Origin of the sequence: Amycolatopsis silviterrae (assembly GCF_042684085.1) — a bacterium.
Classification (GTDB): Bacteria; Actinomycetota; Actinomycetes; order Mycobacteriales; family Pseudonocardiaceae; genus Amycolatopsis; species Amycolatopsis silviterrae.
Genome location: NZ_JBHUKS010000028.1, coordinates 1 through 55072, shown reverse-complemented (window position 1 = coordinate 55072; position 55072 = coordinate 1). Strand labels below are relative to the sequence as shown.

Here is a 55072-nt window from a genome sequence, read left to right as displayed (position 1 = left end):
CCGGGCGCTGCTCGCGCTGGGGCTGCGGCAGGGGGACCGGGTCGCGGTGCTGATGGCCAACTCCCCGGAGCTGGTCGATGTGTGGTTCGGGCTGGCCTGGGCCGGGCTCGCGGTCGTGCCGCTCGACCCGGTCGGCGGCCCGCCGGACCACGCCTTCCGGATCCGGGATTCCGGTGCCCGCGCGGTCGTGCACGATCCGGTCCACGCCGATGCCGTGACCGCCGAGCACACCCTCGACACCGAACGGCTGTCGCGGCTGGCCGCCGCGCAACCGGACGGCCCCGGGATGCCCGCCGTCGCCAGCACTGACCTGTTCGGCATCTACTACACCGGCGACGAGACCGGCCGCCCTGTCGGCGCGATGCACACGCACGGCACTTACCTCGCCGCGCTGCTGGGGCATCTGGCCGACGGCGGGCTCGGCGAACGCGACCGGTTCGCCCACGTCGCCCCGATCACCCACGCCAGCGGGATGTTCGTCCTCCCGACCTGGCTGCGCGGCGGCACGAACGTGCTGCTCGACCGGTTCGATCTGGACCTCTTCGCCCGGACCGCCGAACCGATCACCGCGACGATGCTGGTGCCGACCACGCTGCACCGGCTGGTGGAGCACGGACGGCCGGCCGCGCTGTCCACAGTGGTCTGCGGGGTGGCGCCGGCGCGGTGTGCGCTGCTGCTGGCCGCGCGCGAGTTGTTCGGGCCGGTCGTCACGTGCCTCTACGGTCTCGCCGAAGCGCCGAACCAGATCGCGATGCTGGGGAAAACGGACCGGGCGTCGGCTTCGCTCGGCCGTCCGGTCACGATCGCCGAGACCCGGCTGGCCGAGGACGGCGAACTCCTGGTCCGCGGGCCGCACGTCTCGCCGGGGTACTGGCGGCGCCCCGACCTCGATTCCGGCGGCTGGCTGCACACCGGCGACCTGGTCGAGGAGGACGACCAGGGGTTCCTGCACCCGGTCGGCCGGAAGAAGGACCTGATCGTCTCCGGCGGCTATCCGGTGTTCGCGGCACCGGTGGAGGAGGCGCTGGCCGCGCATCCGGCCGTCCGGCAGGCGGCGGTGATCGGGATTCCGGACGACCTCTGGGGCGAACGGGTCGCCGCGGTCGTCGTGGCCGATCCCGGGAGCGGGGTGAGCGGCGCGGACCTGACCGCGTGGACGGCGGAACGGCTGGGCCGGGTGCGGGCGCCCAAAACGGTCGAGTTCGTCGCGTCGATTCCCCGGCTCGCCTCGGGACAGCCGGACAAGGCCGCGCTGCGGGGGAACGCCCGATGCGGGAGCTGACGATCAGCAGTCAGCTGGCCCGGCACGCCCGGATGCACGGTGAGCGGATCGCGCTCGTGCAAGGCGAGCGGCGGCTGACTTATGGCGAGCTGGACGAACGGGTCGGCAGGCTGGCCGCGACGCTGCGCGCACGCGGGGTCCGGCACGGGAGCCGGGTGGCGGTGCTGAGCCCGAATCTGCCGGAAGTCCTCGAAGCGTACCTGGCCGTCGCGCGGCTCGGTGCGCTTTCGGTGCCGCTCAATTTCCGGCTGACCACTGCGGAACTCGGCTTTCTTCTCGCGGACAGCGGGGCGGAAGTCGTGCTGGTGCACGAGTCTCTTGAGTCTAAAGTGGAGGGTTTCGAGCGGCTGGTGTTCGGCGCGGACTGCTACGCACCCGTGTGCGCTGCCGCCGCCGAAGTGTCCGATGTGGACGCTGCGTTCCTGATGTATACCTCCGGAACCACCGGACGGCCGAAGGGCGCGGTGCTGACCCACCGCAACCTGCTGGCCAACACGCTCGCCTACCGGTGCGAGCTGGGCGGCGGCCCGGAGGACGACGCGGTGTGGCTGGCGGCGACCCCGCTGTTCCACATCGCCGCACTGGCCGGACTGCTGCCGACGTTCCTCCGCGGCGGCCGGATTGTGCTTGCCCCGCCGGGAAAGTTCGACGCCGCCGCGGTGGTCGAGCTGATGGCTCGCGAACGGGTCACGGCCTGTTTCCTGGTTCCGACGCAGTGGCAGGAGATCTGCGCGCTGCCGGACCTGAGCCTGCCCGCACTGCGCCGCGTCGTCTGGGGTGCCGCGGCCGCGCCGGACAGCCTGGTCCGGACGCTCGCCGAGACGTTCCCGCGGGCGGAGCTGACGACCGGCTTGGCGCAGACCGAATGCGGCCCGATCACCACGGTGGCGCGCGGACCCGCGCTGCTGCGCAAGATCGGGTCGGTGGGGTGGCCGATGTTCGCCGTCGAAGCCCGGGTGGTGGACCGCGAGATGCGCGACGTGCCGCCCGGCACGGTCGGCGAGATCGTCTACCGCGGCCCGTCGGTGATGCGGGAGTACTGGAACCGGCCGGAGGAAACCGCGGAAGCGTTCCGCGGCGGCTGGTTCCATTCTGGGGACCTCGTGCGCATGGACGACGACGGCTGCTGCTGGCTGGTCGACCGGATGGCCGGCCTGATCGTGTCCGGCGGGGAGAACGTCTACAGCGCCGAGGTGGAGAACGCGCTCGCCGAGCATCCGGGGATCGGCGAGGTCGCGGTGATCGGGATTCCCGATCCGCACTGGGGAGAGGTGCCGCTGGCGGTGATCACCGCGTCCGCCAGGCAGCCGGTGCCGACGTTGGAGGAAATCCGCGCGTGGTGTGCGCCGCGGATCGCCGGGTACAAGCATCCGCGCCGCGTCGAGGTCGCGCCGGAGCTGCCGAGGAACGCGACCGGGAAGGTCGCGAAGGCGCTGCTGCGCGCCGAATACGCCTGAGTCTGAAGGAGAATCATGCCTGAATGTTCGTTCGACCCCTACGCCGAGACCTTGACCGAACCGGAGGTGTGGTCGGTCTACGCGGACCTCCGCGCCCGCTGCCCGGTCGCGCATTCGCCGGAACGCGGCGGATTCTGGATGGTGAGCCGGTTCGACGACGTGCGTGCCGCGCTGAAGGACCCGGAGACGTTCTCTTCGGCGTGGGGCCACCGGGTGCCGACCACGGTCGAGCACGGGTCGATCCCGATCAACTTCGACCCGCCGCTGCACACGCAGTACCGGAAGCTGATGACGCCGTTCTTCACGCCCAGCCGGGTCCGCGAGCTGCGGCCGCGGCTGGCGGAGGTGATGGCCGGGATGATCGGCCAGTTCCGGCGGGACGGCGGCGGCGACTTCGTCAGCGCGGTGGCGCTGCCGTTCCCGTTGCAGGTCCTCGTGGAACTGCTGGGCTTCTCCGAGGAGACCGTCTCCGGGCTGCGGGAGCTGACCGAAGGGCTGTGGGCGAAGGTCGCCGATTTCGACTACGCCGACGCGATGCAGGACATCTTCGCCCTGATGCGCAAGGAACTGGCCGAGCACCGGACGAGCCGCCGCGACGATTTCGTGACGTCCTTACTCGACGCTACGGTCGACGGCCGCTCGCTCACCGAGGACGAGCAGTGCCGGATGCTGTCCGCGCTGGCCGTCGCCGGACACGAGACGACGATGAACTCGATGAGCACGCTCGTGTTCCTCCTCGTGTCCGATCCCGAGCTGCAGCAAGGGATGCGCGCCCGGCCCGAACTCGCTCCGCACTACGTCGACGAAATGCTGCGCCTGCGAACCCCGGCGCAGAACTTCGCCCGGCGGACCACGCGCGAGGTCGAGATCGGCGGCGTCACGATCCCGAAGGGCGACGCGGTGCTGCTCTCGTACGCGGCGGCGAACCGGGACGCGGCGAAATTCCCGGACCCGGACCGGTTCGACCCGGACCGCGACACCCGCGGCCACCTCGGGTTCGGCTGGGGGATCCACCAGTGCCTCGGATCCGTGCTGGCCAGGGCCGAGCTGACCGTGCTGCTGGAAACGCTCGCCGGGCAGCCGCCGATCCAGGCGGCCGGGGAGGCGGAGTGGAGCCCGCTGCACGGCGGGCACCACCTCGGTCCGGTAGTGCTGCCGGTCCGGTTTGAATCGCAAGAAAGCGGGGCGGCCTGATGCGCTACGCCGTCGACATCGACCGCGAGATCTGCAACGGATACGGGAACTGCGTCCTGGCCGCGCCGGACGTGTTCGACCTCGACGACGAGGACTACGCCGTCGTCCGCCCGGGAAGACCGACTCCCGACGACGTGACCGCGGTGGCGGAAGCGGTCGACGACTGCCCGATGCGCGCGATCCGCCTCCGCCGCGACCCCGGGGAACCGCGATGACCGCCCCGGCGCGCTACGGCACGATCGGCCTGCTGTTCCTGACGCTGATCTTCGACGGATTCGACGCCGTCGCGATGAGCATCGTGGTGCCCACCCTCAGCCGGGAGTGGCACCTCCCGCCGTCGGCGTTCACCGCGCCGCTGGTGGCGACCAACGTCGGTGTCGTCATCGGCCTGCTGGCGGCGAACCGGTTGTGCCGCTTGCTGAACCGGCGCACGGTGATCTGCCTGGCGACCCTCGTGTTCACCCTCGGCGCGTTCGCCACCGCGCTGGCCGGGAACGTCGCGCTGCTGACCGTGATCCGGGGCCTGACCGGCCTCGGCTTCGGTGCGGTCCTGACCGCCGCCACCTCGCTGGCCGCCGACATCGTCCCGGACCGCTGGCGGGAAACGGCGAGCATCGTCGTGCCGCTCGGCCTGAGCTTCGGCGGCAGCGCGGCCGGCTTCGTCGGCAGCCAGGTGCTCGCGACGCTCGGCTGGACGTCGGTGTTCTGGCTGCCCGGGATCTTCGGGCTCGCGCTGGTCGCGGTCCTGTTCTGGCGGCTGCCCTCGGTCGAGTCGACCGCGGCGGTCTCGGACGGCTCGCGCGCGACGGTCCGCGACCTGTTCGCGCCCGGGCTGCGGTTCACCACGATCGCCATGTGGGGCTTGGCTTTCCTGGTGTTCGCGACGATGTACTCGCTGGACGCCTGGCTGCCGACCTTCGCGGTGGACTACGGGATGACGCCCGCGCAGGCGCCGGTGAGCAGCGCGGTGAAGGGCATCGGCGGACTGGCCGGGGGAGCGGTGCTCGTGTTCGGCACGATGGCCTTCGGTGCCCGCCGGATGATGCTCTTCTTCCTCGCGCTCGCGGCGGTGTGCCTCGGCGTCGCCGGCCTCGTGCCGATCGGGACCACCGCCCTGCTCGCCCTCGTCGGCGGCATGGGCGCCGGGCTGATCGGCGCGTGCGTCGGCCAGGTCGGCCTGGCCACCCGCATTTACGACGGCGACCGCCGCACCGCGGGCATCGGCTGGACGCTCGGCATCGGCCGCGTCGGGTCGATCGGCGGGCCCGCGCTGGCCGGTGCGCTGCTGGCCGGGGGAGGGAGCCCGCGGACGGCACTGCTGATCATGGGGGTGGTGATCGTGGCCGGGCTGGCGGTGACGGTGGCGCTGGGGCGGGGCGCGGTGGAGGCGGAGGAGGTGCGTGTCGTGAGTGGCAATCCCGGTTAGAACCGTGATTGCCACTCACGACCTCACCGGCTGGCGACCACCACCGGACGTTCGGTCGGCCCACTGTTGACATTGGTGCGCCGATGCCAGCGCAGCCCGCCGTCCGCGAACTCGACTGTGACGGTGTCGTGGAACGGCGACTCCACGAAGTACCACTCCAGCACCAGCTCGCCCGGCGAACGCCACTGCGCGGCAGCGAGGACACGCGTCGATTCGGACTGGTACGAATGGTGCAGCTGCCAGGTCGACACACCCGTTTCCGACTCGGCCCAAGTGGACAGTCCACAACGGACCAAATGTCGGCCGCGCGCATCCTCCAGCGTCACCACAAGGACGTCGCCCTCCACCGCGAACGAGATCTCCGTCAAAGAATCCTCATTGGACTCACACTGATACCGCTGACCATCCAGCTCAACCACAGTCGGCGAAAGCTCCGGAGCAACCTCAACCGGTGCCAGGTCCTCCGCCAGCGAAGCATCGGCCGCGGCGGACGGGGCGCCGTCGAACGCGGGCACCAGCAGGTCGTGCACCAGGCCGGACAGCAGCCGGTGCTTGCCGTGCGTGATGCTTCCGGTCGTGACGACCACCGCGTCGTGCTGGGGGAGCACGAAAACGTCCTGGCCGAACATCCCGGACGCCCGGTACCCGCCGTCGGCGTCGAGCCACAGCTGGTACCCGTAGCCCTCCGGCCGCTCGTCCGAGTCGGCGGCGGAGGCGGGCACGAACTCGGTTCCGTTCCAGCTTCCGGCGTCGGCGTTCTCGACGTGCCACGCGGTGGCCTCGCGCACCCAGCCCGCGGGCAGGATCCGTTCGCCCTGCCAGATTCCGTCGTGCAGGTGCAGCACGCCCCACTTCAGGAAGTCGATGCTGCGCAGGCTGAGCCCGTTCCCGCCGGAGCAGATGCCTTCCGGGTCGGTGTCCCAGCTGTGCCCGGCGAAGCCGAGCGGTTCGAACAGCCGTGGCTGAAGGTAGTCGAAAACCGACTGCCCGGAAGCGCGCTGCACGATGGCGGACAGCATGTGCGAGGTCGCGCTGGAGTAGGTGAATGCCTTGCCCGGCGGCAGATCCACGGCGGTGCGCAGGTACTCCCGGACCCAGCTGGTCTTTAGCAGCCGCCAGGTCTTCCCGGACAGGCCGACGCGGTGGCCGGTCCGCATGGTCAGCAGGTCTTCGACGGTGATCGCGCGCAGGTGTTCCGAGGCGTCGTCCGGCACGAGTTCCGGGAAGAACGACACCAGGCGGTCGTCCAATCGGAACAGTCCTTCGTCCAAGGCGAGCCCGATCGCGGTGCCCACAAAGGACTTCGTCGCCGAGTGTGTCGTGTGTGGACGGTCCGCGCGGTAGGGCCACCAGTACTGCTCGAAAGCCAGCTTGCCCGACCGGTAGACGAGCAGGCTGTCGAGCGAGATGCCGTCGGCGTCCAGGCGGCGCAGGAAACCGCGCACGCCGTCGGCGTCGAGGCCCGCTTCGGACGGGGCGGCAGAAGGAAAAGCAGAGGTCACGAAGTCTCCTGGACGAGTTTTTTCTTGCGGTTCGCGAGCCGTTCGGCGACGCGCGAGAGGAGGATGTTGACGATGATGTAGAGCAGCCCGGCCCCGACGTACGCCTGGATGAAGTCGCCGCTGAACTCGCCGAGCACCTTGCCGTTGTTCAGCAGTTCGGCGATGCCGACGACGTAGCCGAGGCTGGATTCCTTGATGACCCGCACGGTCTGGCTGATCAGCGCGGGCGCGAGCGCGCGGGCGGCCTGCGGGAGCACGACGAACGTCATGACCTCCCAATGCCGCAGCCCGATCGCGTGCCCGGCCTCGCTCTGCCCGCGCCCCACCGCGAGGATCCCGGCCCGCACGATCTCGGCGAAGATCGCGCCGGCGTGCGCGACGATCGCCAGCACCAGCTGCCAGAAGATCGGCACCCGGACGCCGAGGATCGGGAGTCCGAACATGAAGAAGAACAGGATCAGCAGCAGCGGCATCGCGCGGAAGAACTCGATCACGGTCGCGGACGGCCAGCTCAGCCACCGCTTCCGGCTCAGCCTGCCGAGCGCGAGCAGCACGCCGGCCGCGACCGACAGCACCGTGGAGACCACACCGACCAGCAGGGTCATCACCAAGCCCTGCAACAGGAACCGCAGCATCGCGCCGTCGACGAGGATCGCCCAGCGGGCCGGGTCGAGCTGGCCGGACGCACCGAGCCGGATCAGCACCAGGGTCAGCAGGCCGAGCAGCACGAGTCCGCAAAGGATCGACACGGTGCGCAGCCGGGCCTTGGCTTTCGGGCCGAGCGCGTCGAAGAGAATGTCGTCGTTCACCGGAGCACCCGGACCTTTCGCTCGATGAGCCGCACGACCCCGCTGACCGCGAGGTTGATCACCAGATACCCGCAGGCCGCGACGGCGAAGGCCAGGATCGGCTCGGCGGTCTCCAAGTTGAACGAGCGGGTCTCCAGCGTCAGCTCGTCCACGCCGACGGCCGCGCCGAGCGCCGACCCGAGCGCGACGTTGATCAGGATCGTGCCCAGCGGCTGCACCATCGCGCGGAACGCTTGCGGCAGCAGGACGTCCAGCACGACCCGGCGGAACGGCAGCCCGATCGCCCTGGCCGCCTCGACCTGCCCGCGATCCACCGCGCGGATGCCCGAGCGGACGGTTTCGCAGACGTACGCGCCGAAGTAGATGCCCAGCGCGAGCACCAGGCACCAGAACAACGGAATCAGCACGCCGGCGTCCGGCAGCCCGAAGATGAGCAGCACGGCGATCAGCAGCAGCGGCGAGTTGCGGACGAGGTCGACATACAGCCGCCCGGCGGCGCGCAGCGGCCGGACCGGGCTGATCCGGCAGATCGCGACGAGACAGCCGACGACGAGCGCGAGCGGAAAGGCGCACGCGGTGAGCAGCAACGTGGTGGTGAAGCCGCCGAGGATTTCCCCGGCGTGACCGGAAAGCACGGGCGATCTCCCTTCAGGAGCCGGGGACGGAGCCGGGCGCGGGCGGCTCGGGGGCGGGACCGGACACGAGCGGGCCGACGGTCTGCTCCCACAGCCGCCGCCAGCTCCCGTCGGCGGCGATGCGCCGCAGGAACCCGACGACGATCTGCTTGAACGCCGGGTCTTCTTTGGGGAGCCCGATGCCGAACGGGCTGCTGCCGTACGTCGCGGGCGTCATCCGCAGCCGCGCGTCGACCGCCGCCTTGCCGAGCAGGATCGCGGTGTTCGCCGACCACGCCTGGACCCGGCCCTGCCGGACCGCGGCGGCGCACTGGCTCGACTCCTCGAACACCACCGCCCGGGCCTGCGGGCACGCCTTCTGCAGCGCTTCCTGCGCCGCGCCTGGCTGTACGGCGACGTCTTTGCCCGTGAGGTCGCGCACCGCGGTGATCTGGGGACCGTCCGCCGCGGTGACGATGCCGGAACGCGCGACGTAGTACGGCCCGGCGAACGAAACGAGCCGCGCCCGGCTTTTGCTGATCGTGTAAGTACAGACGGCGACATCGACGGATTGGTTCTGCAGGATCGCTTCGCGCGTGTCGGCGCCGCCGGTGATGGTGTCCACCTCTGGCGTGCCGAGCAGGTATTTGGCCAGCAGCTGGGCGATCCCGATGTCGAAGCCGGTGATCTTGCCGGTCGCCGGGTTCATCATGCCGAACCCGGGCGTGGTCACCGAACCGGACTGCCGCAGGACGCCCTGCTCGCGGATCCGGCGCAGCGTCGGCGTGTCCGGCAGGTCGGCGCCGACCGGTCCGCGCGCGACGGCGTCGGCCTGGTCGAGCGTCGCGTAGGCGGGGTTGCCCGCGGTGCGAGTGGTGCCGCCGCTGCAGGACGCGAGCAGCGGGACCGCGCCGGCGGCGAGCAACGCGGTCCGGCGGGAGAGGAGAGCGGACATGGTGGCCTCCAGCCTCAGTGGCTGAGCACGCGGGCGAGGAAATCGCGGGCGCGCTCGGTCTGCGGGGAGCCGAAGAAGGCGTCGGGCGCGGCGGATTCGGCGATCCGGCCGTCGGCCATGAACACGACGCGGTCGGCGGCCTTGCGGGCGAAGCCCATCTCGTGGGTCACCACGATCATGGTCATGCCGTCGGCGGCGAGCGCGGTCATCACGTCGAGCACCTCGTGGATCATCTCCGGGTCGAGCGCGCTGGTCGGTTCGTCGAACAGCAGCACGCGCGGCTCCATCGCCAGCGCGCGGGCGATCGCGACCCGCTGCTGCTGACCGCCGGACAGCTGCGCCGGGTACTTGTCCCCGTGCGCACCGACGCCCACGCGTTCCAGCAGCTCGTCGGCTCGCTGGTGCGCCTCGGCGCGGCTGAGCCCGCGCACGCGGACCGGGCCGAGCATCACGTTCTCCCGCACGGTTTTGTGCGCGAAGAGATTGAAGGATTGGAACACCATGCCGACGTCGGCGCGCAGCCGGGCGAGGTCCGCGCCCTCGGCGGGCAGCGGGCGGCCTTCGATTTCGATGGTGCCCTCGTCCGCGGTCTCGAGCCGGTTGACGCAGCGGCACAGCGTCGACTTCCCGGACCCGGACGGGCCGATGACCACGACGACTTCGCCGCGCCGGACGTCGAGGTCGATTCCGGACAGCACCCGGGCCGATCCGAACGACTTGCCGACGCCGCGCAGCCGTACCAGGGGCTGATCTGTGCTCATGAGTGCTCCTCGTCGAGCCGGCGGGTAGGGTTCACTACACAACGGAGAACCCTCCGGCATCTTGTAGTAGCCACTACGTCTCGTCAAGGGTGTCATGTCCACTACTTATCTCGACGGCGATCACTTCGACGACCACGTCCGCGCCCGGCTCGACGATCTCAAGCCCGCGGAACGCCAGGTCGCCCGTTTCATGCTGGCCAACCCGAACGAGGTGCTGTTCTCCTCGGCGGGCGACCTCGGCGCGGCGGCCGGGACCAGCGACGCGACGGTAGTCCGCACCGCGAAAGCGCTCGGCTATTCGGGACTGCCGGAGCTGAAACGCCACCTCGGCCAGACGTTCACCGCGCGCACCGAGCCGACCGTCCGGCTGAGCGCGGCGATGGAGAACATCGGGTCCACCGGATCGCGCCAGATCGACCGCGTGATGGCCGACAGCGCGGAGCGGCTGCAGGAAATGCAGCGGCAGCTGGCGCCGGAAGCGGTCGAGGAGGCGGCGCAGCTGCTGATCGACGCCCGGATGGTGTTCACCTGGGGGCTCGGGCTGTCGTCGGTGTGCGCCGAGTACGCCGCGTTCCGGCTCGCTCGTCGCGGCCTGGTGACGCGGCACTGCGACGACACCGGCTTCCGGCTCGCGGACGCACTGCTGCCGCTGCGCCCCGACGACGCGGCGCTCGTGTACGTCCCGGCCCGGCAGAACCGCGACGTCGAGCTGATCCTGCGCTACGCGGAGGACGTCGGCGCGGCGGTAGTGCTCGTGACGAGCCAGCTGTCGGCGGACCTCTCGTCCCGGGTCCGGGTAGTGCTGCCGGCCCCGGATTCCCCGACGAAGTTCACCGGCGAAACGCTCACCGCGTCGATCGTGACGGACATCCTCGCGCACACCATCGCGAGCCGGGAACCGGACCGGGCGAAGTCGACGGCGGACCTCCTGACGCGGCTTCGGGCGGATCTGGGGGAGCGGAAGTAGCGCCTCTCGTGAGTGGTGATCACGGTTCTAACCGGGATCGCCACTCACGACCCCCGCCTAACCGCGGCGGCCGTGCGAGCTTCTCCCGCCTCCCCGCCACTGCGCCATGTCGCCCAGTGGTAGCGCGCTCTGCGCCGTGAGGCATGCGTCGGCGCGGGTCTCGTGAGCGGCGATGCCGGTTCTCACCGGCACAGCCACTCACGACCCCCTGAACAGCCAAAACGCACTACTCTATGGTGGTATACACGGCGCGTATACCTCTGCTGTATAGTGATCTTCACCCCCGGGATTCCGGGGTCAAGGGAGGAACAGGGGAATGTCGGTTTCACATACCTTGCTCGGGTTGCTCGAGTCGGGTCCGAGACACGGGTACGACCTGAAACGCGCGTACGACGAGCAGTTCGGGCAGGACCGCCCGCTCGCGTACGGCCAGGTCTACTCGACGCTGTCGCGCTTGCTGCGCAACGGCATGGTCGAGGTGGCTGGCGTCGAGAGCGGCGACGGGCCGGAGCGGAAGCGCTACACGATCACCGACGCCGGGATCACCGACGTCGAGACGTGGCTCGGCACTCCGGAAAGCCCGGAGCCGTATCTGCAGAACACGTTGTACACGAAGGTCGTCCTCGCGCTGCTGTCCGGGCGCGACGCCACCGACGTGCTCGACGTCCAGCGAAGCGAGCACCTCAAGGTGATGCGCTCGCTCACCAAGCGGAAATACGAGGGCGACCTCGCCGATCAGCTGATCTGCGACCACGCGCTCTTCCACCTCGAGGCGGATTTGCGGTGGCTCGAGCTCACCGCGGCCCGGCTCGGCGAACTCGAGAAGGCGGTGCGCTGATGACCAGGCCGGGAACTCCGTTGCTCGTAGGCAACGGGCTGCACAAGTCGTTCGGGCAGACGCGGGCGCTCGACGGGGCGGCGCTGGCCGTCTCGGCGGGGGAAGTGCTCGCGATCATGGGCTCGTCCGGTTCGGGCAAGTCGACGCTGCTGCACTGTCTCGCCGGGATCGTCCGGCCGGACTCGGGGATCATCCAGTACGGCGGCCATGACCTGGTCGCCATGGACGACAAGGGCCGGAGCGCGTTGCGGCGCACCGAATTCGGCTTCGTGTTCCAGTTCGGCCAGCTCGTGCCTGAGCTGACCTGCCTGGAGAACGTCGCGCTGCCGCTGCGGCTGACCGGGGCGAAGCGGGGGCCCGCCGAGGCCAAGGCGACCGAATGGCTCGCCCGGCTGGAGGTCGACAACCTGGCGAAGCGCCGCCCGGGCGACGTGTCCGGCGGGCAGGCCCAGCGGGTCGCGGTGGCGCGGGCGCTGGTCACCGGGCCGAAGGTGGTCTTCGCCGACGAGCCGACCGGCGCGCTGGACTCGCTCAACGGCGAGAAGGTCATGCAGATGCTCACCCAGGCGGCGCGGGAAACGCACGCCGCGGTGGTGCTGGTGACCCACGAACCGCGGGTCGCGGCGTACTCCGACCGCGAGATCGTGGTGCGGGACGGGCGCACGGTCGACCGGGAGCTGGTCGCATGATGCGGGATCTGCTGCTGGGACTCCGGCTGGCCGTCGGGGGCGGCCGGATGTCCGGTTCGGCGCTCCTGCGGCTCGCGATGACCGCGTTCGGGATCGCGCTCGCGGTCGCCGTGCTCCTGCCCGCCGCCTCGGTGAGCCACCTGGTGAACGCGCGGGCGGACCGCGCGGCGGCGATCACGCAGGACACCGCGCCGCGCGAGGGGATCGCGCCGCTGGCGACCTACCGCTGGTACCCGTCGGTCGGCGAGGACTACGTCAAGCTGACCGCGGTCGCGCCGACCGGGCCGAACTCGCCGGTGCCGCCGGGGCTCGACCGGCTGCCCGCGCCGGGCGAGCTGGTCGTGTCGCCCGCACTGGCCGAGAAGCTGGCCTCGAAAGAGGGCGAGTCGTTCAAGGCGCGGCTGCCCGGGCACGTGACCGGCCAGATCGCCGAGCCGGGGGTCAGCGACGCCGCGGACCTGACGGCGTACTTCGGGTCGACCGCTGAGGAGATCAAGGCCGAAGGGGAGAGCGCGAGCAGCGTTTACTCCTACGGCATGCCCGGCGACGGGTTCACCCTGCCTTTGGTGATGTGGATGGTCGTCGCGCCGATCGCCGCGGTGCTGCTGCTGCCGTTGCTGATCTTCGTGACCACTGCGTCGCGGATGGGCGCGGCGCAACGCGAACGGCGGCTCGCCGCGCTGCGGCTGATCGGGGTGGACGCCCGGCAGATCAAGCGCGTCGCGGCGGCGGAATCGCTGGTCGGCGCGGTGATCGGCCTGGTGGCGGGCGGTGCGCTGTTCTACGCGCTGCGGCCGTTCATCGGGGACTGGCTCCCGTTCGGCCTCCGCGTGTTCGCGGACGACTTCACGCCGTCGTGGATTTCGCTGCTGGTGATCGTGCTGCTGGTGCCGGGGCTCGCGGTCGGCTCGGCGCTGTTCGGCCTGCGCCGGACGATCGTCGAACCGCTCGGCGTGGTCCGGCAGGGCAAACCGGTGCGGCGGCGGATGTGGTGGCGCTGGACGATCACCGGGGTCGGCGCGGTGTTCCTGCTCGGCACGCTCGTCGTCTCGCCGGGGTCGGGGGACCAGGCCGCGGCGCTGGCGCTCGCGGTGGGCAGCGTGTTCCTGCTGATCGGCGTCGCGGCGCTGCTGCCGTGGCTGGTCGAGCGGATCGTGGAGCGGCTGCAGGGCGGCCCGCCGTCGTGGCAGCTCGCGGTGCGCAGGCTGCAGCTCGACAGCGGCACCGCCAGCCGGGTGGTGTCCGGTCTGGTCGTCGTGCTGGCAGGCACGATCCTGATCCAGGGCGTGCTCACGTCGATGAGCAACCGCAACAACACCCGGTCGTTCGAGGCGGCGGCCGGCGTCGCTGCCGCTCCGGTGCGGGTCCAGACGACGAGCCAGCACGAGGCCGAGGTCCGCCAGCGGCTGACCGGCGTGGCCGGGGTGACCGGCGTGCACAGCTCCAAGTCCTTGCAGCTCAGCGCCGGGGACCGGGAGGTCTACGGCACTGTCGGGGACTGCGTGGCGCTCAAGACGGAGGCCAACATCGGCGACTGCGCCGACGGCGACGTCTTCTACGTGGCGGGTTCGTCGTCCCAGGCCGTCCCGAAGGGCGACTACCACCTGACGGGCAACACCCGCAAGGGCAAGACGGTCGAGGGTCCGAAGTGGACAGTCCCGGGCAACGTCCGGGTAGTGCCCTCGGGCAACACCGCGAAGGCGTCGGCCAGCTACCTGCTGGTCACCCCCGCCGCGCTCGGCGACCTCAAGCCGCCGGGCGAGCACACGGTGATGTACGTGGAAGGCCCCGGCGGCGCGGACGCCCTGATCGACCGGGTCGCGCCCGCGGTGAGCCCGCTGGCGTGGAAGGCCGAAGTCAGCAAGACGGATTACATGTCCGACTACGCCGGCCGTGACGAGCGGATGGTCGAGAGCTTCCGCGCGGTGCTGCTGACCGCGTCGCTGTTCGTGCTGGCGGTCGCCGCGATGAGCCTGCTGATGCTGTCGATCGAGCAGATCAGCGAACGCCGCCGCCCGCTGGCCGCACTGTCCGCGTCCGGCGTGCCGATCGGCGTGCTGGCAAGAGGATCGCTGTGGCAGACCGCGGTCCCGGTGGTCGTCGGCGTAGTGCTGGCGGTCGGCGCCGGACTGGGGCTCACCGCCCCGATCCTGCGGCTGGCGAAAATGCCGATGATGGTGGACGGGGGAGTGCTGGCCGGACTGGCTGCCGCCGCGGTGGCCGCGGTGCTGCTGGTGACGGCGTTGACTTTGCCGCTGCTGCGTCAGGTCACCAGGCTGGACACGCTTCGTTCGGAGTAAGTGCAGTCTGTTCCGTGAAGGGCTCCTTGGGAGAATTCCCAAGGAGCCCTTCACGCGCGAGCCGCAACACCCTTCCCAGCCACCGCAGGGGGCGGTTCTAACCGGCAAAAACACTCACGACGCGACCCGCGCCCCCCTGAGATAAGCCGCCACCCGAATCCGCAACCCCCGCAAATCCCGCAACGCAAGCGGCAGGTGATACGCGGGCCGATACCCCACCACACCCCCGTCACCCCCACAGGGCCCGGCGAAGTAAACGAACCCGTCGTCCTGATCCCGGCGCGCAACCGCCCAAGGCTGCTCCTGCCAGCCCCGCCCCGCGGCATGACTGGCGATCCAGTAGCTGGGCGCCTTCATCACCTCAGCGATCGCCGCGCCGAATCCAGCGGCGTCCGCGTCACTGACGCCGAGACCGCGACCGGCCCACAGCCGCGGCAGTACGCGGTCGGCGGTGTGGTCTTCGAGCCAGGGCGCGCAGGCGAAGATCGCGCGGGAGCCGTCGACCGAGACCGACCAGCGCTGCATGGCCGCAGTGGGCGGGATTTCGTACATGGCGACCACCTGCCGACCGGTCGGGAAAAATGAACGTTCGGCGCAGCATAAATGAACACGACGGCGCGGTTCATCCCGGTGCGCCGAGTGCGGCGGAAATCCGGTCGGCGACGGTGCGGGTGAATCGGCCCGCGGCGGGCAGTCGTTCGCCGAGCCGCGATTTCGGCGCGGATACGTTGACCGCCGCGACGATGTCGCCGCGGAAGCCGTACACCGGGGCGGACACGCCGACGAGTCCTGGCTCGAACTCCTCGTCCACGGTCTCGTAGCCGCGTTTCCGGATCCGCGCGAGCTTTCCGGTCAGCTGCTCCAGGGTGAGCGGCGGAGGCTCCACTGTGGAACCCGGGAGGTCGGGGAGCGGGTGCGCGGCGGCGCCCGCGAAGGTCCGCCACCATTGTCCGACGGTTTCCTCGTCCCATTCGCTCAATAACACCCGTCCGGGTGAGGTCGTGAACGGATCGACGCCGACGCCTTCCCAGCCGAGGCCGCGAAAAGCGTGCGACGCGAGTTCGCTGCGGAGGGTGAACACCTGACCCGCGCGCAGGACGCACAAATGGGTCGTCTCGTTGAGTCTGGCCACGATCGTGCGCAGAAACGGCGCGGCGAGGTGCGCGAGATGCGTTTCGGTGGCGTGCGTGGCCAAGGCGAACAGCCGCCAGCCGGGCCGGTACGCGCGGGTGTGCTCGTCGCGCGACACCAGGCCGGCGTCGGCGAGCGTCGCGAGGGCGCGGGAGACCTGGGCCTTGTCCCGGCCGGACAGTTCGGCGACGCGGGACACGCCCAGGCCGTCCCGCGCCTCCGGCAGCGCGAGGACTTCGAGCAGGTCGACGTCGCGGACGAGGCCCGAACCGTAGGTGCGCTGGTTCGCCATGTTGAGGACTGTGCAACAACGATTGGGCGGCAGTCAATCCGCGGTTACCGTCCGGGGAGTGAAGATCGCCGACATCCAGCTGCTGCCCGGGACGCTGCCGCTCGATCCGCCGTTCGACGCCGCGTGGGACCCGGTGCCGCGCACGCGGTTCGACGCGACGGTGGTCAAGGTCGTGACCGACGAGGGCGTGGCCGGCTACGGCTCCGGCGACACGATGGCCGGGTTCGAGCCGTACGCGGAGCTGTTCCTCGGCCAGGACCCGATGGCGATCAGCAGGCACGTGCGGGCGCTGGAGACCATCGCGTTCCACGCCGGGCGGTACTGGCCGCTGGAGATCGCGCTGTGGGACGTCATCGGGAAGGTGCTCGGCGTCCCGGTCGCGACGCTGTTCGGCGGCGCGGCCAGCGAGATCCCGGCGTACGCGTCGACCGGCCGGATCCTGCCCGCCGCGCAGCGCGCGGAGGTGCTGGCCGAGATCCGCGACCGCGGGTTCCAAGCGGCAAAAATCCGGCTCGCCGCGGACGATTTCGCCGGGAGCATCGCCACGATGCGGGCGGTCCGGGAGGCGGTCGGCCCGGAGATGACGCTGATGGCCGACCTGAACCAGGCGTGGCGGATGCCCGGCGACGTGCGCCCCTCGCTCGACCCGGCGGAGGTCCGGCGGTTCGCGGCGGCGCTGCGCGAACTGGACGTGTTCTGGCTCGAAGAACCCCTGCCGCTGGACGACCGGCCCGGCCTGCGCGCGGTGCGGGCGGCCGGGGTCCGCGTCGCCGGGGGCGAAATGGTCCGGACCTTCAGCGAGCTGCTGGACCTGGTGGAGTCCGACGCCCTCGACGTGTACCAGCCGGACGTCGCGCTCGCCGCCGGGATGCTGCGCGCCCGCACCCTCGCCGAACTGGTGCTGGCGCGCAACCGGCTCTTCACCCCGCACACCTGGTCGAACGGCCTCGGCCTGCTCGCGAACCTGCACGTCACCGCGGGCGTCGGCGGGGGACCGTACCTCGAATTCCCTTACGACCCACCGGTGTGGACGCCCGCGCGCCGCGACTTCCTGCTCGCCGCCCCGCTGGACATCGACGCCGGCGGCCTGCTGCACGTGCCGTCCGCGCCGGGGCTGGGCGTGGCTGTCGACGAGGAACGGCTCGGGAGGAAACCATGACGGACAACCAGATCCCGGCCATGGAGATCGGCCCTTACCCAGCCGCCACGTTCGCAGCCGGTGCTATCGAACAGCTTCCGCGCCTGGTACAGACCATCGGCGCGCGAAAGGTCGTGCTGGTCAGCGACCGCGGCCTCGTCGCGACTCCGCTGCCGGAACAGGCGGCGCGGCTGGTGCGGCAAGAAGGCCTTGCGGTCGAGGTTTTTGCTGAGGTGCAGCCGAACCCGACCACCGATGACGTCGACGCCGGTGGTGCCTTCGTGCGCGAAATCGGTGCGCAGGCGGTGATTTCGCTCGGCGGCGGGTCTGCTTTGGACGCTGCGAAGGCGATCGCACTCGCCGCGGTCAACGACCGTCCGGCGGCCGAACTGAGCTGGAGCACTGAAGCATCCACGGAGCTGGTGCCCGCGTTGCCGATCGTCGCGATCCCGACCACGTCCGGCACCGGTTCGGAGTGCAACGACCTCGGCGTCATCACCGATCCGGCGCAGCAGCGCAAGTGCTACCTGGGCGGCCCGACTTGCCTTGCCCGGTACGCACTTCTCGACCCGGCCCTCACCCTGAGCCTGCCGCCGCGCGCGACCGCGGCCGCCGGAATCGACTGCCTGACCCATGCCGTGGAGTCGTTCCTGTCCGCGCGGCCGAATCCGTGGGCGGATGGTCTGGACCTGCAAGCGGTCCGGCTGGTCGCGGCGAACCTGCGCCGTGCCGTTTCCGACGGCGGGGATCTGGCGGCGCGGGCCGACCTGATGGTGGCCGCACACACGGCGGGCCTGGCGATGCGGACTACCGGACTCGGTGTGGTGCACGGGATCGGGCATTCGCTCGGCGGCCGGTTCGACCTTCCGCACGGCCAGGCGCTGGCCCTGGTGCTCGGCGAATGCCTGCGGTTCAACCGCGCGGTGCGGGAGGAACGGCTGGCCCGGCTGGCCGAACCGCTGGGCGTCGCCGATGCCCGGAAATCGGCCGCGCACAACGCCGACGCGGCGATCGCGGCGGTCGAACGCCTGGTCGCGGAGGTGGAACTGGCCGGCCGGTTAAGGGAATTCGGGATCGGCGAAGGGGATCTGCCGGATCTGGCGGCGGACACGCTCGCCGATGGCGTGCTGGCGAACACGCCCCGGGAGGTCTCGGCGGCGGACGTGACCGGGATTCTCCACGCGTCCTGGTAACCGGCACACGAAACCGGCGATTCCGGACATACCTCGCGAATACCGTTGTGCGGCAACGGTGATCCGAGCAGGATCGCGCCCCGGCACGGAATGGTGCACGAGGTAACAATCTTATGTCCGCTTGTTTTGCGCGCGCCGCCGGGCGAGGACAGTGGGAGCGGACCGCCGACCGGCAGGAGGCCGCCGCATGAGCAGAGCCGGAACGACCGAACACCCCTCGTCGGCGGTGGTCGCGGGCGACGACAAGCGGCTCAAGCGGCACTTCGGCCCGATCGGGCTGCTGTTCACCGCGGTCGGGTCGATCATCGGCTCCGGATGGCTCTTCGGCGCGCTCAACGCGGCGCAGCTGGCCGGTCCCGCGGCGATCGTGTCGTGGGGGATCGGCGCGGTCATGTTCGTGCTGATCGGGATGACGTACGCCGAACTGGGCACCATGTTCCCGCATTCGGGCGGCGTCGCGCGGTATCCGCACTATTCGTTCGGGTCGTTCGCGAGCTTCTCGATGGGCTGGGTCACCTGGATCGCGGCGGCCGCGGTGTCGCCGATCGAGGTGCTCGCGGTCGTCCAGTACTCCACGAACTACCTGCCCTGGCTGGAAACGCTCGACGCGGACCGCAACGCCGTGCTCACCCCGGCGGGCACCGGCGTCTCGATCGCGCTGCTGGCGTTGTTCGTGCTGGTCAACTTCTTCGGCGTGCGCTGGTTCGCCCGGATCAACAACGTCCTCGTGTGGTGGAAGCTCGCCGTCATCGTGCTGGTGATCGTCGTCTTCCTGGTGACCGCGTTCCATCCCGGCCATTTCACCGACTACGGCGGGTTCGCGCCGTACGGGACGCACGGGATCTTCTCCGCGGTCGCGAGCGCGGGGATCGCGTTCTCCTTCTTCGGGTTCCGGCAAGGCGTCGAGCTGGCGGGGGAGACCGACAACCCGAAGCGCAACGTGCCGCTCACGCTCATCGGTTCGGTCGTGCTCACCGGAATCCTGTACGTGCTGCTGCAGATCGCCTTCATCGGCGCGGTCCCGTCGGACGCGATCGCCAAACAGGGCTGGGAGCACGTCGGCGCGAACTTCACCGCGGGCGGCGACGTGCTGGCCACGTTCGGCCCGCTCGCCGCGATCGCCACCGTGCTCGGCATCGCCTGGCTCGCCGCGCTGCTGTACGCCGACGCGATCGTCTCGCCCGGCGACACCGGCCTGATCTACACCGGCGTCACCGCGCGCATCTCGTATGCCATGGGGCGCAACGGGAACGCGCCGTCCGGGCTGGCGAAGGTCAATCCCGCCGGGGTGCCGTGGGTGAGCCTGATCCTCGCGTTCGTCGTGGGCTGCTTCTTCTTCCTGCCGTTCCCCGGATGGAGCCAGCTGGTTTCGTTCGTCACCAACAGCACCGTGCTGTCGTTCGGGTCCGGGCCGCTGGTGCTGCTGGCGATGCGCAAGCAGCTGCCGGGACAGCACCGCCCGTTCCGGCTCGGCCGCGGTTTTACGTCCGTGGTCGCGTTCCTGGCGCTGTTCTCCACCAACCTGATCATCTACTGGACCGGCTGGGACACGAACTGGAAGCTGTTCGTGGTGATCGTCTTCGGCTACCTCCTGCTCGCGGCGCACCAGACGTTCGCGAAACGCCCGCCGCGGATGGATTTCCGGCACGGCTGGTGGGTGCTGGTGTGGTTCGCCGGGCTGGCGGTCGTCAGCTACCTCGGCACCTATCCGGAGCAGTCCAAGCACGCCGGGAACCTCGGTGTCCTGGACTTTTCGCTGGGCGCGGTCGCGTCGCTGGTGCTGACCGCGATCGTGATGGCGCTGGCGCTCCGGAGCACGTTGCCCGCCGAGCGGGTCACCGAAATCCTCGCCCAGCGGCGGGAGGCTGACGAAGCCTCGGCGTGAGCGGGGATAATCGGGGGCGTGGCCACGCTTCGCTTCGAATTCCGTCCGCCCGGCGAACTCGGCGGTGTCGCCGGGGTGCCGGTCGTCGACGGCGTCGCGCTCACCGAGCTGATCGACCGGTTCGAACTCGCCGCGGGCATGTCCCCGGCCGGGGATGCCTACGGCGGCCTGAACCCGCGCGCTTTCGCGGGCACGCCGGCCGAGCACTTCCACGGCCTCGATCCGGCGGACGGCAAAACCCCGCTGCTCGGTTGCTCGTGCGGGGACTGGGGGTGCTGGCCACTGCTGGCGCGCGTCACGGTGACCGGCGACGAGGTCGTCTGGGACGCGTTCGAGCAGCCGCATCGCCCGGAGCGGGACTACCGCGGGTTCGGGCCGTTCCGGTTCGCCCGTGCCGGGTACGACGCCGCGGTGCGGTGGTGGGAATCCGCCTGACCGGAGCTGTCCTATGCTGGCCCCGGAGGTCGGGATCATGGGCGCGAGCGTGGTTTTCGTCGTGTTCGACGGCGTGAAGATGCTCGACGTGACCGGGCCCGCGGAGGTGTTCGCCGAGGCGAATCTGTGCGGAGCGGGGTATGCGATCGGCTACCGGTCTCCGTCCGGGGCTCCGGTGGAGACGTCGGTGGGGATCCGGCTGCCGGTCGACGGGCCGGTCGCCGCAACGCCGGAACCGGACCTCGTCGTGGTGTGCGGCGGGGACGCGCTGGTGGAGCGCGGCGTGCCGGCCGAGCTGACCGGCGCGATCCGGGAGATCGCGCCGCGCGCCCGCCGGCTGGTGTCGATCTGCACCGGCTCGTTCGCGCTGGCGGCGGCGGGCGTGCTCTCCGGACGGCGGGCCACCACGCATTGGCGGCACGCGGCCCGGCTGGCCAGGGCGTACCCGGACGTCCAGGTGCTGCCCGACGCGCTTTTCGTGCGGGACGGCGAAATCTTCACCTCCGCCGGGGTGTCGGCGGGCATCGATCTGGCGCTCGCCCTGGTCGAAGACGACCACGGTCCCGATCTCGCGCGCACCGTCGCGCGCGGTCTCGTGATGTTCATGCAGCGCCCCGGCGGCCAGTCGCAGTTCTCCGCGCCGCTGCGGGTGCCGCGGCCGAGCACGCCCACGTTGCGGGAGGTGCTCGACCTGGTCTCGGCGCAGCCCGCGCTCGACCACAGCGCGAGCACGCTGGCGTCGCGGGCCGGGGTCAGCGCGCGGCATCTCGCGCGGATGTTCGCGAGCGAACTGGACACGACCCCGGCGAAGTATGTCGAGCAAGTGCGGCTGGACCACGCGAAAGCGCTTCTCGACGCGGGGCACGGCGTCGCGGAAACCGCGCGCAGAGCCGGATTCGGCAGCTCCGAGACGATGCGGCGCGTCTTCGTGGCGCGCCTCGGCGCCTCGCCGAGCCAGTACCGCGCCAGGTTCGGGAGCACGCGGACAGACGTGTCCTGATCTGTGGGTACCCGGTCGGTTTTCGCGGTGGGACCGGGAACCTCGCCGGGCGAGACTCGGGTCAGCCCATTTCGCGAGGAGGTTCGTGGTGTCCGAAGTCATCGCCGGGATCGAGATTCCCGGAACAGCGCTGGTGCGCGAGGCGACCGAGCTGGTGCGGAGCGCCGCCGGCGAAACGCTGTTCCACCATTCGCGGCGGGTGTTCCTGTGGGGCTCGCTGAAAGCCGCGGCGCGCGGGCTGCCGGTGGACCCGGAGCTGGCGTACGTCGGCGGGCTGTTCCACGACCTCGGGCTCACCAAGGCGTACGCGACCGCCGACCGCCGCTTCGAACTCGACGGCGCGGAGGCGGCCCGGACGTTCCTCCTCGACCACGGCCGTCCGGAGGAGGACGCCCGGAACGTCTGGCTGGCGATCGCCCTGCACACCACGCCGGAGATCCCGCTGCGGCTGGCCCCGGAGGTGGCGGTGGTGACCCTCGGCGTCGAGACCGACGTGCTCGGCCTCGACCTGGCGGAGATCACCGAGGCGCAGCGCGCGGAGGTCGTCGCGGCGCATCCGCGGCCGGACTTCAAGAACCGCATCCTCCGCGCGTTCCGCGACGGCATGGCCGACCGCCCGGACACGACGTTCGGCACCATGAACGACGACGTGCTCGCCTACTTCGATCCGGAGTTCGAGCGGAAGGACTTCGTGGAGATCATCAAGGGCAGCGCCTGGCCGGAGTGAGCGGCCCGGCCTGGTCGCAGGGCCCGGCTTCGGCGGCGGTTTTCAGGTCGCGGAGCCAGGTTTCGAGGCCCATGTCGGAGCCGGGGTCGGCTTGCGGGCCGGTGTGGCTTTCCTCGGTGCGGACGAGGACGCCGCCGGGGACCTCGCGGAAGGTCCAGACGTGGACGCCGTCGATGCGGAACCCGGGGCTTTCGGCGGGCCCGGTCCAGCGGAGGCACTTGCCGCGCTGGAGCTGCCGGACGGTGGAGGAGATGACCACTGTGCTGGGCGGTGCGGAGGGCACGTGGACGGTCGCCTGGAACCGCGAATGCTTGCGCAGCGGACCCGGGTCCAGCCGCCGCACGGTCATGGGGGCGGCGGGTTTCTGCCAGGACGTCCAGGCTTCCACGTCGGTCTGCAGGCGCCAGATTTCGCGCAGCGGGGCGTGGATGAGGATTTCGGCTCGGTGGCGGGCTTGGGCGGCCGGGTCGACGCCGTGGCCTTGGCAGGTCAGCGCGGCCGGGCTGGTGCCGGAGGTGGCGGCTTGAACGGGGGCGGCTCCGATCGTGCCGGCGATAGCCAGCGGGAGCGCGAGCAGGGCGGCTCGCGCGACGGTCCGGCGGCGAGGGGTTCGCGAGGCGGCCGTGTAGGTGCTTCGCATGGGTTTCTCCTGTTCACGGTGGTTAAGGCTATTAACTGCAGTGAAACCCTATTGCTTAACGCCCGTGAAGGTCAATAGCGAAAGTGAAGGGGCCTAACCTTCGTGAAGGGAGGCGGTGGCGCTGTCCGCGGGTGGCAGCATCCCGGATGGTGTGGGGCGTGGGAGCCGCAGCGAGGGGGTCCCGGAAGGAATCTGGTTCCGGGTCAGTGGCTTAAGCTGCATGGCCTCAGTCGCGCTGATCGTCCACAAGGGACGCCAATGCTGCCCATCTGACGGTGTGCCGGGTCCGTGAGGGGAACCCTGACGGACAGCGGATTCCCATGTCAGGGACTTAGACCGGGCGGCCCCGGCCTGCTGACCATCCACAAAGGACGCCCACGGCGGCGGAATGCCCGTTCTAACTCCGGAATGCCCGTTCTTCAAGTCTGTGAGGGCCTCCCTGAAGGAATCAGATTCCCTCAGGGAGGCCCTCACAGACGATCGCGCTCCGGTCGCCCGTGCTGGGACGGACGGAGCGGCGTCGCCTCCTCGGCCCGAGCGGGCGCACCTCGAACCGCCCTCATGGCACCGCCTTAGCCCCTGGCCCGGGCGATCAGAGTCCCCTCCCGGACTGCGGCGCAAGGCTCAGCGCGGAGAACTCTCCGGCGCGCGAAGGGTCCGCCGCACCGCGTCCCGCAGCCACCGATGCGCCCCGTCGGCGGATTGGCGCGGGTGCCAGGCCATGCCGATCGTCAAGGGCGGCAACGGAACCGGGATGTCGAGGAGCCGCAGGCCGAGTGCGGTCGCGTCGGCGGTGAGCGGCGACGGAGGCTCGCCGGGGAGTGCGGCGGGGACCAGGCAGACGACGTCGCTGCGGGCGGCGAGGGTCATCGCGGCCAGGTGGCTGGGGAGGACGATCGCGACGCGGCGGCGGAGGCCGTGTTCGGCCAGCGCCGTGTCGAGGGGGCCGGTGAACCGGCCGCGGCGGCTGACCGCGACGTGGTCGGCGGCGGCGAGCCGGGCCGGGGTCAGCGGTTCCCCGGCGAGCGGGTGCCCGGGCCGGACCGCCGCCGTCATCCGCAGGGTGCGCAGCTTTTCGACCTGCGTTTCGGGGTCGACGTGGTCGATCGAGCCGACTTCCAGGTCGAGCCGGCCGTCGCGCAGTGCTGAGCCGGCTTCCAGTTCCTCGGCCCGGACGCGCAGGGAGATGCCGGGAGCCTCGTCGCGGGTGAGCCGCAGCAGGCCGACGGCCAGGGCCGCGCCGACGAGATCGGCGGCTTGGATCGTGAAGGTGCTGCGCAGGGTCGCGGGGTCGACCACGGTGCCGGGGCTGAGCAGTGCTCCGAGGCTCTGCACCACCGCGGCGGCTTCTTCGCGCAGGGACTGGGCGCGCGGAGTCGGCACCATGGCCTGTCCCGCCCGGACCAGCAGCGGGTCCTGCAGGATGCGGCGCAACCGGGCGAGGGTGCGGCTCATCGCGGCCGGGGACGTGTGCAGGCGCGCGGCGGCGCGGGTGACGCTCTGCTCGGTCAGCAGGGCGTCGAGCGCGACCGCGAGATTGGCGTCGAGTGCCGGGTTCAGGCTGTTCACCAGGGTAATCCCAGTTCAGGCAATGATTGCGTGCTGAAGTTCCCATTGTGGCATTACCGGGACGCTCAGCAGGATCGAGGGCGTACCCAAATCGGTCCTATCCACGAGGTTTTCATGATCGTCATCACTGCCCCCACGGGGAACATCGGCCGCGGCCTGCTGGCGCGGCTGCTCGGCTCCGGCGAGGACCTGCGGGTGATCGTCCGCGACCCGGCGCGGCTGCCGGACGCGGCGCGCGAACGCGTCGAGGTCGTCGTCGGATCGCACGGCGACGCCGAGGTGGTCGACCGCGCCTTCGAGGGCGCGGACGCCGTTTTCTGGCTCGTCCCGCCGGATTCGGCGCGGACCCCGGCCGAGGGCTGGAGCGGCTTCACCGCCCCGGCCGCGAAAGCCCTTGCCGCGCACGGGGTCGGGCACGTCGTCGGCGTTTCCGCGCTCGGCCGGGGCACCGCCGTGGCCGAGCGCGCCGGGCTCGTCACCGCCTCCCTCGCGATGGACGAACTCATCGCGGAAACCGGTGTCGCCTACCGGGCGCTGGCCAACCCGTCCTTCTTCGAGAATCTGCTGGAGGAGGTCGACTCGATCCGGGAGAAGGGCGTCTACACCGACGTGCTGGACCCAGACCGCAAGGCCCCGCTCGTCGCCGTCGCGGACATCGTCGCGGTGGCCGCGCGCCTGCTGCTGGACCGGACCTGGACCGGCTTCGCCGACGTCCCGGTGCTCGGGCCGAAAGACCTGTCTCCCAACGACTTGGCCCGCATCATGACCGAGCAGCTGGGCCTCCCGGTCCGCTACGAACGCGAGTCGCTGGACGACCTGCGCTCCACGCTCATCGGCTACGGCCTCAACGAAGAGTTTGTCCACGGCATCGCCGATATGAAGCACGCCAAGGACAACGGCCTCGACGCGGGCGTCACGCGCACCGCGGACACGGCGTCGCCCACCACTTTCGAACAGTGGTGCGCCGAAATTCTCAAGCCTGCCTTCGAGTCCTGACCCGGGAGGATCCGCAATGCCTGCCGAGGAAACCGAAACGCCGGTGACCGCGTTCCTGCTCGTGAAGACCACGCCGGAATGGCTCGGCCTGACTCCCCGCGAGCGCGCGGACGCCTTCGCCACCCAGGTGGTCCCGGCGATCGAGGCGAAAACGACCGGCGTCCGGTCCCGGTTCTACGACACCGAGTTCTACACCGCGCGCGTCACCGACGTCTGGGTGTGGGAGGCCGACGACCATCGCGCCTACCAGCTGCTGATCGACGCGTTGCGGGAAACTCCGTTCTGGGACCGGTATTTCGAGGTCGTCGACCTGCTCGTCGGCGTCGAGAACGGGTACGCCCGCACGTATGGCCTTGACCCGCTGGCCACCATCGCCACCTGACGCCAGTGCCCGTTTCTTCAAGTCCGTGAGGGGCACCCTGAGGGAATCAGATTCCTTCAGGGAGTCCCTCACGGACGACAACGCTCAGCTCCCGCCGCTCGCGTCAGCCCCGACGCAAGCCAACGGTCCGCCAGTGGCTTCGGCCTGGGCGGACGCGCCTCAGCCGCACCCATGACGCCGCCTTGAGTCCCTGGCATCGCCACCTGACGCGCGAACGGGCCCCGTCTCCCGGAAACGGAAGACGGGGCCCGCTCAGGCCAGGATCAGTGCGCCGCGGCCAGTGCTGCCGTCTTCGGCTGCATCAGCTTCGGGTACACCTTCTGGAACTGCTCGATCATCTTCACGGTCGGGACGATCCGGTTCGGGTTGTTCTGGCTCACGGCCTGCTTCTCGCCCCACGCGCCGGCGGCCTTGCGCTGGTCGGGGGTGCCGTGGCTGTGCTGGCAGTCGCCGATGGAGGCGTCCAGGTAGGTGACTTCCTGCTGCGTGCGCGCGTTCCACGCCTCGCCCTTGGCGTGCGCCCCGAAGTAGCCGCCGTAGGCGTCCGGGCCCATTTCGCTGGACTCGTTCTCCGGGTAGTTGTTGTGCGCGAAGTCGACCTGGTGGCCGTATTCGTGGCCGACGACCGCTTCCACCGAGACGTCGTCGAAGCCGAGGTGGTTGACCACGTCGAGCAGGCCGTCGCCGAGCATGATGCGCTTGCCGCCGAGGCTTTCGGCCGGGGCGGAGAACGCGTTGAGGGTCAGCAGCGGGTGGCGGCCGCCCTGCAGGCCCGGGACCTCGTAGAGCACCTTGGTCGCGAGCGCGCCCGCCTCGGCCGCCCGCTTCGGGTCGAGGCCGAGCTTGAACGTCTGCGTCGTGCGCTCCTGGCTGCCGAGGTCGGTGCCCTTCCAGGCGACCAGCTGGACGTTCCAGCTCTCGATGTCCCAGAACCCGCGCAGCTTGTCGATGGTCGAGGTGGCGCGCGGCGTGTACTGGCCGTCGGTGCCGAAGACCTGCGGGGTCTTGTCGGAGGCGATGGCCTGCGTGTAGAGCTGGCCGATCGCGCTCAGCGCGCTGAGCGCCTTGCCCTCGGTCGGGGTCAGCTTCGCGGCGAGGCCGTTCGCGTAGGTCAGCAGCGCGCCCGGGGTACAGCCCGGGATCGGGCCCTGCGCGGCATTGGCCTGCTGGCCCGGCCGCTTCACCGGCGAGTCGAACAGCGGGTCGACGCCGCGCAGCGCGTTCGCGGGCAGCCCGTTGTAGAGGTCTTCGACGTCCTGGTACAGCTGCGCGATGTCCTGGTCGACCGAGGTCGGTTCGGCCGCGGTCGCGGGGACGGCCGTCGCGACCGTCAGCGCCGCGAGCGTGCCCGCCGCGGCGAGCGCTCTGCCGAGAATCCTGGTCCGTTTTCGCATGGGCCCCTCATTCCGGTTTCAAGATCACGAAGTACCGCAACCCTAAGAGGATCTTGGGGGCGGAAACCGGGACGGGAAAAAGTCCCCCGGAATGGCCCAGCACTTTCGACGGGTTTTCGCCCTGCGGACATCGGCCGAAAGTACTATCGGGCAATGCCGCGACGGGTCCGCGGAAATGAGCATTCGGGACAAAGCGCGCTAACTCCCGACCCGGAACCGCATCCGGCAGACGACCGCGTCCGTGCGGCGGCGCAGCGCTCTCGCCAGCACCGCGCCGCGGCGGTTCTGCAGGATCCGCTGCCAGAAGTGCTCCGGTTCGACCTCGGCGACCAGGACGAAGACGTGGCATCCGGCGTGCCGGCGGAGGTGTTCGACGATCGGCTCGCCGAGGCGGCGGTGCTCGTCGTGCAGTTGGACCAGCGTGACGTCCGGGTGCCACTGCTCCCACGCTTCGACGAACTCGCGCGCCGAGGCTTCTTCTTCGGGGTGTGTCACGTGGACGGCCTCGACGTGGTCGCCGAGGGACAGCGCGGCGGCGAGCGCGTCGCGGGTCAGCCGGGACACGGTGTGCACCGGGACGATGACCAGCGACCGGTTGGGCCGCGGCGGGGCCGGGATGCGGCCGAGTTCGAGGCGGTCGCCGATGCGGCGGTAATTGCGGTGGACCCATTCCATCAGCAGCACGAGCGCTGGCAGCGCGACGACGATCAGCCAGCCGCCTTCCCCGAATTTCGTCGCGGTGACCACGATCGCGGCGAGTCCGGTGAGCAGTGCGCCGAAACCGTTGAGGGCGGCTTTTCCCCGCCAGCCGCGCGGGCGGGCGGCGAACCAATGCCGCACCATTCCGATCTGCGACAGCGTGAAACCGACGAACACCCCGATCGCGAACAACGGCACCAGCGTGTTCATGTCGCCATTCGCGAGAATTAGCAGCAACGCCGAAGCGACGGCAAGGAAACCGACGCCGTAGCGGTACACCTGGCGTTCGGCGCGGAGCGCGAAAACGTGCGGGAGGTTGTTGTGCTTCGCGAGCAGTTGGGCCAGCACCGGAAGCCCGCCGAAGGACGTGTTGGCGGCCAGCGCCAGCAGAATCACGGTGGAGAATTGCACCAGGTAGTACCCGAAACCGTTCCCGAGCGACGCGGCAGTCACCTGCGACAGCACGGTCACGCCGTTGACCGGGTGGATCGAGAACTTGCCGATCAGCACGGCGATCCCGAGCAGCATCACCGCGAGCAGCCCGCCCAGCGCGACCTCCGCCCGCTGCGCCCGGCGCACGCGCGGCTTGCGGAACGACGGGACGGCGTTGGCGATCGCCTCGACGCCGGTCAGCGCCGCGCAGCCGTTCGCGAAAGCCTTGAGCAGCAACAGGATTCCGACCGTCTGGAGGTTCTCGACATGCCCGGCCGCGACCGTGGCGGCCGGAGCGCCGCGGAAGAGCCCGACCACGACGACGGTGAGGATCGACCCGACGAACACCGCGGTCGGCACGATGAATGCCCGCGCGCTCTCGGCGATGCCGCGCAGGTTGATGCCGGTGATCAGCGCGAGGACGCCGAGACAGAGCCACAGCCGGTACGGAAGGAGGGAAGGGAACGCCGAGGTCAGCGCGGCGACCCCAGCGGCGACCGACACCGCGACGTTCAGGACGTAATCGACGATCAGCGAGGCGGCCGCGACGAGTGAGGCACGCCGTCCGAGGTGGGTGCGGCTGACGCCGTAGGCCCCGCCACCGTCCGGGAACGCGGCGATGACCTGCCGGTACGACAGCGTCAGCACGGCGAGCAGGACGGCGATCGCGAGCGTGACGGGCAGCGTGAAGCCGAGCCCGGTCCCGCCGGCGACGGCCAGGACGAGCACGATCGCCTCGGGTCCGTAGGCGACCGACGCCATCGCGTCGAGGGAGAGGGCGGCGAGGCCGCCGACGACGGAAAGCCGGTGCCGGTCGGCGGTGCGCGGCGTTTCCGGGCGGGACAGAGTTGCGGTCACCCAGTCAGGTTGGGGCCGGGACTGCGGCTCGAGGGCGGGCGTTGACGGTTTCCTGACAGTGATCTAGCAGACGGTCTAGCGACTGCCGGTTTTCCAGTGCCGCACCGCGAAGGGCCCGCCGAGGAAGACCGCGAGCGTCACGACGCCCGCCACGAGCATGCCCGGGCGGGAGTCGAACATGCCGGTGGCCGCCAGCACCACGCCGGTGATCGTCGCCAGCACCTCGAAGGCGGACCGGCGCCGACGGCCGGATCCGCGGTCCAGCTTGGTGCTGAGCCGCGGATCCGTGGCGCACAACTCGCGTTCGATTTCGTTGAGCGCACGCTGTTCCCGGTCGGTCAGCATGCGCCGCCCTGCTTCCGGCGGCGAGCCAGGAGCCGGATGGCGAGCACCCCGCCCAGCACCGCCGCGAACAGCGGGAGCGGATTGTTCCGGACCGCCTCCGCGCCCGACCGGAACTTCTCCGCGGCCGGCGCCGAGACGGTCTTCTCCACCTGGCTGGTCGCTCGGTCGATCGTGTCGTCGACCTTGTCGGCGGCCCGGGTCCGGACGTCCAGCTTGTGTCCCAGCGCGTCCAGCGTTTCGGCCAGCTCCTCGCGGGTGACGTCCCGGTCGGCCTTGGCCTCTTCGACCTTGCGTTCGGTCATGACCGCACCTGCTTCATCGTCTCGACGTCCTCGCGCACTCGCTCCACGGACTCCTCCGGCACCGGCGGGGCCGCGCGGCTCGCTTCCTTGCCGCCGGCCAGCGCGGCCAGCCCCGCGACCAGCAGCAACGCGCCCCCGACGACCAGCGCGGCCAGCCAGCCGGGCAGCACCAGCGCGAGTCCGAGCACGGCCGCGGCGACCAGGGCGGCCCCGCCGAACAGCGCCAGCACGCCGGCGAATCCGACGAGCCCGGCACCGAACCCGAAGCGCTTCCCCTTCGTCTGGAGTTCGGCCATGGCCAGCCGGAACTCGTCTTGGAGCAGGCGTTTGACGGCGGCGGTCAGATCGGCCGCGAGGTCCGCGGTGGACTTCTCGCGCGCGGGCGTCCGGTTCATTTCCTCCAGCACGGTTTGCCTCCCTTCGTCTTCGAGGCTTACCCGGCATAGGGGTCGCGAAACTGGCCGGCGGAGTCCAGCGCGGCGAGCGCTTCGCGGAGTGCGTCGACGACCCGGCCGTGGCCGAGCGGCAGCGGGCTGGGGACCTGGTCGTCGGGGGCGTCGGAGCTGTGGGCGAGGACTTCGACTTCGACGTTGGAGTCGTGCAGAGCAGTGATCTCGGCGTCGTGCCGGGCTAGCCAGGCCTCGTCGGCCGCAGTGGCGTCGCCGGGGCTGGTCATGCCTTCGGCGGCCGGGTCGACGAGGAGGACGGAGCGCAGCGCGCCCGGATGCTCGGCGGCTAGCCGCAAGGCTTCGGCGGCGAGCGGTCCGCTCGTCACGAGGTCGCTTCGCTGTGGTGCGGCAAGGGTTTCGGCGGTTTCGCGCCACGCGCCCTCGACCGGGGCCCGGTGCCAGAGGATCTCGTGGTCCTCGGCGAGCGGACGCCAGGTGGCGGGCAGGCCTTCGTGTTTGGCCGCGCCTGCCGGGTCGAGCACGATCAGCCGGGGCGCACCGGACCGGCCCGCGGCGACGAGCGGCGGGCCTTCCGCGCGGACCGGGCCGGACGGGAACGGTTCTGGCATGTCGCCTCCTTCCACGAGCCCCCCGGATACCCGCGGCGCGGCAGGAGTAACGGGCCGGGACGCCGGGTAGCCGGGGAGCGAACGGAGGAAGGAGAGGTTCTCATGACCACAGCACGCGATTTGATGACGCCGAACGCCGTCTGCGTGCGCGCTTCGGACACCGTGAACGACGCCGCGCAGACGATGGCGCGCGAACAGCTGGGCGCGCTGCCGGTGTGCGGCGAGGACAACCGGCTCAAGGGAATGCTGACCGACCGGGACATCGTGGTGAAGGTGCTCGCCGAAGGCAAGGACCCGCGCGCGGTGCACGCCGGCGAACTGGCGCAGGGCGAAGCGGTGACGATCGGCGCGGACGACGACGTCGCCGAGATCCTGCGGACCATGTCGGAGCACCGGGTGCGCCGCCTGCCGGTGATCGACGGGCACGACCTGATCGGCGTCGTCGCACAGGCGGACGTCGCCCGCGCGATGCCCAATCCGGACACCGGGGTGCTGGTCGAGGCGCTGTCGCACGACTACTGATCCGCATCGGGGTTTGCTGATCGCGGACCCGGGTAACCGCTGAGCATTCCCGGTGCGGGGAGGGCCGCGCGACCGTCGCAGGGGGACGGTCGCGCGGCCGCACCAGACCTTCGGGGAGGACACGCATGACTGACCGGATCCGCCCGCCGCAGCAGCAGGAACCGCCGGGCTCGACCGAGGACATGGACCCGCGCCCGCGCGATTCGATGACCGGTTACGAGGGCCGCGGCCTGCTGGCCGGACAGCGGGCGCTGATCACCGGCGGCGACTCCGGGATCGGCCGCGCGGTCGCGATCGCCTTCGCGAAGGAAGGCGCGGACGTCGCGATCTCCTACCTCAAGGAGGACGAGGACGCCGAGTACACCGCCGACCGGGTGCGCGCGGAGGGCCGGGAATGCCTGCTGCTCCCCGGCGACCTGGCCGATTCCGCGCACTGCCGGGAGATCGTCGAGCACACACTGTCCGAATTGGACGGCCTGGACATCCTGGTCAACAACGCGGCGACCCAGTGGCCGGTCGACCGTCCCGAAGACCTGACCGAGGAGCAGTGGCTGCACACCTTCGACGTGAACCTGCACAGCTACTTCCGGGTGACTGCTGCCGCGCTGCCGCATCTCGGCGACGGCGACGTGATCATCAATACCGGTTCGGTGAATGGCTTGCGGGGGAATAAGTCGCTCATCGACTACTCGGCGACTAAGGGCGCGATTCATGCTTGGACGTATGCGATGGCGCAGGCGTTGGCCGACCGGGGGATCCGGGTCAACTGCGTCGCGCCGGGGCCGGTGTGGACGCCGCTGATTCCGTCGACGTTCCAGCCGGAGAAGGTGGAGAAGTTCGGGCTGCAGGTGCCGTTGCAGCGTGCGGCGCATCCGGATGATCTTGCGCCGTCGTATGTGTTTCTGGCGTCGAATCGGATGTCGTCTTATTACAGCGGTGAGGTGTTGGCTGCGCTGGGCGGGGAGACTGTTCCGGGCGGCTAGTCGCGATTCGGTCCGTGAAGGACTCCTTGAGGGAATCTGGTTCCATGCCAGGGACTTGAGCCGGCGTTGCGGGTGCCGTTGAGGTGTGTTCGCCCAGGCCGAAGCGGCTGGCGGACCGTTGGCTTGTGTCGGGGGCGACGCGGGCGGCGGGCACTGGGCGTGTCGTCTGTGAGGGGGTCCCTGAGGGAATCAGATTCCCTCAGGGGCCCCCTCGCAGACTTGAAGAAACGGTCATACTCGCATTAATCGGGCATTTCGCTGACGTGGGCGTCCATTATGGATGGTCGGCAGGCCGAGGCCGCCCGGCTTAAGTCCCTGGCATTGGAATCTGGTTCCCTCAAGAAGTCCTTCACGGACCTTTACTGGTCGAGGCCCGCGGCGAGCAGCTCCGCGAGGTGGATGCCTTCGCGGCCGCCGCTGTCGAGTTCGTGGAGCTGGGTGCGGCAGCTGAATCCGTCGGCCAGTACCGCGGTCCGGTGGTCGGCTTCCCGCACCCGGGGCAGCAGCACGCGTTCCGCACAAGCGCGGCTCACCTCCAGATGACCGCGCTCGAAGCCGAAGTTTCCGGCGAGTCCGCAGCATCCCGAAGCGAGCCGTTCGACGTCCACCCCAGCCGCCTGCAACAGGTCCCGATCGGCGTCCCAGCCCAGCACCGCGTGCTGATGGCAATGCACCTGGGCAAGCGCGTGCCCGGGGATCTGCGGCGGCCGGTAGCCGGGGGAGTGCTGGGCCAGCAGTTCCGCGAGGGTCACGGTCTGGTCCCGCAGCCGTCGGACGTCCTGGTCGCCCGGGAACAACTCAGGAGCGTCGGAGCGGAAGACCGCGGTGCAGCTGGGTTCCAGGCCGAGCACCAAGCCGCCCTCGCGCAGGTGTGGGGCCAGGGTGCGCACGGTGCGGGTCAGCACCCGCTTCGCGATTCCCAGCTGGCCGGTGGAAATCCAGGTCAGGCCGCAGCACGCGGAACGCTCGGGCAGCGTTACCCGCCAGCCCGCGTCTTCCAGTACTCGGACCGCGTCCGTCGCGACGTGCGGGTGGAAGTACGCAGTGAAGGTGTCCGGCCAGAGCAGGACGGTGCCGCGTGCGCCGGTGCCGGTCGGATGGTGCTGGGCGAACCACTGCGGCAGCGTTTTCGGGGCGAAGCGGGGGATTTCGCGGTCCTCGACCCCGGCGGCGCGGGTGGCGAGGCGGGTTTTGCTCAGGAGGTTAGCCAGTCGCGCGGTGCGGGTTTTTCCGACTAGGTGGGCGAAAAGCGGCAGCCAGCCCATGCTGAAGTCCGAGCGCGGCCGCTTCCAGGGGCGGCCCGCGTAGTGGTGGGCGAGGAATTCGGCCTTGTAGGTGGCCATGTCGACGTCGGCCGGGCAGTCGGATTTGCAGCCTTTGCAGGAAAGACACAGGTCGAGCGCGTCGCGGACCTCGGTGGAACGCCAGCCGTCGGCGATCGGGCCGTCGTGGTGGCCGTTCAGCATTTCGAACAGCAGCCGAGCCCGGCCGCGCGTGGAGTGTTTCTCCTCGCCGGTGACCTGATAGGACGGACACATCACGTCGCCGCTGTCCGAAGTGGACTGACGGCAGCGGCCCACGCCGACGCAGCGGTTGGCGGCCTGGGAGAACGAGCCGCCGTCGTGCGGGAAGCGGAAGTGCAGGTGCTGCGGTTCGGCGGGGGACCACGAGCCGCCGAGCCGCAGGTTTTCGTCCAGCGAGTACGGGGCGACGACCTTGCCGGGGTTCATCCGGTCTGCCGGGTCGAAGATCGCTTTGAGCTGGCCGAACGCGGTGACCAGGGCGTCGCCGAACATGCGCGGCAGCAGTTCGCCCCGGCTCTGGCCGTCGCCGTGTTCGCCGGAGAACGAGCCGCCGAACTCCGCGACGAGGTCGGCGGCTCGTTCCATGAACCGCCGGTAGGCCGCGACGCCGGACGCGGTGTAGAGGTCGAACGGGATCCGCGTGTGCACGCAGCCCTGTCCGAAGTGGCCGTACAGGCTCGGCCCGGTTTCGCTGGCGTAGCCGAATTCGGCGTACAGCGCGTCCAACCGCCGCAGATAGTCGCCCAGCCGCGAAGGCGGGACGGCGGAGTCTTCCCAGCCCTCGAAGGTGTCCGGCTCGCCGGGGACGTGCGCGGTCGCGCCGAGACCGGCTTCGCGGACCTGCCAGAGTTCGGCTTCGCGAGCCGGATCGTCGAGGAACGCGACCTCGGCGTCCTCGATGGCGTCCAGCAATCCGCGCGCCTGCTTGTCGACTTCTTCCAGGGTTTGCCCGCCGAACTGGACCATCAGGAACGCCCGGCCGTGCGGAAGCTCCTCGCGGGCTTTTTCGTTGAGGTGCTTCAATCGTTCGTCGTAGAGCAGCCGGTGGTCGACGCCTTCTAGGGCGATCGGTTCGTGCGGCAGAATGTCCGGCACGGCGTCGGCGGCGGTCGCGATGTCCGGGTAGCCGAGCACGACCAGCGCGCGCTCCGGCAGCACCGGCACCAGCTTCAGTTCCGCGCGCAGGACGGTGACCAGCGTCGATTCGCTGCCGACGAGCAGTCCGGCGACGTCGAAGCCGTGTTCGGGCAGCAGCGAGTCGAGGTTGTAGCCGGACACCCGGCGCGGGATGTCCGGGAAACGGCGGCGGATCTCGTCGGCGTACTCGTCGCGCAGCCGGCGCAGCTGCCGGTAGATCGCGGCGCGGCGGTCGCCGTGGTGCTCGATTTCGGCGTACTCGTCGTCGGTGGTTTTCCCGCACCAGAACCGGGTTCCGTCGGCGAGCAGCACCTCCAGCGCCACGACGTTGTCCACGACCTTGCCGGTGCGCTGGGCGGTCGCGCCGCAGGAGTTGTTGCCGATCATGCCGCCGAGCGTGCAGTTCATGTGCGTGGCGGGCTCGGGGCCGAACCGCAGCCCGGTGCCGGCGAGCTGCCGGTTGAGGTCGTCCAGCACGATTCCCGGCTGCACGACGCAGGTGCGGCGTTCGGCGTCCACGGATTCCAGCTCGGCGCAGTACTTCGACCAATCGAGCACGACGGCGGTGTTGGTGCACTGCCCGGCGAGGCTCGTCCCGCCGCCGCGCGAGAGCACCGGCGCGCCGAATTCCCTTGCTACGGCGAGTGCTTCGACGGCGTCGTCCGGGGAACGCGGCACGACGACGCCGAGGGGGACCTGCCGGAAGTTGGACGCGTCGGTCGAGTAGGCGGCGCGGCTGCCGTCGTCGAAGCGGACCTCTCCCTTGACCCGGTCGCGCAGGGCGGCGGCGAGGGCTTCGGTGTCGATTTCGGCGGGTTCCGGTACGCGGACAACGGGATCGGGGAGTTCGGCGGTGCTCATCGGCCCTCCTTGACCGCGTACTCGGCGGCCGCGTCGGCGTGCAGCCGCAGCCCGTGCCCGGCGGTGGACATCGACGGGGCGACGCGGCCGCCGCTCGGGTCGAGGCCGCCGTAGAACAGCTCCCGTTCGATCCGGTCGTGGTCGGCGAACCATTCGAGGTGCCGGAAATTCGGGGTGGCCGCGGCCGCGTGCGCGGACAGATTCGGCGCGCAGTGCGCGGAAACCTCGCGGTTCGCGGCGGCGGCCAGCGCCGCGGCCCGCCGCCATTCGGTGTAGCCGCCGCACCGCGTCACGTCGACCTGGAGGCAGTCGACGGACGGCAGCATCCGGGCGAAATACGGCAGGTCGTAGCCGTACTCGCCGGCCGCGATGTCCGGTCCGTCCGGACTGCGCAGCTGCGCCAGGCCGGGCAGGTCGTCGCTGGACACCGGCTCCTCGAACCAGGTCACGCCGAACTCGCGCAACGTCCCGGCGATCCGGCGGGCGCGGCCGACCGAATAGCCGCCGTTCGCGTCCACGTACAGCGCGGCGTCGTCCCCGATCGTCTCCCGCGCCAGCCGGACCCGGCCGATGTCGCGGGCGACCGCGTTTCCCCAGGACTCGCCGATCTTGATCTTCACCCGCGGAATGCGCTGCCCGCGGACCCAGCCGTCGAGCTGTGCGGCAAGCTCGTCGTCGTCCTGCGAGGTGAAGCCGCCGCTGGCGTACACGTCGACCTCGTCGTGCACCCGGCCGAGCAGGCGGCTCAGCGGAACGTCGAGCAGCCGCGCGGCGGCGTCCCAGATCGCGATGTCCACAGCGGACAGTGCACAAGAGACCAGTCCGGCGCGGCCGAGGTTCCGGATCGCGTGCTGCATCGCGGTCCAGCACGCGGGCGGGTCCAGCACCGGCCGCCCGACGACCGCGGCGGCGAGTTTTCCTTCGATCAGCGGGGCACAGGAGAAATCGGCGTACGTCCAGCCGAGCCCGTCCGCCTCGCCGGCCCGCACGCGGGCCACGACGAGCGTGGTGGAGTCCCAGGCGAGCGTGCCGTCAGCCTCCGGCGAAGGGGCCGGCACCCGGTAGGCGCGCGCGTCGATCCGTTCGATGTGCGGGGCGGAGACCGTCACCGCGACCGTCCGGGCAGGAATTCCTGCAGCTTCGTTTTCGCGCCCTGGAACATCAGGTGGAACGCCTCCGGATCGCCCTTGAGCACTGATTCGGTGACCGACTTCATCTGCTCGAAGGTCGCGTGCGGCGGGATCGGCGGGACCTCGGCGTCGCACCGCACGTCGAGCACCACCGGCCGGTCCGCGGCGAACGCGGACTGCCAGGCCGAGCGGAGGTCGCCCGGTTCCTCGACGTTGATCCCTTCGAGGCCGACGCTGCGCGCGAACCCGGCGTAGTCGACGTCCGGCAGCGACTGCGATTCCTCGAACTTCGGCGCGCCGCCCATCGCGCGCAGCTCCCAGGTGACCTGGTTGAGGTCGTTGTTGTGGAACACGCAGACGATGCACCGCGGGTCGGTCCACAGCCCCTGGTAGCGGGCGATGGTGATCAGCTCGGCCAGTCCGTTCATCTGCATCGCGCCGTCGCCGACCAGCGCGATCGCCGGCCGGTCCGGGTAGGCGAACTTGGCCCCGATCGCGTAGGGCACGCCGGGGCCCATCGTCGCGAGCGTGCCGGACAGCGTCGCCCGGATGCCGTCGCGGATCCGGAGGTTGCGCGCGTACCAGTTGGTCGACGAGCCGGAATCGGCGGTGACCATCGCGTTGCCCGGGATCTGCCGGGACAGCTCGTGCACGATCCGCATCGGGTTGACCGGTTTCGCGTCGACCGCCGCCTGCTGGTCCATGGTCTCCCACCAGTCGGCGACGTTCTTCTCGATTTTCTCGCGCCACGAACGGTTTCCGGTCCGCTGCAGCTTGGGCAGCAGCGCGCGCAGGGTCGCGGCGGCGTCGCCGACCAGGTTGACCTCGGTGGGGTAGCGCATGCCGATGAACCGGCCGTCGAGGTCGATCTGCACCGCGCGGGCCTGGCCGTACTCCGGCAGGAACTGGCTGTAGGGGAAGTTGGAGCCGACGATCAGCAGGGTGTCGCAGTCGCGCATCATCTCGTAGCTGGGCCGGGTGCCGAGCAGTCCGATCGCACCGGTCACATAGGGCAGATCGTCGGCGAGGACGTCCTTGCCCAGCAAGGCTTTCGCCACTCCGGCTCCGGTGACGTCGGCGACCTGGCGCACCTCCTCGGCCGCGCGGCGGGCGCCCTGCCCGACGAGGATCGCGACCTTCTCCCCGGCGTTGAGCACGTCGGCCGCTTCGCCGAGCGCGGGTTCGGGCGGGACCGGATTCGGCCACGCGGTGCCCGGCGGGCTCGACGGCATCTGCTTGAACGCGTGCTGCGGCGGTTCGTACTCCTCTTCCTGCAGGTCCGCCGGGATGATCAGGGCGGTCGGCGTGCGCGACGCCTGCGCGACCCGGAACGCGCGGTCGAGCGCGTTGGGCAGCTGCTCGGCGACGTTCACCTCGATGCAGTACTCGTTCGCGACGTCGCGGTACAGCGTCTGGAGTTCGACCTCCTGCTGGTAGCTGCCGCCCATCGCGGTGCGCGCGGTCTGCCCGACGATCGCGACGACCGGGACGTGGTCGAGCTTCGCGTCGTAAAGCCCGTTCAGCAGGTGGATCGCACCGGGCCCGGACGTCGCCATGCATACGCCGACGGCCCCGCTGAACTTCGCGTAGCCGACCGCGGAGAAGGCGGCCATCTCCTCGTGCCGGGCCTGTACGAACCGCGGCTGGTTGTCCGCCTTGCCGAAGGAGGCGACGAGACCGTTGATCCCGTCCCCGGGGTAGGCGAAGACCTGCTCGACGCCCCAGTCGCGCAGCCGTGAGAGCAGGTAGTCGCCGACGGTCTCGGTCATGGCAAGTCCTCCCGTGCGTTGAGTCCTCCCCGGCTACCCGGGCCTGCCGGGCGTTACACGTCGCCGCGCAGCCCTTGCCGGGTTCCGGTGGCGCTGGTGGCGGTTTCCTCGCCGTCGAGGCGGCGCGCGGTGTTGACGAGCCCGACCATGCTGAAGGCCTGCGGCATGTTTCCCAGCTGCCGTCCGGCGGCGACGTCGTACTCCTCGCTCAGCAGCCCGACATCGTTGCGCACGGCCAGCATCCGCTCGAAAACCTCGACTGCTTCGCGGGTCCGGCCGGTGCCGTGGAGGGCGTCGGCGAGCCAGAAGCTGCACGGCAGGAACGCGCCTTCGCCCGGTCCGTTGTCGTAGCGCCGGACGAAGCCGTCCTGGGACAGCTCTTTCCGCACCGCGTCGACGGTTCCGCGCACGCGGGAGTCGCTCCAGGGCAGGAAGCCGACGCGGGGAATGAGCAGCAGCGCCGCGTCCAGGCCGCGGGATCCGTAGAACTGGGTGAATGTGTTTCGCTGCGCGTCGTAGCCCTCGCGGCAGACTTCCGTGTGGATGTGGTCGCGGAGCGCGCGCCAGCGGTCGACCGGTCCGTCTAGCCGGTGGCGTTCCACTGTCCGCACGGCGCGGTCGACGCCCGCCCAGGCCATCACCTTGGAGTGCACGAAATGCCGTGGCTCGCCGCGGACTTCCCAGAGGCTGCGGTCGGGTTCTTCCCAATGGCCCTCGAGGAAATCGAGCAGCCCGCGCTGCAGGTCCCACGCCGGATGCGTCACCGGCAGCCCGGCTTCGCGGACGAGGTGGAGGCCGTCGAGCGCTTCGCCCCACACGTCGAGCTGGAGCTGGCCCGCCGCGGCATTCCCGATCCGGACCGGGGCCGAACCGGCGTATCCGTCCAGCCAGTCCAGAGTGGACTCGGGCACCCGGCGGGCGCCGTCGAGTCCATAAAGGACCTGGAGTTCGGCCGGATCTCCAGCGGCGGCCCGGACCAGCCATTCCCGCCATGCGCGTGCCTCGCCCGGATAGCCGGTGCCGACGAGCGCTTGCAGGGTGAAGGCGGCGTCGCGCAGCCAGCAGTAGCGGTAGTCCCAGTTGCGGTCGCCGCCGAGCTGTTCCGGCAGCGACGTCGTCGGCGCGGCGAGAATGCCGCCGGTCGGCTCGTAGGTCAGCGCTTTCAAGGTGATCAGCGCGCGGCGCACGGCGGCGGGCCACCGGCCCTGGTACTGGCAGCGGCCGATCCAGTCCGCCCAGAAGCGTCCGGTGTGCGCCAAGGCCTTCTCGGCGTCCGCCGGATCGGGACGGTCCCGGTAGGACGCGTGATAGGTCAGCACGAACGGCACCCGCTCGCCGTCGGCGACGGTGAACTCGGCGACGCCCTCGGCGGACACCGGGACCGGCGTGGTCAGCCGGACCGCGTCGGGACCGGCGACCGCGTCGAATCGCCCGTCGACGTGGCGCACCCACGGGCGGATCGAGCCGTAGTCGAAGCGCGGCCGCAGGTCCGTCCGCATCGGGACCCGGCCGCGAACGCCCTCCACGATCCGGACGACATCCGCCGCACCTTCGCGCGGCGGCAGGAAATCGAGGACGCGCACGGCTCCGTCCGCGGTCTCCCATTCACTGGCCAGGATCAGGGACTCGCCGACGTAGCCCCGGCGCGTCGCCGGTCCGCCGCCCGCGGGTCCGAGCCGCCAGGCGCCCGCGCTGTCGTCGTGCAGCAGCGCGGCGAAGCACGCGGGGGAGTCGAACCGCGGCAGGCACAGCCAGTCGATCGAGCCCTCCCGCGACACCAGCGCGGCGGTGTGCAGGTCGCCGAGCAGGGCGTAGTCCTCGATCGGGCGGCTCATCACCGTTTCACCGGTCCGTGAAGGACTCCTTGAGGGAACCAGATTCCCTCAAGGAGTCCTTCACGGACAGCGACATGGCGGGTCGGGCAGGCGGGATCAGGCCCGGCCGAGCGCCTTCGCCAGCTCCTTCTTCGTCATCGTCGACCGGCCGTGGATGTTGCGCTGCCGGGCTTCGTTGTAGAGCTGGTCGCGCGTCGGGCCGCCGGGGCCGAGCCGCTTGCCGGACCGGTGCCCGCCGCGCTGCTGCGGCGATTTGTCCCGGACCGAGGTCTTGCTCGCGCGGTCCGATTCGCCCGACTGCGCCCGGTTCTTGTTCACCGTGCGGGCGGCGATCTCCTTCGCGCGCTTCGTGCTCGCGCCGCGCTCCTCCTGCGACTCCTCGATGTGCTGGTACTGGCGTTCGCGCTTCGAGTTCCAAGCCTGCTGGGGCATCCCGGTCTCCTTCCGCCGTTCTTGATCCCCGGATTGCCTGGGCGGCGGAAACGGAAACATCGCGGTTCGCGGCCCGGGAAACGGGTACCCGGCGACGCGTGGGACGCGAACAGACTCTCGCCGGGCGGCTGCTGGCCGAGCACCTGGTCGCCGGGCGGCTCGAACCGGGGACCGAGATCGGCCTGCGGGTCGACCAGACGCTCACCCAGGACGCCACCGGCACCCTCGTGATGCAGGAGCTGGAGGCGCTCGGGCTGGACCGCGCGCGGACCGAGCTGAGCGTGCAGTACGTCGACCACAACCTGCTGCAGGCGGACGAGAAGAACGCCGAGGACCACGCTTATCTGCGCTCGGCCTGCCGCCGGTTCGGCCTGTGGTTCTCCAAGGCGGGCAACGGCGTTTCGCATCCGACGCACATGGAGCGGTTCGGCGCGCCCGGCAAGAGCCTCGCCGGGGCCGATTCGCACACCTGCGCGGCCGGGTCGCTGGGCATGCTCGCGGTCGGCGTCGGCGGCCTCGAAGTGGCGCTCGCGATCGCCGGGGAGCCGCTCTACCTGCGGATGCCGGAGATCTGGGGCGTCCGGCTGGAGGGCGAGCTGCCGCCGTGGGTGTCGGCGAAGGACGTCGTGCTGGAGATGCTGCGGCGGCACGGCGTGAGCGGCGGGCGGCACCGGATCATCGAGTACCACGGCCCGGGGCTGGCCTGCCTGAGCGCGATGGACCGGCACGTGATCGCGAACATGGGCGCAGAGCTGGGCGCGACCGCGACGGTGTTCCCGGCCGACGAAGCGGTCCGCGCGTTCCTGCGGGCCGAGGGACGCGAGCACGACTTCCGCGACCTGCGCGCCGGACGCGCCGCCTCGTACGACATCGAGGACGAGATCGATCTGTCCACTGTGGAGCCACTGGTCGCGAAGCCGTCGTCGCCGGGCAACGTGGTGCCGGTGCGCGAGGTTTCGGGCACGCCGGTGGCACAGGTCGTGATCGGTTCGTCGGCGAACCCCGGGTTCCGGGACTTCGCCGTGGCCGCCGCGACCGTCCGGGGCAGGCAGACGGCCGATTCGGTCAGCTTCGACGTCAACCCGACCTCGCGGCAGATCCTCGTGGAACTGGCCCGCAGCGGCCATCTGACCGACCTCGTCGCCGCCGGTGCCCGCGTGCACCAGGCGGGCTGTCTCGGCTGCATCGGAATGGGCCAGGCGCCCGCGCCCGGCACGAACTCGCTGCGCACGTTCCCGCGAAACTTCCCCGGCCGCTCCGGCACCGCGGACGATTCGGTCTGGCTGTGCTCGCCGGAGACCGCGGCCGTGTCCGCGCTGACCGGCGTGCTGACCGACCCGCGCGACTACGCCACCGTCCACCACCTGGCACACCCGCGCGTCTTCGCCCCGGCCCGTTCGGCCGCCGACCCGCGCGTCTTCGCCGCTCCGTTGCCCAGCGAAGAGGCCGTGCGGGAGGAGCTGGTGAAGGGCCCGAACGTCGCCGGCCTGCCGGACTTCGAGCCGCTGCCGGACGAGATCGAGGGCCCGGTCCTGCTGAAGGCCGGGGACGACGTGTCGACCGACGAGATCTCGCCCGCCGGCGCCCGCGCGCTGCCGTACCGGTCGAACATCCCGAAGCTGGCCGAGTTCACGTTCACCCGGATCGACGAGGACTACCCGAAACGCGCGGCGGGCAGCCCGGCGCACTTCGTGGTGGCGGGGGAGAACTACGGCCAGGGCTCGTCGCGCGAGCACGCCGCGATCACCGCCCGGTACCTCGGCCTGCGGGTGGTGCTGGCCCGGTCGTTCGCCCGGATCCACTGGCAGAACCTGGTCAACTTCGGCGTGCTGCCGCTGGAGTTCGCCGATCCGGGGGACGAGGAGAAGATCCGGCGTGACGACGTGCTGTCGGTGTCCGGGCTGCATCGGCTGGCGGAGGCGGCGGAGTTCACGGTCCGGAATCAGACCCGGGGCGAGGAGTACCGGGTGGGGCATTCGCTGTCGCCGCGTCAGGTGGATGTGCTGCTGGCCGGTGGGCGGATTCCGCAGCTGGCGCGGGCGTTGCATTGAGCGTTCTCCGGTGCGCTGGCGGTTCGACTCTTCCGGAGAGGTCCGTGAAGGACTCCATCACGGACTCCGGTTCCCATGTCAGGAACTCGAGGCGCTGCCCGGCGGGAGCGAGTTGTCGTCCGGGTAAGGCGCGCGGAGTTTCGATCGTCCGTGAGGGGAACCTTCACGGACTCTGATTCCCCCAGGGTTCCCTTCACGGACCTTCGGATATGGTCAGGTGGACATCAATCGGGCAATCCGGCGGGCTTGGCGTCCTTTGTGGATGGTCCAGCAGGCGTGGGGCCATAGACCCCGGGCAGACTGAGCAGGTCAAGAAGCCTTGAGCGCAGCCTCCAAATCCGCACGGGACATCTTCGAACGCCCCTTCACCGCACGTTCCTTCGCCAGCTTCTGCAGGTCCGTCTTGGACAGCTCCGACAGATCCGGGGTGCGCGGCCGCCGGCTGCCGCGGACGCTCTTGGCCAGCGCGTCCATCAGGTCGACCACCTTCGTCGGCTCCTCCGGCTCGGCGGCGGGCGTCACGGTGTTCCCGGCCTTCTTCGCCTCGATCAGCTCGTCCACCCGCTCGCGGTAGGTGTCGTGGAAGTCCTCCGGCTGCCACGGCTCGGTCATCGCGTCGATCAGCTTGACCGCCAGGTCCAGTTCCTTCTTGTTGGTCTTCGCCTTGGCGGGCAGTTGCGGCACGTCGTCCGCGGTGCGCACTTCGGCGGCGTAGTGCAGCGTGTTGAGCACGATCACGCCGTCGCTGGCGCGGGCGAGCGCGAGGTGTTCGCGACCGTGGAAGACGAACTTCGCGACGGCCGCCTTGTCCTGGCGGGACAAGGCGTCGAGCAGCAGCACGTACGGCCGCTGTGCTTCCTCGTTGGCGGGGGCGAGCCAGTAGGCGCGGTCGAAGTACACCGGGTCCACCTCGGCGAGGTCCACGAAGCTCTCCACCTCGAGCGACCTCGACCGGCCCGGCGCGATCTCGTCCAGTTCCTCCTGCTCGACCAGCACGTACTCGTCGTCGCCGACCTCCCGGCCGCGGACGATGTCGTCGTAGCGCACCTCGTCGCCGGTCCGCTCGTTCACCCGCCGGTAGCGGATGCGGTCCCGGGTGCCCCGCTGGAACTGCGTGAAGCGCACCGCGTGGTCCTCGACCGCCTTGTACAGCCGCACCGGGACGTTGACCAGCCCGAACGACAGCGCACCCTGCCACACCGGACGCATCTGCCCCTCCTTCCGTCCTGAGTGCCCGCCGGGTACCCCGTGCGGGCGCACGGCACACCGCGCCCGTGTAAGCCGGGCGGATTCGGGGTAGTGATCTTCCGATGCGCCTGAAACCCCAGGGAAGCCAGTTCTTCCAGCTGCTCGCGGACGCCGCCGCGAACCTCGTGACCGCGACCGCGCTGCTGCGCGACCTCACCGCGGTGCCGCCGCCGGACCGCGAGGCCGTCGCGGCCCGGCTGCACGAGGTCGAGCACGCCGGCGACGACCTGACGCACACCATCATGGTCGAGCTGAACAGCACGTTCGTCACGCCGTTCGACCGCGAGGACATCCAGGCGCTGGCCGCGCGGATCGACGACGTACTGGACTTTTTGGACACTGCCGCCGACCTCGCGGTGCTGTACCGGCTCGGCGAGTTCCCGCCGGGCACCGACGCGATGCTGCGCGTGCTGTGCCGCGCCGCGGAGCTGACCGCGGAAGCGATGCCGGGCCTGGCGAAGGTCGGCGAGCTGGAACCGTACTGGATCGAGATCAACGCCCTGGAGAACGAGGCGGACCACACCTACCGGCGGATGCTCGCCGACCTGTTCCAGCCGGGGGCGGACGCGCTCGAGGTGCTCAAGGCGAAGGAAGTCGTCGAGCAGTTCGAGCTGGCCGCGGACGGATTCGAGCACGTCGCGGACGTGGTGCAGACGATCGCGGTCAAGGAATCCTGAGTGGACGGCACCGCCGCGCTGGTCGCCGTCGTGGTGCTGACGGTCTTTTTCGACTACACCAACGGGTTCCACGACGCGGCCAACGCGATCGCCAGCGCGGTGTCGACGCGGGCGCTGCGGCTGCGCGCCGCGCTCGTGCTGGCCGCGGTGATGAACCTGGCCGGAGCCCTGCTGTCGACCGGCATCGCCGCAACGGTCGCGAAAGGCATCATCGACGTCCCGGCCGGCCCGGGCGCGCTGACCGTGGTGCTCGCCGCACTCGTCGGCGCGATCGCCTGGAACCTGGTGACCTGGTACTTCGGGCTGCCGTCCTCGTCGTCGCATTCGCTGATCGGCGGCATGGTCGGCGCGGCGCTGGCCGCGGCGAGCACGGTGCACTGGGCGGGCATCGCGGAGAAAGTGCTGATCCCGATGGTCGCGTCGCCGCTGCTCGGGCTCGTGCTCGGCTACCTGGCGATGGTGGCGGCGCTGTGGCTGCTGCGCCGGAAGAACCCGCACCGCAGCGGCCGGGTGTTCCGGCGGCTGCAGATCGTGTCGGCCTCGGCGCTCGCGCTCGGCCACGGCCTGCAGGACGCGCAGAAGGGGATGGGCGTGATCGTCCTGGCGCTGATCGCGGCGGGCGAGCAGGACACGTTTTCGGTGCCGTTGTGGGTGACCCTGGTGTGCGCCGGGGCGCTGTCGCTCGGCACCTGCTCGGGCGGCCTGCGGATCATGCGGACGCTCGGCCGCCGCGTCTTCCCGCTCGATCCGCCGCACGGGTTCGTCGCGGAATCGGTCGGGGCGTCGGTGCTGTATCTGACGGCTTTCGCGGTGAAGGCCCCGATTTCGACCACGCATGTCATCACCGCGGCGGTGATGGGCGTCGGGGCCACGCGGCGGCTTTCGGCGGTGCGGTGGGGGATCGCGCGGGACATCGTGCTGGGCTGGGTGCTCACTTTTCCCGCCGCGGCGGCGGTTTCCGCGCTGGCGTTCTGGATCCTGTCGGCGTTCGGCTGATCACCGGGGCACCAAGGCGAGGACTTCCTGGTCGCTGGTTGGGCTGAAGTCCGAGTAGAACTCGCCGACGGCGCGGAATTCCTCCGGTTCCTGGAGACAGACCACCTCGTCCGCCTCGCGGGCGAGCTTGTCCAATGCGGGCGGCGCGCCGACGGGGGCGGCGAAGACCAGCCGCAGCGGCGCGTGCGACCGAAGGGACCGCAGCGCGGCGATCGCCGTCCCGCCGGTGGCCACGCCGTCGTCGATCACCACGACGTCGTGGCCCGCTGGCGAGCGCGGGACCCGGTTGCCCAGGTAGCGGCGGACTTGGTCGCGGGCCTCGGTGCGGGCTTCGTCGACGTTGCGGGCGACGTCGACGGTCGTGAGCCCGAGGGCGCGGAGTCCGGCGCGGTCGAAGAACGGCGGTCCGTCCGCCGCGACGGCGCCGAGTCCGAGTTCCGGCCGTCCCGGTGCGCCGATCTTGCGGGCGACCAGGAGTTCCAGTGGCGCGTCCAGCTCTCGGGCGACAGGTGCGGCGACCGGCAGCCCGCCCCGGGCGAGCCCGAAGACGACCGGGTCGGCCCAGTCCCGGCAGGCCAGTGCGGCGGCGAGCCGGGCGCCCGCGTCGGCGCGGTTCCGGAACGGCTTCATCGGCGGTCCTTCGCACGGCGCAGCAGCTGTCCGGCGGCGAGCACGGCCACGGCCAGCCCGGCGGCCACCGCCCCGTGGTGCCGGCTCAGCACCGGCTGGAGGTCTCGCGCTTTCGCCAGCCGGTCGAATTCCCCGTGCGCGCCATAGTCGAACCCGCGCGGGCCGTCCGCCGGTTCCCACAGGTTCGCGGGCTGGCGGGGCGGCTGCGGACGGCCGGTCTGCTGTGCGCCGAAGCCGGTGCGGGCGAGGTACCGGTCGAGCAGGCCGGGCGCGACTGCGTTGGCCAGCAGCGTCGCGACAGTGCTCGAACCGACCCAGTATTCGCGGCGGCGCGGATGGTCGGCGGCGTGCAGCACGGCGCGGGCGGCGAGTTCGGGCTGGTAGATCGGCGGCACCGGCTGCGCGTGCTCGGGCAGCCGGGACAGCAGCCAGCTGAACTGCGGCGTGTTGACCGCGGGCAGCTGCACCATCGTCGTGCGGATTCCGCTGTGCTCGTGGAGAAGTTCGCAGCGAAGCGCTTCGTTGAAGCCCTGGATCGCGTGTTTGGCCCCGCAGTACGCGCTCTGCAACGGAATCCCGCGGTACGCGAGCGCCGAACCGACCTGGACGATCGTGCCGTTGTCCCGCCGCTTCATCCGGTGGAGCGCGGCCATCGTCCCGTGCACGAAACCGAGGTACGTGACCTCAGTGGCCCGGCGGTACTCCTCGGGGCTGACGTCGGCGAACCGGGCGAACACCGAGCTGAACGCGACATTGACCCAGACGTCGATCGGCCCGAGTTCCGCTTCGATCCGGCTCGCGGCCGCGTCGACCTGCTCGAAGTCGGCGACGTCGGCCGGCTGCGGCAACGGCGTGCCCCCGGCTTCCCGCACGTCGTCCGCCGCCGCGGCGAGCCCCTTCTCGCCCCGGGCCGGCAGGGCTACTTTCGCGCCGCGGCCTCCGTACGCACGCGCGACGGCCCGGCCCACTCCGGCGCTGGCCCCGGTCACGGCTACGACGGGCGGCATGGAAATCCTTTCCCCGGACCGGGAGTCCGGCGGGTCGGCGGGCGCAGGCATTCCTGCCGCGCGACGTGCCCGCACAGCGCGACCGCGCCCAGCACGAACCCGAGCAGCGCGAGCGACACCTCCGGCGGAAAGACGATCCCGCAGACTACGAGCCCGGCCGCGACCACGGTCAGCGCCCAGCACGCGACCCGCCACGCCCGGCGCAGCGGCCACGCCGACTGGACGAAGGCGCGCCGCACCCACTGGGCGTCCGTGGCGAGCAGTTCTCGTTCCATCGCCCGCAGGCGGGGATCGGTGGCCATGGCCTGCTCCCTTCCGCCTGCTTCTCCGCATACCCGCTCCCGGCCGGGTCAAACCGGCGCCGCGCAAGCGCCCGGTTTGCCCGGGAACGCGCCGGGCAATCCGGCGGGCGACCGCACTCGCCGGAAGGAGCACGAGATGAGCAGGCTGCTGATCGACCCGGAAAGCGCGACTGTCCCGTGTGGACAGTGCGGACGCGAAGCGGTGCACGTGGGCAGGCTGGTCCAGGAGGACGGGACGCCGGTCAGCCACGCGGTGGTGTGCACGGTCTGCCGCGCGGCGCGCCCGGGGCCCGGGCCGGGGGAGACCCGGCGGCCCCGGCTGGCGGTGCTTTCGCGGCCGGACTGAGCCGGAGGGCTCCCGGGCCGGTTCAGACCGGTCCGGGAGCTTTTCCGTCAGTCGATCCCGAGCACGGACTCCGCGGTGGTCCGCTTGTCCAGCATCATCGGCGAGGGTGGTTTTGCCCGCGCAGGCGGCCTTCTTCACCGCATTTTCGACAGTATCTGGGTTCCGGCCACCGTCGCGGGGTTCGGGCCAGAGGTCCTTCGGGTCCTTCGGCGCGCCGCCCGGTTCCAGCGGCAGTAGCTCGTCGGCGGGCGGACGGCGGCGGTCCAGCCGGGGTGGGGAAGCGGAAGACAGGACTGCGAGCATTTCGCGGCGAGCGGGTGCGGGACGGCAGCACGGAATCACACTGCCTGCTTTCGCAGGAATGCGTGAATAATTAACCGTGCGCACGCCTCGCAGGTGACGGGGGTATCGATCTGAAATAGCCGAAATGCGGGTCAGGCGGCGCGAACCCGGGTGGCCCGAACGATCAGGTGGGAGCGGGTCGTCCGGGGCGGGCACCGGGAAAGTTCTTCGGAACGGTTTCCAGTCGGTTTTTATGCGCCTTTCGACCGAGCTGGAGAGAAAATACTGCAATCGATTTCCGCTGCGCCGTTCGGCTGAAGGTGGAAGCGCGCCGTTATCCATTCCCGGCTCCCGTGCGACCTTTTTCGTGAACGCTGCCGGAATCGATCTTTTCGGGCGGAATTCCCGGGGGTGAGCGATGGTCGAACGGGAAGGCCCGCGATCCGGCGCGGGCGGCGGCGAGGGAGCGGAAAGCGGTCCGGCGGGTGAAAACGCGCCCGCCGAGCCGGAAGCGGGGTACGAGATTCCGATCGGGATGCCGGTGTCGGCCGCGGAGATGGAGCGGCTGAAGGCGGCGGCCGAGCGGCACCGCGATCGGGAGGAGGCCGACGCCCCGGCACGGGCCGGCGACGCGGCCGAGGAGGAAGAGGGTGAGGGCCGTGATGCCTGAAGCACCAGTGCCGGAAGGGCAAGCCGGCGAAACCGCCGGCGGTGTGTCGCGGGAAATGGCGGATCTGACGGTCGGCGAACTGCTGGCCGAACCGCCGTCGCCGGTCCGGTCGCCGTTGTTCGCGCAGCGGTTCCCGGTTCCGGTCGAGGAGTACGACCAGCTGAAGACCGGCGCGCGGGAGCACGCCGCGGAGGCGCTGGCCGCCGAGGACGCGCTCGGCGCGCAGCTCGACGAGGAAGCCGCGGAGGAAGCGCCGGAGGAGAATCCGCCGGAGGACGAGATCGCCGAAGGGCTGGCCCCGGCGGCGTCGGCGAGCTTCGAGGGGATCTCCCAGACCGCGTTCCGGCCGCCGGACTGCACGGTCGCGGTCGGCCCTCGGCACGTGCTCGCCGCGGTCAACGTCGACCTGGTCGGATACGACAAGACCGGGCTGCAGCAGTTCCGCTGGGCGAATTTCACCGCGATGTTCAACCCGGTGCTGCCGGCCGGCGCGCAGCTCTTCGACCCGAAGCTGGCGTACGACCACTACAGCGGCCGGTGGATCGTCTGCATCGCAGCCCGGCGCGCGAACCCGCAGGGCTCCTGGCTGATGCTCGGCGTCTCGCAGACCGGCGACCCCGCGGGCGGCTACTGGATCTGGAGCACCGACGCGTCGGCGAACGGAGCCACCGCCACCGGCAACTGGTCGGACTACCCGATGCTGGGCTTCGACACCCAGGCGATTTACGTGTCCACCAACCAATTCGCCTTCGGCGGCGGCTTCGCCCACGCGAAACTGCGGATCTTCAACAAGGCCGAGCTGTACGGCGGCGGGGCCGGCGCGGCCCACACCATCCGCTGGTGGGACTTCTGGGGGCTCAAGAACCCGGACGGGAGCGCGGCGTTCTCCGTGCAGCCGTGCTGCCATTTCCAGGGCGCAGGCGGGAATCCGCGCGCGTACCTGGTGAACTCGCTGTTCCCGTCCGGCTCGAAGCTCACCCTCTGGACCCTGTCGAACCCGCTGGCCCTGTGGTCCGGCGGCGCGCCGACGCTGGCCTCGGCCGCGGTGGCCTGCCGCAGCTACAGCCTGCCGCCCGGCGCGGTGCAAAAGGACGGCGGCGCAACCCGGATCGCCACGAACGACACGCGGCTGCTCAACGCGGTCTTCCAATCGGCGGGCCGCACCCAGCGCGTGTGGACGACGCACACGTCCGCGTACAGCTGGCGCGGCGACACCGAGGCGCGGTCGGTGGTGCAGTGGTACGAGATCGACGTGCCGAGCCGCACGGTCACGCAGCAAGGCGCGTTCGGCGCGCCCGGCAGGCACTATTTCTTCCCGGTCGTCCAGACCGACATTTCCCGCAACGCACACGTGGCGTTCGGCCGGTCCGCGCCCGACGAGTACGGGCACTTCCGCCAGACCGGCCGTCTCGCCACCGACGCGCCGGGCACGCTGCAGGGCAGCGCGTCGGTGATCGCCGGGCAGAGCGCCTACACCGGCGGCCGATGGGGTGATTACTTCGGCGTCGGCCGGGACCCGTCCGATTCGCGGACCGTGTGGAGCTACGGCGAATACGCGGGCGCGGGCAACACCTGGCGAACGCGCCTCAACGCGGCGAAGTACTGAGGAGGTTGTCATGAACACCGCACAAAAGCTGCGCATCGCGGCCGAGGCCGTGCTCGCTGTGCTCAGCGCCGTCGCGTTGGTGCTGACGCTGACTGTCCCGGACTGGATCGAACGCACCACCGGCGCTTCCCCGGACGGCGGAGGCGGGGAAGCCGAATGGCTGCTGACCGCGGTCGCTTGCGTGGCGACAGTGCTGTTCACCGGGCTGGCCGCGTGGGAGTGGCGGCGTTTGCGGACGGCGTGACCGGTGGGCGGGCACCGGTTTCCGGCCGGTGCCCGCCGTTCCGTCCTAAGGTGATCAGGTGACCGTTTTTGAACCGTCCTCCGTGGTTCGCCGATCCGACGTTCCGATGTACCTGGTGGAAAACCTGCGCGACGCGGTGCGGCCCGGTTCGCGGGACACCATCGGCGGGAGGCCGATCCTGCCCGCGGGCGAGGACTGGCCGGAGTGCTACTGCGGTGCGCGGATGGTGCTTTTCTTCCAGCTGGACGTCCCGCCGGACATCCCGCACTTCGGCGGCGACCACCTGCTGGTGTTCCAGTGCCCGGTGCACAACGACGCGCCTTGCCTCCCCGGAAGCCCGCAGCGGCTTCCGGATCGCTACTGGGAAAGCCCGCGGGTTTCGGGGCACCCCGGCGCGTTCTGGCGGATCATGCTGCACCGCGACCCGACCGGTCCGGCTGACGCGGAGGAACCGCATCTTCTCGGCTACGAGCTGGTGCTCCGTCCGGAGTACGAGACGGAGACCGTTTGGCGGGCCGTTCCTCCTGCCCCGCACGGAATGTTCGCCGAACTGGGCACCGGCCGAGGCGAGTTCAAGGTCGGCGGGCTGCCGTGCTGGCTCCAGGATCCGGAAACCCGTCGCTGCGCGTGCGGCGCCGAGATGCTGTTCTTGTGCGAGATCACCGGGGACACCAGTTTCGCGAGGCGACCCGGACAGCCCGAGCAACCGGACACCTACGATTCCGACTGCTACGTGATTTTCCTCGGCAACGAGGTGTACCTGCTCGCCTGCCCGGAGCATTGCCATCCGGCGGCGGTCTGGCCGGTGCTGCAGCACTGAGCGGCGTCAGCTCTCCTCGTAAGTGATCGCGTACCGCGCCGCCACCGGGTTGATCTTCACCGGATCCACCGCGCCGTCGGTCAGGACCGCCGGACCGGCCTCGAACAGATCCTCCAGATAGTGCTCCCACCCGCCCGGCGACGAGATCTGCAGCAGCCGCGGCGCGGGATCCGACACCGCCCGCAGCGCATGCGGGACCCCGTGCGGCAGCAGCACGAACATCCCCTTCGTCGCGACGTGGGACTCGTCGGCGAAGTCGATGCCAAGCTCGCCGTCGAGAACGTAGATGCATTCGTCGGCCTCGTGGTGGACGTGGCGCGGGATGTCGCGGGCCAGCGTCACCTCCAGCAGGGAAAACCGGCTCTCGGTATCGCCCGTCATCGCCTTCACCGCGAACGCGGGCGGCAGCGGCACCCGGCCCGGGCGCGCCTCGCCGGGCTGGAGCAGCAGGAAGCGGTCCTTCGTCATGGGGTATCCTCGCAAACGTATCGGAAGCGGAGTCCGTTTCCAGATTAACCAGAGGAGGGCGTCGGTTGTCAACGGAGCGCAAACCGAGGGCGGACGCGGAACGCAACCGGACGCGGGTCCTGGAGGCGGCTCGCGCGCTGCTCGCCGGCGACGACGACGTCCAGTTGCCGGAGATCGCCCGGGCAGCGGGGGTCGGCGTCGGCACGGTCTACCGGAACTTCCCCGACCGGCGGGCGCTGGTGGAAGCGTTGGCGGAGCAGCGGTTCGCCGAGATCGCCGAGTACGCGCGGAAGCGGTGCGTCGATGGGAAATCCGGGGTAAAGCGCTACCTGCGCCACGTCGGCGAGGTGCTGTCCGGAGACCGGGCGCTGTCGTCGGCGATCGAGGCGGCGCGGGGCTCGGCGGGGAGCGAACCGCGGGGCAGCGCCCGGACTGAGCTGGAAATCGTGGTGGCACAGGCGATCGCGGCGGACCAGGAGGCGGGGGTGCTCCGCGCGGACTGCACGGTGGGCGACGTGTACCTGCTGGTGGGCTGCCTGTCGTCGGTGGTCCGCACGGAAAGCGGGGACTGGCGGCGGTTCGTGGAGCTGGCGATGGAGGGGTTGCTGCCGCGCTAGTCGGGAATGCCGTACCGGTCCAAAACCGAGGTGAGATCGTCGTTGTCGTGCATCGCGATCAGCACGGCGGTCATCTTCGGCACGCCGGGTTCGCGGACGATCAGGTCGCGGGAAACGGGGAAGTAGCGGCCGTCGGCGTATTCGCCGGTGCGTTCCCAGCGGCGCATCAGGCGGTCGACCTCGTCGAGGGTGAACATCGTTGCGCCCCAGCGGGAACCGTCCGGGTACTGGATCCGGACGTCGACGTTGGCCACCTCGTCCGGGTCCTCCTCGCCGACCAGGAAGAACGCGTCGAACGCCGAGGTCCGCACGACGTAGTACGGCTCGTCCCAGCCGCGGGAAAGGATTTCGGTCGCCACGGCGAAGAAGCTTAGCGGGACCAGGCGACGAGCCGTTCCGCTGAACAGAGGGAACGGCTCGCGCCCGGGATCAGGCGAGGTCCTCCAGCGGAACCTCCGGGTCGGCCAGCCGCGCCGGGTCGATCGGGGCGCCGGAGCGGATGAGCGCCTTGATCGGGTCCGTGACGTCCCAGACGTTGACGTTCATCCCCGCCAGCACCCGGTTCTCCTTCAGCCAGAACGCGATGAACTCCCGCCCGGCCACATCGCCGCGGAAGACGACGCGGTCGTGGCCCTCGATGGCGCCCAGGTATTCCATGCCGAGGTCGTACTGGTCGGTGAAGAAGTACGGCAGCTCGTCGTACGACTCCTCCTTGCCGAGCATCCCGGCCGCGGCCACGGCGGGCTGGTTGAGGGCGTTCGCCCAGTGTTCGACGCGCACGTGCTTGCCCAGGAACGGGTGGTAGGCGTTCGCGACGTCGCCCGCGGCGAAGATGTCCGGGTCGCTCGTGCGCAGGCTCGCGTCGGTCACCACGCCGTTGTCGACGCGCAGACCGGCCGCTTCGGCCAGCTCGACGTTCGGCTTCGCGCCGATTCCGGCCAGGACGGCGTCCGCTTCGAGGACGCTGCCGTCGCTGAGGCGGACGCGCTTGGTCTGGCCGCCGTTGCTGATGTGCTCGACCTGGACGCCGAGCCGCAGGTCGACGCCGTGCGCGCGGTGCAGGTCGGCGAACACCGGGGCGACGTCGGGGCCGAGCGCGGTGATCAGCGGCAGGTCGAGCGCCTCGACGACGGTGACCTCCACCCCGGCCTGGCGCGCGGCGGCGGTGGCTTCGAGGCCGATCCACCCGCCGCCGACGACCACGAGCTTGGCCGCGCTGCCGAACAGCTCCTTGAGCCGGTCGGAGTCCTCGATCCGGCGCAGGTAGTGGATTCCCGCGGTGTCCGGCAGCGTGCGCGGGCTCGCGCCGGTGGCCAGCAGGAGCTTGTCGTACCCGAGGCTGGTGCCGTCGTCGAGCGTCACCTGGTGCTCGTCCCGCGCGATCGCGGTGGCCTGGACGCCCTGGCGCAGGTCAACGCGCTTTTCGGCGTACCACGCGGCGTCGTGCACCTGGAAGCTCTCGGCCTCGGCGTTGCCCGCGAGGTAGTCCTTCGACAGCGGCGGGCGCTCGTAGGGCAGGTGCCGCTCGTCGCCGACGAGGGTGATCGTCCCCTCGAACCCCTTGTCGCGCAACGCTTCCGCGGCCTTGGCCCCGGCCAGCCCGGCGCCGATGATGACGAACGACGAGGTCACTGATGAACTCCTTCGGTGCGGGGACGCAGGGGAGAACTTATATCACTAGCGAAGTTTGGTCTTATTCCCCGCCTCGGTCAAGATTCCCTGATCAGAGGTACCCAATCGAGACTGCGCCTACTCCGGAGGGCGTTACCCCACGTCGGGGACCTGAGGTGGCGAGGCGAGTGCCGTTGAGGTTGTCGGCTCGGGCCGGAGGCGCTGGTCGTCCGTGAAGACATCCCTGGGTTTTGGTTGTCAAGCGGCGGTGTGTTGTTGTGTGTTGTGGTGGGG

55 protein-coding genes (1 of these 55 cut by a window edge) are annotated in these 55072 nt (G+C 70.6%); 28 read left to right on the top strand and 27 right to left on the bottom strand.

Annotated features, from left to right (window positions below; genetic code table 11):
• The 5 genes in view from ACFSVL_RS36270 to ACFSVL_RS36250 are tightly spaced (at most 15 nt apart) and all read left to right on the top strand, a layout consistent with a single transcriptional unit that may run on beyond the window.
• Positions 1–1282, top strand: the 3' portion of a protein-coding gene (locus ACFSVL_RS36270) for an AMP-binding protein (protein WP_378310970.1). 125 nt of this gene lie to the left of the window's left edge; the window shows 1282 of its 1407 coding nt (coding positions 126–1407); its start codon lies beyond the left edge, outside the window; it ends in the stop codon at positions 1280–1282.
• Complete coding sequence (locus tag ACFSVL_RS36265) at positions 1270–2739, top strand: class I adenylate-forming enzyme family protein (protein ID WP_378310969.1); 1470 nt, start codon at positions 1270–1272, stop codon at positions 2737–2739. Before ACFSVL_RS36270 ends, ACFSVL_RS36265 begins: the two co-directional genes overlap by 13 nt.
• Positions 2740–2754: 15 nt before the next feature.
• The gene (locus ACFSVL_RS36260; protein WP_378310967.1) at positions 2755–3933 is read left to right on the top strand and encodes a cytochrome P450; all 1179 of its coding nucleotides are present in this window, start codon (positions 2755–2757) and stop codon (positions 3931–3933) included.
• Positions 3933–4148, top strand: coding sequence for a ferredoxin (locus ACFSVL_RS36255; protein WP_378310965.1), 216 nt, complete (start codon positions 3933–3935; stop codon positions 4146–4148). The genes ACFSVL_RS36260 and ACFSVL_RS36255 overlap by 1 nt, the downstream gene beginning before the upstream one ends.
• Complete coding sequence (locus tag ACFSVL_RS36250; protein ID WP_378310963.1) at positions 4145–5359, top strand: MFS transporter; 1215 nt, start codon at positions 4145–4147, stop codon at positions 5357–5359. The genes ACFSVL_RS36255 and ACFSVL_RS36250 overlap by 4 nt, the downstream gene beginning before the upstream one ends.
• A gap of 23 nt (positions 5360–5382) precedes the next feature.
• Here the strand turns inward: ACFSVL_RS36250 and ACFSVL_RS36245 are convergent, their stop codons facing one another.
• Genes ACFSVL_RS36245 through ACFSVL_RS36225 form a run of 5 tightly spaced genes read right to left on the bottom strand, consistent with a single transcriptional unit; the run spans position 5383 to position 10000 of the window.
• Entirely contained in the window at positions 5383–6861 is a 1479-nt protein-coding gene (locus ACFSVL_RS36245) for a serine hydrolase domain-containing protein (RefSeq protein ID WP_378310962.1), read from the bottom strand.
• On the bottom strand, positions 6858–7670 hold the full coding sequence (locus ACFSVL_RS36240) for an amino acid ABC transporter permease (protein ID WP_378310960.1): 813 nt from the start codon (positions 7668–7670) through the stop codon (positions 6858–6860). The genes ACFSVL_RS36245 and ACFSVL_RS36240 overlap by 4 nt, the downstream gene beginning before the upstream one ends.
• Entirely contained in the window at positions 7667–8305 is a 639-nt protein-coding gene (locus ACFSVL_RS36235; protein WP_378310959.1) for an amino acid ABC transporter permease, read from the bottom strand. Before ACFSVL_RS36235 ends, ACFSVL_RS36240 begins: the two co-directional genes overlap by 4 nt.
• Positions 8306–8318: 13 nt before the next feature.
• Positions 8319–9239, bottom strand: a complete 921-nt coding sequence (locus tag ACFSVL_RS36230; RefSeq protein WP_378310957.1) for a transporter substrate-binding domain-containing protein — start codon at positions 9237–9239, stop codon at positions 8319–8321.
• Between the two features lie 14 nt (positions 9240–9253).
• Positions 9254–10000, bottom strand: coding sequence for an amino acid ABC transporter ATP-binding protein (locus tag ACFSVL_RS36225; protein WP_378310955.1), 747 nt, complete (start codon positions 9998–10000; stop codon positions 9254–9256).
• A gap of 94 nt (positions 10001–10094) precedes the next feature.
• Here ACFSVL_RS36225 and ACFSVL_RS36220 point away from each other — a divergent pair, with 94 nt between their 5' ends.
• The 4 genes from ACFSVL_RS36220 to ACFSVL_RS36205 all read left to right on the top strand — a co-directional run bounded on the left by ACFSVL_RS36220 (position 10095) and on the right by ACFSVL_RS36205 (position 14794).
• Positions 10095–10967 (top strand): MurR/RpiR family transcriptional regulator, encoded by an 873-nt coding sequence (locus ACFSVL_RS36220; protein ID WP_378310954.1) that lies wholly within the window; start codon positions 10095–10097, stop codon positions 10965–10967.
• A 316-nt stretch (positions 10968–11283) separates the two neighbouring features.
• Entirely contained in the window at positions 11284–11805 is a 522-nt protein-coding gene (locus tag ACFSVL_RS36215) for a PadR family transcriptional regulator (protein WP_378310952.1), read from the top strand.
• Positions 11805–12494: an ABC transporter ATP-binding protein gene (locus ACFSVL_RS36210; protein WP_378310950.1), complete on the top strand. Its 690-nt coding sequence runs from the start codon at positions 11805–11807 to the stop codon at positions 12492–12494. The genes ACFSVL_RS36215 and ACFSVL_RS36210 overlap by 1 nt, the downstream gene beginning before the upstream one ends.
• Positions 12491–14794: an FtsX-like permease family protein gene (locus ACFSVL_RS36205; RefSeq protein ID WP_378310949.1), complete on the top strand. Its 2304-nt coding sequence runs from the start codon at positions 12491–12493 to the stop codon at positions 14792–14794. Before ACFSVL_RS36210 ends, ACFSVL_RS36205 begins: the two co-directional genes overlap by 4 nt.
• A 114-nt stretch (positions 14795–14908) precedes the next feature.
• Here ACFSVL_RS36205 and ACFSVL_RS36200 read toward each other — a convergent pair whose 3' ends face one another.
• Positions 14909–15346 carry a hypothetical protein gene (locus ACFSVL_RS36200; protein ID WP_378310948.1) on the bottom strand — a complete coding sequence of 146 codons (438 nt, stop codon included), beginning with the start codon at positions 15344–15346 and terminating at the stop codon, positions 14909–14911.
• A 70-nt stretch (positions 15347–15416) separates the two neighbouring features.
• Positions 15417–16217, bottom strand: coding sequence for an IclR family transcriptional regulator (locus ACFSVL_RS36195; protein WP_378310947.1), 801 nt, complete (start codon positions 16215–16217; stop codon positions 15417–15419).
• A 58-nt stretch (positions 16218–16275) separates the two neighbouring features.
• Between ACFSVL_RS36195 and ACFSVL_RS36190 the strand changes: the two genes are divergently transcribed.
• The 6 genes from ACFSVL_RS36190 to ACFSVL_RS36165 all read left to right on the top strand — a co-directional run bounded on the left by ACFSVL_RS36190 (position 16276) and on the right by ACFSVL_RS36165 (position 22595).
• Positions 16276–17376, top strand: coding sequence for a mandelate racemase/muconate lactonizing enzyme family protein (locus ACFSVL_RS36190; protein ID WP_378310945.1), 1101 nt, complete (start codon positions 16276–16278; stop codon positions 17374–17376).
• Positions 17373–18548 carry an iron-containing alcohol dehydrogenase family protein gene (locus ACFSVL_RS36185; protein ID WP_378310943.1) on the top strand — a complete coding sequence of 392 codons (1176 nt, stop codon included), beginning with the start codon at positions 17373–17375 and terminating at the stop codon, positions 18546–18548. The genes ACFSVL_RS36190 and ACFSVL_RS36185 overlap by 4 nt, the downstream gene beginning before the upstream one ends.
• A gap of 187 nt (positions 18549–18735) precedes the next feature.
• Positions 18736–20433: an APC family permease gene (locus ACFSVL_RS36180; protein ID WP_378310942.1), complete on the top strand. Its 1698-nt coding sequence runs from the start codon at positions 18736–18738 to the stop codon at positions 20431–20433.
• A gap of 18 nt (positions 20434–20451) precedes the next feature.
• Complete coding sequence (locus ACFSVL_RS36175) at positions 20452–20868, top strand: hypothetical protein (protein ID WP_378310941.1); 417 nt, start codon at positions 20452–20454, stop codon at positions 20866–20868.
• Positions 20869–20881: 13 nt separating this feature from the next.
• Entirely contained in the window at positions 20882–21868 is a 987-nt protein-coding gene (locus ACFSVL_RS36170; RefSeq protein WP_378310939.1) for a GlxA family transcriptional regulator, read from the top strand.
• An 88-nt stretch (positions 21869–21956) separates the two neighbouring features.
• Entirely contained in the window at positions 21957–22595 is a 639-nt protein-coding gene (locus tag ACFSVL_RS36165) for an HD domain-containing protein (RefSeq protein ID WP_378310937.1), read from the top strand.
• On the opposite strand, the gene ACFSVL_RS36160 is transcribed toward ACFSVL_RS36165, so the two are convergent.
• Together ACFSVL_RS36160 and ACFSVL_RS36155 are read right to left on the bottom strand one after the other, a co-directional pair.
• Positions 22570–23235, bottom strand: coding sequence for an SRPBCC family protein (locus ACFSVL_RS36160; protein WP_378310935.1), 666 nt, complete (start codon positions 23233–23235; stop codon positions 22570–22572). The two genes, ACFSVL_RS36165 and ACFSVL_RS36160, sit on opposite strands and share 26 nt — an antisense overlap.
• A gap of 624 nt (positions 23236–23859) precedes the next feature.
• Entirely contained in the window at positions 23860–24804 is a 945-nt protein-coding gene (locus tag ACFSVL_RS36155) for a LysR family transcriptional regulator (RefSeq protein ID WP_378310934.1), read from the bottom strand.
• A 114-nt stretch (positions 24805–24918) separates the two neighbouring features.
• On the opposite strand from ACFSVL_RS36155, the gene ACFSVL_RS36150 reads away from it, so the two are divergent.
• Positions 24919–25800, top strand: coding sequence for an NAD(P)H-binding protein (locus tag ACFSVL_RS36150; RefSeq protein ID WP_378310932.1), 882 nt, complete (start codon positions 24919–24921; stop codon positions 25798–25800).
• A 16-nt stretch (positions 25801–25816) separates the two neighbouring features.
• The gene (locus ACFSVL_RS36145; protein WP_378310930.1) at positions 25817–26182 is read left to right on the top strand and encodes a darcynin family protein; all 366 of its coding nucleotides are present in this window, start codon (positions 25817–25819) and stop codon (positions 26180–26182) included.
• Between the two features lie 263 nt (positions 26183–26445).
• Here ACFSVL_RS36145 and ACFSVL_RS36140 read toward each other — a convergent pair whose 3' ends face one another.
• The 6 genes from ACFSVL_RS36140 to ACFSVL_RS36115 all read right to left on the bottom strand — a co-directional run bounded on the left by ACFSVL_RS36140 (position 26446) and on the right by ACFSVL_RS36115 (position 31230).
• The gene (locus ACFSVL_RS36140; protein ID WP_378310928.1) at positions 26446–27576 is read right to left on the bottom strand and encodes a hypothetical protein; all 1131 of its coding nucleotides are present in this window, start codon (positions 27574–27576) and stop codon (positions 26446–26448) included.
• Positions 27577–27774: 198 nt separating this feature from the next.
• Positions 27775–29565: an APC family permease gene (locus ACFSVL_RS36135; protein ID WP_378310926.1), complete on the bottom strand. Its 1791-nt coding sequence runs from the start codon at positions 29563–29565 to the stop codon at positions 27775–27777.
• Between the two features lie 75 nt (positions 29566–29640).
• Positions 29641–29910, bottom strand: coding sequence for a DUF3040 domain-containing protein (locus tag ACFSVL_RS36130; protein WP_378310924.1), 270 nt, complete (start codon positions 29908–29910; stop codon positions 29641–29643).
• Positions 29904–30212, bottom strand: a complete 309-nt coding sequence (locus ACFSVL_RS36125; protein ID WP_378310923.1) for a DUF3618 domain-containing protein — start codon at positions 30210–30212, stop codon at positions 29904–29906. The genes ACFSVL_RS36130 and ACFSVL_RS36125 overlap by 7 nt, the downstream gene beginning before the upstream one ends.
• Positions 30209–30619, bottom strand: a complete 411-nt coding sequence (locus ACFSVL_RS36120; RefSeq protein ID WP_378310921.1) for a phage holin family protein — start codon at positions 30617–30619, stop codon at positions 30209–30211. The genes ACFSVL_RS36125 and ACFSVL_RS36120 overlap by 4 nt, the downstream gene beginning before the upstream one ends.
• 26 nt (positions 30620–30645) lie before the next feature.
• The gene (locus ACFSVL_RS36115; protein ID WP_378310919.1) at positions 30646–31230 is read right to left on the bottom strand and encodes a hypothetical protein; all 585 of its coding nucleotides are present in this window, start codon (positions 31228–31230) and stop codon (positions 30646–30648) included.
• Between the two features lie 102 nt (positions 31231–31332).
• Between ACFSVL_RS36115 and ACFSVL_RS36110 the strand changes: the two genes are divergently transcribed.
• Positions 31333–31752, top strand: a complete 420-nt coding sequence (locus ACFSVL_RS36110) for a CBS domain-containing protein (RefSeq protein WP_378310917.1) — start codon at positions 31333–31335, stop codon at positions 31750–31752.
• 125 nt (positions 31753–31877) lie between these two features.
• Complete coding sequence (locus tag ACFSVL_RS36105; RefSeq protein ID WP_378310916.1) at positions 31878–32735, top strand: SDR family oxidoreductase; 858 nt, start codon at positions 31878–31880, stop codon at positions 32733–32735.
• A gap of 359 nt (positions 32736–33094) precedes the next feature.
• Here the strand turns inward: ACFSVL_RS36105 and ACFSVL_RS36100 are convergent, their stop codons facing one another.
• From ACFSVL_RS36100 to ACFSVL_RS36080, 5 genes are all read right to left on the bottom strand, one after another.
• Entirely contained in the window at positions 33095–36037 is a 2943-nt protein-coding gene (locus ACFSVL_RS36100) for an FAD-binding and (Fe-S)-binding domain-containing protein (RefSeq protein WP_378310914.1), read from the bottom strand.
• Positions 36034–37146: an enolase C-terminal domain-like protein gene (locus ACFSVL_RS36095; protein WP_378310912.1), complete on the bottom strand. Its 1113-nt coding sequence runs from the start codon at positions 37144–37146 to the stop codon at positions 36034–36036. The genes ACFSVL_RS36100 and ACFSVL_RS36095 overlap by 4 nt, the downstream gene beginning before the upstream one ends.
• Positions 37143–38936 (bottom strand): thiamine pyrophosphate-requiring protein, encoded by a 1794-nt coding sequence (locus ACFSVL_RS36090; protein WP_378310910.1) that lies wholly within the window; start codon positions 38934–38936, stop codon positions 37143–37145. Before ACFSVL_RS36090 ends, ACFSVL_RS36095 begins: the two co-directional genes overlap by 4 nt.
• 53 nt (positions 38937–38989) lie before the next feature.
• Complete coding sequence (locus tag ACFSVL_RS36085; RefSeq protein ID WP_378310909.1) at positions 38990–40771, bottom strand: glycoside hydrolase family 15 protein; 1782 nt, start codon at positions 40769–40771, stop codon at positions 38990–38992.
• Positions 40772–40867: 96 nt separating this feature from the next.
• Positions 40868–41203, bottom strand: a complete 336-nt coding sequence (locus ACFSVL_RS36080) for a plasmid stabilization protein (protein ID WP_378310907.1) — start codon at positions 41201–41203, stop codon at positions 40868–40870.
• 98 nt (positions 41204–41301) lie between these two features.
• Between ACFSVL_RS36080 and ACFSVL_RS36075 the strand changes: the two genes are divergently transcribed.
• Positions 41302–43254, top strand: coding sequence for an aconitate hydratase (locus ACFSVL_RS36075; protein ID WP_378310905.1), 1953 nt, complete (start codon positions 41302–41304; stop codon positions 43252–43254).
• 309 nt (positions 43255–43563) lie between these two features.
• Here the strand turns inward: ACFSVL_RS36075 and ku are convergent, their stop codons facing one another.
• Positions 43564–44463: a non-homologous end joining protein Ku gene (gene ku, locus ACFSVL_RS36070; RefSeq protein ID WP_378310903.1), complete on the bottom strand. Its 900-nt coding sequence runs from the start codon at positions 44461–44463 to the stop codon at positions 43564–43566.
• 101 nt (positions 44464–44564) lie between these two features.
• On the opposite strand from ku, the gene ACFSVL_RS36065 reads away from it, so the two are divergent.
• The gene (locus tag ACFSVL_RS36065) at positions 44565–45179 is read left to right on the top strand and encodes a DUF47 domain-containing protein (RefSeq protein WP_378310901.1); all 615 of its coding nucleotides are present in this window, start codon (positions 44565–44567) and stop codon (positions 45177–45179) included.
• Entirely contained in the window at positions 45180–46175 is a 996-nt protein-coding gene (locus ACFSVL_RS36060; RefSeq protein WP_378310900.1) for an inorganic phosphate transporter, read from the top strand.
• Here the strand turns inward: ACFSVL_RS36060 and ACFSVL_RS36055 are convergent, their stop codons facing one another.
• The 3 genes from ACFSVL_RS36055 to ACFSVL_RS36045 are packed head-to-tail and all read right to left on the bottom strand — an operon-like array spanning position 46176 to position 48114.
• Positions 46176–46805: a phosphoribosyltransferase gene (locus ACFSVL_RS36055; protein ID WP_378310898.1), complete on the bottom strand. Its 630-nt coding sequence runs from the start codon at positions 46803–46805 to the stop codon at positions 46176–46178.
• The gene (locus ACFSVL_RS36050; protein ID WP_378310896.1) at positions 46802–47812 is read right to left on the bottom strand and encodes an SDR family oxidoreductase; all 1011 of its coding nucleotides are present in this window, start codon (positions 47810–47812) and stop codon (positions 46802–46804) included. The genes ACFSVL_RS36055 and ACFSVL_RS36050 overlap by 4 nt, the downstream gene beginning before the upstream one ends.
• Positions 47797–48114: a DUF3040 domain-containing protein gene (locus ACFSVL_RS36045; RefSeq protein ID WP_378310895.1), complete on the bottom strand. Its 318-nt coding sequence runs from the start codon at positions 48112–48114 to the stop codon at positions 47797–47799. Before ACFSVL_RS36045 ends, ACFSVL_RS36050 begins: the two co-directional genes overlap by 16 nt.
• Positions 48115–48250: 136 nt before the next feature.
• On the opposite strand from ACFSVL_RS36045, the gene ACFSVL_RS36040 reads away from it, so the two are divergent.
• The 5 genes from ACFSVL_RS36040 (at position 48251) to ACFSVL_RS36020 (ending at position 52082) form a co-directional block, all read left to right on the top strand.
• Entirely contained in the window at positions 48251–48460 is a 210-nt protein-coding gene (locus ACFSVL_RS36040; RefSeq protein WP_378310894.1) for a hypothetical protein, read from the top strand.
• 700 nt (positions 48461–49160) lie between these two features.
• Complete coding sequence (locus ACFSVL_RS36035; protein WP_378310892.1) at positions 49161–49412, top strand: hypothetical protein; 252 nt, start codon at positions 49161–49163, stop codon at positions 49410–49412.
• The gene (locus tag ACFSVL_RS36030; protein WP_378310891.1) at positions 49405–51018 is read left to right on the top strand and encodes a hypothetical protein; all 1614 of its coding nucleotides are present in this window, start codon (positions 49405–49407) and stop codon (positions 51016–51018) included. Before ACFSVL_RS36035 ends, ACFSVL_RS36030 begins: the two co-directional genes overlap by 8 nt.
• Positions 51019–51028: 10 nt before the next feature.
• A complete protein-coding gene (locus ACFSVL_RS36025; protein ID WP_378310890.1) occupies positions 51029–51262 on the top strand; it encodes a hypothetical protein in 234 nt (77 codons plus the stop codon).
• A 58-nt stretch (positions 51263–51320) separates the two neighbouring features.
• Positions 51321–52082, top strand: coding sequence for a hypothetical protein (locus ACFSVL_RS36020; RefSeq protein WP_378310888.1), 762 nt, complete (start codon positions 51321–51323; stop codon positions 52080–52082).
• A 6-nt stretch (positions 52083–52088) separates the two neighbouring features.
• Here the strand turns inward: ACFSVL_RS36020 and ACFSVL_RS36015 are convergent, their stop codons facing one another.
• Positions 52089–52550 (bottom strand): cupin domain-containing protein, encoded by a 462-nt coding sequence (locus tag ACFSVL_RS36015; protein WP_378310886.1) that lies wholly within the window; start codon positions 52548–52550, stop codon positions 52089–52091.
• A gap of 65 nt (positions 52551–52615) precedes the next feature.
• Between ACFSVL_RS36015 and ACFSVL_RS36010 the strand changes: the two genes are divergently transcribed.
• Positions 52616–53167, top strand: coding sequence for a TetR/AcrR family transcriptional regulator (locus tag ACFSVL_RS36010; RefSeq protein WP_378310884.1), 552 nt, complete (start codon positions 52616–52618; stop codon positions 53165–53167).
• Here ACFSVL_RS36010 and ACFSVL_RS36005 read toward each other — a convergent pair.
• Both ACFSVL_RS36005 and ACFSVL_RS36000 read right to left on the bottom strand, forming a co-directional pair.
• Complete coding sequence (locus ACFSVL_RS36005; RefSeq protein ID WP_378310882.1) at positions 53164–53526, bottom strand: hypothetical protein; 363 nt, start codon at positions 53524–53526, stop codon at positions 53164–53166. The two genes, ACFSVL_RS36010 and ACFSVL_RS36005, sit on opposite strands and share 4 nt — an antisense overlap.
• Positions 53527–53596: 70 nt before the next feature.
• On the bottom strand, positions 53597–54799 hold the full coding sequence (locus ACFSVL_RS36000; protein ID WP_378310881.1) for an NAD(P)/FAD-dependent oxidoreductase: 1203 nt from the start codon (positions 54797–54799) through the stop codon (positions 53597–53599).
• Between the last annotated feature and the right edge of the window lie 273 nt (positions 54800–55072).

Coding starts and splice junctions, on each gene's coding strand:
- ACFSVL_RS36265 (WP_378310969.1), top strand. CDS start 1,270: ATGCGGGAGCTGACGATCAGCAGTCAGCTGGCCCGGCACGCCCGGATG.
- ACFSVL_RS36260 (WP_378310967.1), top strand. CDS start 2,755: ATGCCTGAATGTTCGTTCGACCCCTACGCCGAGACCTTGACCGAACCG.
- ACFSVL_RS36255 (WP_378310965.1), top strand. CDS start 3,933: ATGCGCTACGCCGTCGACATCGACCGCGAGATCTGCAACGGATACGGG.
- ACFSVL_RS36250 (WP_378310963.1), top strand. CDS start 4,145: ATGACCGCCCCGGCGCGCTACGGCACGATCGGCCTGCTGTTCCTGACG.
- ACFSVL_RS36230 (WP_378310957.1), bottom strand. CDS start 9,239: ATGTCCGCTCTCCTCTCCCGCCGGACCGCGTTGCTCGCCGCCGGCGCG.
- ACFSVL_RS36225 (WP_378310955.1), bottom strand. CDS start 10,000: ATGAGCACAGATCAGCCCCTGGTACGGCTGCGCGGCGTCGGCAAGTCG.
- ACFSVL_RS36220 (WP_378310954.1), top strand. CDS start 10,095: ATGTCCACTACTTATCTCGACGGCGATCACTTCGACGACCACGTCCGC.
- ACFSVL_RS36215 (WP_378310952.1), top strand. CDS start 11,284: ATGTCGGTTTCACATACCTTGCTCGGGTTGCTCGAGTCGGGTCCGAGA.
- ACFSVL_RS36210 (WP_378310950.1), top strand. CDS start 11,805: ATGACCAGGCCGGGAACTCCGTTGCTCGTAGGCAACGGGCTGCACAAG.
- ACFSVL_RS36205 (WP_378310949.1), top strand. CDS start 12,491: ATGATGCGGGATCTGCTGCTGGGACTCCGGCTGGCCGTCGGGGGCGGC.
- ACFSVL_RS36200 (WP_378310948.1), bottom strand. CDS start 15,346: ATGTACGAAATCCCGCCCACTGCGGCCATGCAGCGCTGGTCGGTCTCG.
- ACFSVL_RS36195 (WP_378310947.1), bottom strand. CDS start 16,217: ATGGCGAACCAGCGCACCTACGGTTCGGGCCTCGTCCGCGACGTCGAC.
- ACFSVL_RS36185 (WP_378310943.1), top strand. CDS start 17,373: ATGACGGACAACCAGATCCCGGCCATGGAGATCGGCCCTTACCCAGCC.
- ACFSVL_RS36180 (WP_378310942.1), top strand. CDS start 18,736: ATGAGCAGAGCCGGAACGACCGAACACCCCTCGTCGGCGGTGGTCGCG.
- ACFSVL_RS36170 (WP_378310939.1), top strand. CDS start 20,882: ATGCTGGCCCCGGAGGTCGGGATCATGGGCGCGAGCGTGGTTTTCGTC.
- ACFSVL_RS36160 (WP_378310935.1), bottom strand. CDS start 23,235: ATGCGAAGCACCTACACGGCCGCCTCGCGAACCCCTCGCCGCCGGACC.
- ACFSVL_RS36150 (WP_378310932.1), top strand. CDS start 24,919: ATGATCGTCATCACTGCCCCCACGGGGAACATCGGCCGCGGCCTGCTG.
- ACFSVL_RS36145 (WP_378310930.1), top strand. CDS start 25,817: ATGCCTGCCGAGGAAACCGAAACGCCGGTGACCGCGTTCCTGCTCGTG.
- ACFSVL_RS36140 (WP_378310928.1), bottom strand. CDS start 27,576: ATGCGAAAACGGACCAGGATTCTCGGCAGAGCGCTCGCCGCGGCGGGC.
- ACFSVL_RS36130 (WP_378310924.1), bottom strand. CDS start 29,910: ATGCTGACCGACCGGGAACAGCGTGCGCTCAACGAAATCGAACGCGAG.
- ACFSVL_RS36125 (WP_378310923.1), bottom strand. CDS start 30,212: ATGACCGAACGCAAGGTCGAAGAGGCCAAGGCCGACCGGGACGTCACC.
- ACFSVL_RS36115 (WP_378310919.1), bottom strand. CDS start 31,230: ATGCCAGAACCGTTCCCGTCCGGCCCGGTCCGCGCGGAAGGCCCGCCG.
- ACFSVL_RS36110 (WP_378310917.1), top strand. CDS start 31,333: ATGACCACAGCACGCGATTTGATGACGCCGAACGCCGTCTGCGTGCGC.
- ACFSVL_RS36105 (WP_378310916.1), top strand. CDS start 31,878: ATGACTGACCGGATCCGCCCGCCGCAGCAGCAGGAACCGCCGGGCTCG.
- ACFSVL_RS36100 (WP_378310914.1), bottom strand. CDS start 36,037: ATGAGCACCGCCGAACTCCCCGATCCCGTTGTCCGCGTACCGGAACCC.
- ACFSVL_RS36090 (WP_378310910.1), bottom strand. CDS start 38,936: ATGACCGAGACCGTCGGCGACTACCTGCTCTCACGGCTGCGCGACTGG.
- ACFSVL_RS36085 (WP_378310909.1), bottom strand. CDS start 40,771: ATGAGCCGCCCGATCGAGGACTACGCCCTGCTCGGCGACCTGCACACC.
- ACFSVL_RS36080 (WP_378310907.1), bottom strand. CDS start 41,203: ATGCCCCAGCAGGCTTGGAACTCGAAGCGCGAACGCCAGTACCAGCAC.
- ku (WP_378310903.1), bottom strand. CDS start 44,463: ATGCGTCCGGTGTGGCAGGGTGCGCTGTCGTTCGGGCTGGTCAACGTC.
- ACFSVL_RS36065 (WP_378310901.1), top strand. CDS start 44,565: ATGCGCCTGAAACCCCAGGGAAGCCAGTTCTTCCAGCTGCTCGCGGAC.
- ACFSVL_RS36055 (WP_378310898.1), bottom strand. CDS start 46,805: ATGAAGCCGTTCCGGAACCGCGCCGACGCGGGCGCCCGGCTCGCCGCC.
- ACFSVL_RS36050 (WP_378310896.1), bottom strand. CDS start 47,812: ATGCCGCCCGTCGTAGCCGTGACCGGGGCCAGCGCCGGAGTGGGCCGG.
- ACFSVL_RS36045 (WP_378310895.1), bottom strand. CDS start 48,114: ATGGCCACCGATCCCCGCCTGCGGGCGATGGAACGAGAACTGCTCGCC.
- ACFSVL_RS36040 (WP_378310894.1), top strand. CDS start 48,251: ATGAGCAGGCTGCTGATCGACCCGGAAAGCGCGACTGTCCCGTGTGGA.
- ACFSVL_RS36035 (WP_378310892.1), top strand. CDS start 49,161: ATGGTCGAACGGGAAGGCCCGCGATCCGGCGCGGGCGGCGGCGAGGGA.
- ACFSVL_RS36030 (WP_378310891.1), top strand. CDS start 49,405: ATGCCTGAAGCACCAGTGCCGGAAGGGCAAGCCGGCGAAACCGCCGGC.
- ACFSVL_RS36025 (WP_378310890.1), top strand. CDS start 51,029: ATGAACACCGCACAAAAGCTGCGCATCGCGGCCGAGGCCGTGCTCGCT.
- ACFSVL_RS36015 (WP_378310886.1), bottom strand. CDS start 52,550: ATGACGAAGGACCGCTTCCTGCTGCTCCAGCCCGGCGAGGCGCGCCCG.